34 protein-coding genes and 4 pseudogenes are annotated in these 42,562 nt (G+C 69.7%); 15 read left to right on the top strand and 23 right to left on the bottom strand.

What is annotated here, in order from left to right:
* The coding region (locus tag ACFQ4H_RS27020) for an RNA polymerase sigma factor (protein WP_377575868.1) at positions 1-1,206 on the top strand (1,206 nt) is incomplete at its 5' end.
* Positions 1,207-1,450: 244 nt separating this feature from the next.
* On the top strand, positions 1,451-1,684 hold the full coding sequence (locus tag ACFQ4H_RS27015) for a DUF7455 domain-containing protein (RefSeq protein ID WP_036374862.1): 234 nt from the start codon (positions 1,451-1,453) through the stop codon (positions 1,682-1,684).
* Between the two features lie 204 nt (positions 1,685-1,888).
* Here the strand turns inward: ACFQ4H_RS27015 and ACFQ4H_RS27010 are convergent, their stop codons facing one another.
* From ACFQ4H_RS27010 to ACFQ4H_RS27000, 3 genes and pseudogenes are all read right to left on the bottom strand, one after another.
* The gene (locus ACFQ4H_RS27010; RefSeq protein WP_377575865.1) at positions 1,889-3,613 is read right to left on the bottom strand and encodes a DEAD/DEAH box helicase; all 1,725 of its coding nucleotides are present in this window, start codon (positions 3,611-3,613) and stop codon (positions 1,889-1,891) included.
* A 395-nt stretch (positions 3,614-4,008) separates the two neighbouring features.
* Positions 4,009-4,638, bottom strand: a pseudogene (locus ACFQ4H_RS27005) (trimeric intracellular cation channel family protein); the annotation flags it as partial.
* Between the two features lie 39 nt (positions 4,639-4,677).
* Positions 4,678-4,914 carry a DUF3039 domain-containing protein gene (locus tag ACFQ4H_RS27000; RefSeq protein ID WP_377575862.1) on the bottom strand — a complete coding sequence of 79 codons (237 nt, stop codon included), beginning with the start codon at positions 4,912-4,914 and terminating at the stop codon, positions 4,678-4,680.
* Positions 4,915-4,984: 70 nt separating this feature from the next.
* Here ACFQ4H_RS27000 and ACFQ4H_RS26995 point away from each other — a divergent pair, with 70 nt between their 5' ends.
* Together ACFQ4H_RS26995 and ACFQ4H_RS26990 are read left to right on the top strand one after the other, a co-directional pair.
* Positions 4,985-5,911, top strand: a complete 927-nt coding sequence (locus ACFQ4H_RS26995) for a pseudouridine-5'-phosphate glycosidase (protein WP_377575860.1) — start codon at positions 4,985-4,987, stop codon at positions 5,909-5,911.
* Entirely contained in the window at positions 5,911-6,810 is a 900-nt protein-coding gene (locus ACFQ4H_RS26990) for a carbohydrate kinase family protein (RefSeq protein WP_377575857.1), read from the top strand. Before ACFQ4H_RS26995 ends, ACFQ4H_RS26990 begins: the two co-directional genes overlap by 1 nt.
* 124 nt (positions 6,811-6,934) lie before the next feature.
* Here the strand turns inward: ACFQ4H_RS26990 and ACFQ4H_RS26985 are convergent, their stop codons facing one another.
* Positions 6,935-7,294 carry a DUF3099 domain-containing protein gene (locus tag ACFQ4H_RS26985; RefSeq protein WP_377575854.1) on the bottom strand — a complete coding sequence of 120 codons (360 nt, stop codon included), beginning with the start codon at positions 7,292-7,294 and terminating at the stop codon, positions 6,935-6,937.
* Positions 7,295-7,398: 104 nt separating this feature from the next.
* Between ACFQ4H_RS26985 and ACFQ4H_RS26980 the strand changes: the two genes are divergently transcribed.
* Positions 7,399-7,686, top strand: coding sequence for a hypothetical protein (locus tag ACFQ4H_RS26980; RefSeq protein WP_377575851.1), 288 nt, complete (start codon positions 7,399-7,401; stop codon positions 7,684-7,686).
* Between the two features lie 13 nt (positions 7,687-7,699).
* Positions 7,700-8,011 carry a hypothetical protein gene (locus ACFQ4H_RS26975; protein ID WP_377575849.1) on the top strand — a complete coding sequence of 104 codons (312 nt, stop codon included), beginning with the start codon at positions 7,700-7,702 and terminating at the stop codon, positions 8,009-8,011.
* A gap of 136 nt (positions 8,012-8,147) precedes the next feature.
* Here ACFQ4H_RS26975 and ACFQ4H_RS26970 read toward each other — a convergent pair whose 3' ends face one another.
* The 4 genes from ACFQ4H_RS26970 to ACFQ4H_RS26955 form a co-directional block, all read right to left on the bottom strand.
* Positions 8,148-9,803 (bottom strand): nucleotidyl transferase AbiEii/AbiGii toxin family protein, encoded by a 1,656-nt coding sequence (locus ACFQ4H_RS26970; RefSeq protein WP_377575846.1) that lies wholly within the window; start codon positions 9,801-9,803, stop codon positions 8,148-8,150.
* Positions 9,804-9,858: 55 nt separating this feature from the next.
* The gene (locus tag ACFQ4H_RS26965) at positions 9,859-11,181 is read right to left on the bottom strand and encodes a DUF6395 domain-containing protein (RefSeq protein WP_377575843.1); all 1,323 of its coding nucleotides are present in this window, start codon (positions 11,179-11,181) and stop codon (positions 9,859-9,861) included.
* Positions 11,178-11,408, bottom strand: a complete 231-nt coding sequence (locus ACFQ4H_RS26960; RefSeq protein WP_377575840.1) for a hypothetical protein — start codon at positions 11,406-11,408, stop codon at positions 11,178-11,180. Before ACFQ4H_RS26960 ends, ACFQ4H_RS26965 begins: the two co-directional genes overlap by 4 nt.
* 81 nt (positions 11,409-11,489) lie before the next feature.
* Positions 11,490-12,080 (bottom strand): HhH-GPD-type base excision DNA repair protein, encoded by a 591-nt coding sequence (locus ACFQ4H_RS26955; RefSeq protein ID WP_377575837.1) that lies wholly within the window; start codon positions 12,078-12,080, stop codon positions 11,490-11,492.
* Between the two features lie 107 nt (positions 12,081-12,187).
* Here ACFQ4H_RS26955 and ACFQ4H_RS26950 point away from each other — a divergent pair, with 107 nt between their 5' ends.
* The 3 genes from ACFQ4H_RS26950 to dtd all read left to right on the top strand — a co-directional run bounded on the left by ACFQ4H_RS26950 (position 12,188) and on the right by dtd (position 15,907).
* The gene (locus ACFQ4H_RS26950) at positions 12,188-13,537 is read left to right on the top strand and encodes a DUF2716 domain-containing protein (protein ID WP_377575834.1); all 1,350 of its coding nucleotides are present in this window, start codon (positions 12,188-12,190) and stop codon (positions 13,535-13,537) included.
* Between the two features lie 384 nt (positions 13,538-13,921).
* Positions 13,922-15,406 carry a DUF7782 domain-containing protein gene (locus ACFQ4H_RS26945; protein ID WP_377575832.1) on the top strand — a complete coding sequence of 495 codons (1,485 nt, stop codon included), beginning with the start codon at positions 13,922-13,924 and terminating at the stop codon, positions 15,404-15,406.
* Between the two features lie 78 nt (positions 15,407-15,484).
* On the top strand, positions 15,485-15,907 hold the full coding sequence (gene dtd / locus ACFQ4H_RS26940) for a D-aminoacyl-tRNA deacylase (RefSeq protein WP_377575829.1): 423 nt from the start codon (positions 15,485-15,487) through the stop codon (positions 15,905-15,907).
* Positions 15,908-16,033: 126 nt separating this feature from the next.
* Here the strand turns inward: dtd and ACFQ4H_RS26935 are convergent, their stop codons facing one another.
* Positions 16,034-16,822 (bottom strand): sporulation protein, encoded by a 789-nt coding sequence (locus tag ACFQ4H_RS26935; RefSeq protein WP_377575826.1) that lies wholly within the window; start codon positions 16,820-16,822, stop codon positions 16,034-16,036.
* A gap of 301 nt (positions 16,823-17,123) precedes the next feature.
* Between ACFQ4H_RS26935 and sigB the strand changes: the two genes are divergently transcribed.
* Positions 17,124-18,119 carry an RNA polymerase sigma factor SigB gene (sigB, locus tag ACFQ4H_RS26930; RefSeq protein ID WP_377575874.1) on the top strand — a complete coding sequence of 332 codons (996 nt, stop codon included), beginning with the start codon at positions 17,124-17,126 and terminating at the stop codon, positions 18,117-18,119.
* 244 nt (positions 18,120-18,363) lie between these two features.
* Positions 18,364-20,061, top strand: a complete 1,698-nt coding sequence (locus ACFQ4H_RS26925; RefSeq protein WP_377575823.1) for an ArnT family glycosyltransferase — start codon at positions 18,364-18,366, stop codon at positions 20,059-20,061.
* Between the two features lie 224 nt (positions 20,062-20,285).
* Here the strand turns inward: ACFQ4H_RS26925 and ACFQ4H_RS26920 are convergent, their stop codons facing one another.
* From ACFQ4H_RS26920 to ACFQ4H_RS26910, 3 genes are read right to left on the bottom strand one after another with little or no spacing between them, the layout of a single operon-like run.
* The gene (locus tag ACFQ4H_RS26920) at positions 20,286-22,856 is read right to left on the bottom strand and encodes a bifunctional acetate--CoA ligase family protein/GNAT family N-acetyltransferase (protein ID WP_377575820.1); all 2,571 of its coding nucleotides are present in this window, start codon (positions 22,854-22,856) and stop codon (positions 20,286-20,288) included.
* A gap of 36 nt (positions 22,857-22,892) precedes the next feature.
* Entirely contained in the window at positions 22,893-24,074 is a 1,182-nt protein-coding gene (locus ACFQ4H_RS26915; protein ID WP_377575817.1) for an acetoin utilization protein AcuC, read from the bottom strand.
* A gap of 55 nt (positions 24,075-24,129) precedes the next feature.
* Positions 24,130-24,987, bottom strand: a complete 858-nt coding sequence (locus tag ACFQ4H_RS26910; protein WP_377575814.1) for a sulfurtransferase — start codon at positions 24,985-24,987, stop codon at positions 24,130-24,132.
* Positions 24,988-25,086: 99 nt separating this feature from the next.
* On the opposite strand from ACFQ4H_RS26910, the gene ACFQ4H_RS26905 reads away from it, so the two are divergent.
* Positions 25,087-25,770, top strand: a complete 684-nt coding sequence (locus tag ACFQ4H_RS26905; protein WP_377575811.1) for a metal-dependent transcriptional regulator — start codon at positions 25,087-25,089, stop codon at positions 25,768-25,770.
* Between the two features lie 110 nt (positions 25,771-25,880).
* On the opposite strand, the gene ACFQ4H_RS26900 is transcribed toward ACFQ4H_RS26905, so the two are convergent.
* The 3 genes from ACFQ4H_RS26900 to ACFQ4H_RS26890 all read right to left on the bottom strand — a co-directional run bounded on the left by ACFQ4H_RS26900 (position 25,881) and on the right by ACFQ4H_RS26890 (position 28,080).
* Positions 25,881-26,435: a hypothetical protein gene (locus ACFQ4H_RS26900; protein WP_377575809.1), complete on the bottom strand. Its 555-nt coding sequence runs from the start codon at positions 26,433-26,435 to the stop codon at positions 25,881-25,883.
* Positions 26,436-26,574: 139 nt separating this feature from the next.
* Entirely contained in the window at positions 26,575-27,774 is a 1,200-nt protein-coding gene (gene lhgO, locus ACFQ4H_RS26895) for an L-2-hydroxyglutarate oxidase (protein WP_377575806.1), read from the bottom strand.
* Between the two features lie 33 nt (positions 27,775-27,807).
* A complete protein-coding gene (locus tag ACFQ4H_RS26890) occupies positions 27,808-28,080 on the bottom strand; it encodes a DUF5522 domain-containing protein (protein WP_377575803.1) in 273 nt (90 codons plus the stop codon).
* A gap of 413 nt (positions 28,081-28,493) precedes the next feature.
* Here ACFQ4H_RS26890 and ACFQ4H_RS26885 point away from each other — a divergent pair, with 413 nt between their 5' ends.
* Complete coding sequence (locus ACFQ4H_RS26885; RefSeq protein WP_377575800.1) at positions 28,494-29,177, top strand: C39 family peptidase; 684 nt, start codon at positions 28,494-28,496, stop codon at positions 29,175-29,177.
* 111 nt (positions 29,178-29,288) lie between these two features.
* Here the strand turns inward: ACFQ4H_RS26885 and ACFQ4H_RS26880 are convergent.
* The 4 genes and pseudogenes from ACFQ4H_RS26880 to nrdR all read right to left on the bottom strand — a co-directional run.
* Positions 29,289-31,676 (bottom strand): annotated as a pseudogene (locus tag ACFQ4H_RS26880) (vitamin B12-dependent ribonucleotide reductase); the annotation flags it as partial.
* A 177-nt stretch (positions 31,677-31,853) separates the two neighbouring features.
* Positions 31,854-32,747 (bottom strand): annotated as a pseudogene (locus tag ACFQ4H_RS26875) (LAGLIDADG family homing endonuclease); the annotation flags it as partial.
* Positions 32,736-33,215: pseudogene (locus ACFQ4H_RS26870) on the bottom strand (vitamin B12-dependent ribonucleotide reductase); the annotation flags it as partial. The pseudogenes ACFQ4H_RS26870 and ACFQ4H_RS26875, both read right to left, overlap by 12 nt.
* Before the next feature lie 68 nt (positions 33,216-33,283).
* Positions 33,284-33,799: a transcriptional regulator NrdR gene (gene nrdR, locus ACFQ4H_RS26865; protein ID WP_377575797.1), complete on the bottom strand. Its 516-nt coding sequence runs from the start codon at positions 33,797-33,799 to the stop codon at positions 33,284-33,286.
* Positions 33,800-34,347: 548 nt separating this feature from the next.
* On the opposite strand from nrdR, the gene lexA reads away from it, so the two are divergent.
* Positions 34,348-35,130, top strand: coding sequence for a transcriptional repressor LexA (gene lexA, locus ACFQ4H_RS26860; RefSeq protein WP_377575794.1), 783 nt, complete (start codon positions 34,348-34,350; stop codon positions 35,128-35,130).
* Positions 35,131-35,386: 256 nt separating this feature from the next.
* On the opposite strand, the gene ACFQ4H_RS26855 is transcribed toward lexA, so the two are convergent.
* Complete coding sequence (locus ACFQ4H_RS26855; RefSeq protein ID WP_377575792.1) at positions 35,387-37,051, bottom strand: hypothetical protein; 1,665 nt, start codon at positions 37,049-37,051, stop codon at positions 35,387-35,389.
* A gap of 50 nt (positions 37,052-37,101) precedes the next feature.
* On the bottom strand, positions 37,102-38,553 hold the full coding sequence (gene hflX / locus ACFQ4H_RS26850) for a GTPase HflX (protein WP_377575790.1): 1,452 nt from the start codon (positions 38,551-38,553) through the stop codon (positions 37,102-37,104).
* 294 nt (positions 38,554-38,847) lie between these two features.
* Here hflX and ACFQ4H_RS26845 point away from each other — a divergent pair, with 294 nt between their 5' ends.
* Entirely contained in the window at positions 38,848-40,329 is a 1,482-nt protein-coding gene (locus ACFQ4H_RS26845) for an NAD-dependent malic enzyme (RefSeq protein WP_377575787.1), read from the top strand.
* 190 nt (positions 40,330-40,519) lie between these two features.
* Here the strand turns inward: ACFQ4H_RS26845 and ACFQ4H_RS26840 are convergent, their stop codons facing one another.
* On the bottom strand, positions 40,520-41,464 hold the full coding sequence (locus tag ACFQ4H_RS26840) for a diaminopimelate epimerase (RefSeq protein WP_377575785.1): 945 nt from the start codon (positions 41,462-41,464) through the stop codon (positions 40,520-40,522).
* 126 nt (positions 41,465-41,590) lie between these two features.
* A complete protein-coding gene (gene miaA / locus ACFQ4H_RS26835) occupies positions 41,591-42,538 on the bottom strand; it encodes a tRNA (adenosine(37)-N6)-dimethylallyltransferase MiaA (protein WP_377575871.1) in 948 nt (315 codons plus the stop codon).
* Positions 42,539-42,562: the final 24 nt, after the last annotated feature.

Here is a 42,562-nt window from a genome sequence, read left to right as displayed (position 1 = left end):
CCCGCCAAGGCCCCGGCGAAGGCCGCCCCGGCCGCCAAGGCAGCCGCTGGCACCGGACCGGCCTCCGGCCCCGCCCGGCCGGCCAAGGCCGCCACCAAGAGCAAGGGTGGGGACCCGGCCGAGGGCGACATCGATCCAGAGGATCTCGCCGCCGAGATCGAGGACGTGGTCGTCGACGAGCCGGCCGAGCTGACCCGCGCGGCCGAGGCCGGCGGTTCCGACTTCGAGTGGGACGACGAGGAGTCCGAGGCGCTCAAGCAGGCGCGTCGCGACGCCGAACTCACCGCCTCCGCCGACTCGGTCCGGGCCTACCTCAAGCAGATCGGCAAGGTTCCGCTGCTCAACGCGGAACAGGAGGTCGAGCTGGCCAAGCGGATCGAGGCCGGCCTCTACGCCGCCGAGCGCCTGCGGGCGGCCGACGAGGGTGAGGAGAAGCTGGTCCGGGAGATGGTCCGGGATCTCGGCTGGATCTCCCGCGACGGCGAGCGGGCCAAGAACCACCTGTTGGAGGCGAACCTCCGGCTCGTGGTCTCGTTGGCCAAGCGCTACACCGGCCGCGGCATGGCCTTCCTCGACCTCATCCAGGAGGGCAACCTCGGCCTCATCCGCGCCGTCGAGAAGTTCGACTACACCAAGGGCTACAAGTTCTCCACCTACGCCACCTGGTGGATCCGCCAGGCCATCACCCGCGCCATGGCCGACCAGGCCCGCACCATCCGCATCCCGGTGCACATGGTCGAGGTGATCAACAAGCTCGGTCGGATCCAGCGCGAGCTGCTCCAGGACCTGGGCCGCGAGCCCACCCCGGAGGAACTGGCCAAGGAGATGGACATCACCCCGGAGAAGGTGCTGGAGATCCAGCAGTACGCCCGGGAGCCGATCTCACTCGACCAGACCATCGGTGACGAGGGCGACAGCCAACTGGGCGACTTCATCGAGGACTCCGAGGCCGTCGTCGCGGTCGACGCCGTTTCCTTCTCCCTCCTACAGGACCAGTTGCAGCAGGTGCTGCAGACCCTGTCCGAGCGCGAGGCGGGCGTGGTACGGCTGCGGTTCGGCCTCACCGACGGCCAGCCCCGTACCCTTGACGAGATCGGCCAGGTGTACGGCGTGACCCGGGAACGGATCCGCCAGATCGAGTCGAAGACGATGTCGAAGCTGCGGCACCCGTCGCGGTCGCAAGTTCTACGTGATTACCTGGACTGATCGATTTCGTCAACCAGCCGTGTCGGTTTGACCACCAGTTGTACAACAGCCGATGGTGATCGGCTGGTTTCACCAACGTGATCGTTGACGTGGCACCCTTGGTGCACGGCACACTGTGCCTACCACGTGTGACCTCGGTCCCCCAAGGGCACACTGGGAAGGCAACACCCCGCCGGGGTGTTGCACGATAGGTGAGCAATGACCGAAGAGAGTGTTCATCGGTGACGACCCGAGGAGGAAGGCGATGACCCCGACCCTCACGCCGCCGCCCGAGACGGTGGCTCCCCCAGCCGCCGATGAACGGTGCGACCGCTGCAATGCTGCCGGCAAGCTCCGGATCACTCTGGCGGGTGGGAGCGAGCTGGTGTTCTGTGGCCACCATGCGAACAAGTACGCGGAGGATCTCGTGAAGATCACCGTGCGGTACGCAACTGACCCGGAATTCAGCTGGCGTGGCGCCGATCTGATGGCGAACTAGTTTCTATCAGACATAGTTGACCGGAGGTACCCGACTGGGTGCCTCCGGTCAACTATGTGCGCATAATCCCGATCAGCCAGAATCCCGCCCGGATGCCCCGATCTCCCCTGGCCGGCCACGTGGCGGTCGCCTCTTCGGCCGGCCCGGTCGGTCCTCCCGATTGGCCAGCCCGGCCCGGCCTCCCGATTCGCCGGGCCGGTCAACTCAGAGGGTCTGTACGGTGGCGATCCGCTCCTCGAGCTGCTCGATCGTGGCCTGGGCACTGGGCGGTCCGCCACACATCCGGCGCAGCTCCGCATGGATCTTGCCGTGCGGCAGCCCCGTACTGTGATGCCGGGCAGCCACGAGCGCGTTGAGCTGGCGACGCAGCGCCACCCGACGCTCTCCCGCGCTCCTCGGCCCGGCCGGCTGTGGTGGTGTCTGCGCCGGCTCCTCCTGGCTCCTACGCCGTCGCTGGGCAGCCAACTGCTCGGCCTGACGCTTGTTGAGCAGCACCGCCACCTGATCGGCGGTGAGCAGCCCGGGCAGCCCGAGGTACTCCTCCTCCTCCGGCGTGCCGGCCTGTGCGGCGGTACCGAAGGACGTCCCGTCGAAGATCACCTGATCGAGTTCGGCGGTGGCTGACAACGCCTCGAACCGCTTCTCCAGCTCACCGCTGGCCTGCTCGTTGCGCTGCGCCCGCTCCAGCAGGTCGTCGTCGAAACCTTCCCGCTTCTTCGCCTCACCCAGCACGTGATCACGCTGGGCCTCCAGCTCGCTGGCCAGTCCGAGCAGGTGCGGCACGCTCGGTACGAAGACCGAGGCGGTCTCACCGGGACGCCGGGCCCGTACGAACCGACCGATCGCCTGGGCGAAGAACAGCGGGGTGGAGGCGCTGGTGGCGTAGACACCGACCGCCAGCCGGGGGATGTCGACCCCCTCGGAGACCATCCGGACGGCGACCATCCAGCGCTGATCCGAGGCGGAGAAGGCGGCGATCCGGGCCGATGCCCCATCGTCGTCCGAGAGCACCACGACGGCCTTCTCGCCGGTCACCCGCTCGATCAGCCGTGCGTAGGCCCGTGCCGCCTGCTGGTCACTGGCGATCACCAGGCCACCGGCGTCGGCCATCCCCCCGGTCCGGAGCACCTGGAGCCGCGCGTCGGCGGCGCGGAGCACCTGGGGCATCCAGTCCCCGGCCGGGTCGAGTGCCGTACGCCACGCCTGACCGATCAGCTCCTGCGTCATCGGCTCACCCAGCCGGGCGGCCAGCTCGTCACCGGCACTGGTACGCCAGCGCGTCTCGCCGGAGTAGGCCAGGAAGATCACCGGACGGACGACACCGTCGCGGAGCGCGTGGGAGTAGCCGTACACCGAGTCGGCCCGGGAGCGTTGCAGACCGTCGCCGCCGCGCTCGTACGCCACGAAGGGGATCGGATTGTCGTCGGAGCGGAACGGCGTCCCGGTCAGCATCAGTCGTCGTACGGCCGGCTCGAAGGCCGCCTTGACCCCGTCCCCCCAGGATCGCGAGTCTCCGGCGTGGTGGATCTCGTCGAGGATGACCAGGGTCCGCCGGGTCATCGTCCGCCGTCGGTGCACCTGGGGTGCCATTCCGACCTGGGCGTAGGTGACGACCGCACCGTGGAAGTCGGCGGACGAGTGCAGGTCGGAGTTGCGGAACGACGCGTCCAACTGGATGCCCACCCGGGCTGCCGCCGCAGCCCACTGGGTCTTGAGATGCTCGGTGGGAGCCACCACGGTGATTGCCTCGACCGTGCCGTCGACCAGCAACTCCGCCGCGATGCGTAGGGCGAAGGTGGTCTTGCCGGCGCCCGGCGTCGCGACGGCGAGGAAGTCGTCGGAGCGGCGGCGCAGATACTCGACGAGCGCCTTGCGCTGCCAGGCCCGTAGCGCCGGGAAGGAATCGATCGACGGTGGCGAGGCGGCCATTCGGTTCTCTCCTCCTCAACCCGAAGGGCGGCGGTCACGGTGGACCGGTGGACGACCGGTCCACGAAAACGCCTCCGCGACCGGGTGGAGCGCGAAGGCCGTCCCAGCATAACCAGGTGCCCCGGGAGACCCCAGCCGACACCACCGACCCACAGGTCACCCGGCCTGTCGTGGGCCGCTCCGACAGATCCCTGACCGACCCGGGTCAGCCCGGCACGGTCACCGAGGCCGGCCGGTGGTCACTCGGTCGGACTGCCGACCACCCGGTCGGCCCGCCGCCGGTTGCGCCAGGACGGCCGCCGGCCACCGGCGGGTACGGGTCGGGAAATCCGCCGGACAGCCCGCATGGGCCGGAAGAGCTTGCCGCCGGCGGGTTGGGCGACCTGTCCGTCGGCTGCGGAATGCGGGTCCCGGACGGTGGCCACCGGCGCGGACCAGCTACGGTGCAGCGCCACCAGGCGGATGACGAAGACCAGTACCGCCGCGGCGACCAACGGCACCGGACCGGCGACACCGGCGTAGTCCAGGGCGACCACGGTCACCGCACCGGCCAGCGCCGCGACCGCGTAGATCTCCCGCCGCAGCACCTCGGGGATCTCGCCGGTCAGCAGGTCGCGTCCGAGACCGCCACCGATGGCGGAGAGCATGCCGATCAGACAGGCACCGACCGGCGGCACGCTGGCGTCGAGCGCCTTCAGGGTGCCGGCGACGGTGAACAGGCCCAGCCCGGCGGCGTCGAGGACCAGCACCGTGGTACGCAGTCGGGCCAGTTGTGGGTGCAACCAGAAGACTGCGGCAGCGGTGAGCGCGGCGGTCGTGGCGTAGCGCCAGTCGGCGAACGCCAACGGCGGTACCTCGTTGATCACCAGGTCGCGGAAGATCCCGCCGCCGAGCGCGGCGATGAATCCGACGAAGACCACACCGAACAGGTCGAGTCGCTTGGCCACCGCAGCGGACGCACCGGAGGCGGCAAAGACCGCGACCCCGGTCAGGTCAGCAAGCAACAGGGCGGTGGAGGTGGTCACCGCCGAAGATTACGCGCGACTCACCGGGTCGGCACCGGTTCAGCCGGTCATCGAGTCGTAGATCTCCTTGCAGCGGGGGCAGACGGGTGAGCCGGGCTTCGCCGCCTTCGTGACGGGGAACGTCTCACCGCAGAGAGCGACCACGAAAGTTCCCATGACCGCACTTTCGGCGATCTTTTCTTTCCGGACGTAATGGAACATTTCAGGACCGGTGTCGGCATCCTTGACCTCGGGACGCTCGAGAACCTGTGTGCTCACGTCTACACCTCCAGCCATCCAGTTTGGCAGGTCACTACCGTCCGGTCCAACGCGCCCCCGCCCAGGCCGGGCCCGTACCGTGAGACAGGTGAGCGAATTTCAGATCCGGTACGGCGCCGAGGTAGCCGACGCACGACGCGACGGACGCCCCGTCGTGGCGCTGGAGAGCACGATCGTCTCGCACGGCCTTCCCCGGCCGGACAACCTGCGGGTGGCCCGGGAGATCGAGCAGGCGGTACGGGAGGGCGGGGCCGTACCCGCGACCATCGGCATGGTCGGTGGCGAACTCGTCGTCGGGCTCGACGACGCCGAGCTGACCCGGCTGGCCAGCACCGACGGGGTGGCCAAACTGTCGGTACGCGACCTGGCGATCGCTGCCGCGACCGGAGCGGACGGTGCCACCACGGTGGCGGCGACGAGCGCGGTCGCCGCGGCAGCCGGAATCCGCGTCTTCGCCACCGGTGGGCTCGGCGGGGTGCACCGGGAAGCCAACGTCACCTTCGACGAGTCGGCGGACCTCACCACACTCGCCCGTACGCCGATCGCCGTGGTCTGCGCCGGTGTGAAGTCGATCCTCGACGTTGGGGCCACGCTGGAACGGCTGGAGACCCTCGGGGTGGCGGTCCTGGGTTACCGCACCCGACGCTTCCCCGGCTTCTTCATCACCGACAGCGGGTTCGACCTGGACTGGTCGGTGGACTCCCCGGAGCAGGTGGCCGCCGTACTGGCCGCTCAGACAGCACAGCAGGCACACCACGGCGGGGTGATCGTGGCGAACCCGCTGCCCACCGACGAACAGCTCGACCCGGCGCTGCACGACCGTACGCTGGCCGAGGGGCTGACCCTGCTGGAGCGGGACGGGGTGACCGGCAAGGCGGTGACACCGTTCCTGCTGTCCCACTTCCACTCCGCCACCGAGGGCGCCAGCCTGGCGGTGAACGTACGGATCATCCTGCGCAACGCCCGACTCGCCGCCCAGATCGCGGTGGCGTCGGCGGTGCGGACCAGCGGCTGATGGCCGTACCGTCCCGGATCGTCACCGTCGGCGACGTGATCACCGACGTGCTGGCGGTGCTGGCTGGCCCGTTGGCCACCGGTTCGGACACCCCGGCAGAGATCCGGTTCACCGGCGGCGGCCAGGCGGCCAACACCGCCGCCTGGCTCGGCTGGCTGGGCAGCCCGGTGACGCTGGTCGGCGCGGTCGGCGACGACGAGGCCGGGCGGACCGGGTTGGCGGAGTTGACCGACCTCGGCGTGCACTGCGCGGTACGGCGCTGTCCCGACGCGGCGACCGGCACGGTGATCGTGCTGGCCCACGCCGGGGAACGGACGATGGTCACCGAACGGGGCGCGAACCTGCGGCTGACCGGGGCGGACGTGGATGCGGCGCTGGACGCCGCCCCCGACGCCCGGCATCTGCACCTGTCCGCGTACACCCTGCTGGACGCCGGGTCGCGCGGTGCCGGCCAGCGCGCGCTGGCCGCCGCCCACGAACGTGGGTTGACCACCAGCGTCGACGCGGCCTCCGCGGAACCGCTGCGGCGGGTCGGGGCGGCGACCTTCCTGGACTGGGTACGTGACGTCGACCTGCTGCTGGCCAACTCCGATGAGGCGACGGTGCTGGCCGGGGAGGCGGATCCCGGAACACAGGCCCGGTCCCTGGCGACGTCCGTGCGGTACGCGGTGGTGAAGCGGGGCGCAGAGGGCGCGGTCTGGGCGGGCCGGGACGGGACCGTGTTCGAGTCGGCGGCCCGACGGGTGCGGGTGGTGGACGTGACCGGAGCGGGTGACGCGTTCGCCGCCGGGCTGCTGGCTGCCTGGGTGTCCGGGGCCGATCCGGTCGAGGCACTGGAGCGGGCCGGCGAAGCTGGCGCGGTGGCGGTGTCGACGGTGGGGGCCCGCCCGGCGCGTTAGGAAAGGCCCCTTGAATCCGCCCGCTTTCTGGACGGAAAGGGGTCTTTTCCCAACCTCAGGGCTCGGCGTCTCCCGACCTCAGGGCTCGGCGTCTTCCGACCTCAGGGCTCGGCGTCTTCCGACCTCAGGGCTCGGCGTCGATGATCCGGTGCGGTTTCTCCTCGGCGGTCAGGCTGCGCGGGCCCGTTTCCGTCGACGGCTTGGGCCGGAACCAGTTCACCATCCGGTGCTCGTCCTTGGGTGGCCGGTCGTTGGCCAGCATCACGGCCAGCCAGGGTACGAGAATCATGCCGATGGCGCAGAGCGGCAGCCAGAGCCAGAGCATCGGCACCTCGGCCACGACCAGGACCGCGCCCACGATGAGGCAGACCGCCCGAATGGTCATCATGACGACATAGCGCACCTGACGACTGTGGAGCTGGTCGTCCTGGCTGCGCGGAGCGTCGGTGATCAGGATCGGCTCGAACTCCTGACGCTTCACCACGGTCCTCCTCGGGGGTGCCCGTCCATACTCGCACCTGCAACGTACGGCGTTGTCGGCAACCAGACAGCGGCTGATTCGTGTTACGTGCGTGGTACGCTCCGCCGGTGGGTAGGCGGTTCAGCTTCACCGACGAGGCATTGAGCAACCTGAAAGTCTATGGTGTCACCCCCGGGGAAGTCTGGGAGGGCCTGCACAGCACGCGGCGGGTCATCCGCCACCTGGGTGACGACGTGATGATCGTCTACGCGGCGTCCCGCTCGGGACGGCGGTTGGCCATCCTGCTGGCCGAGGCGGACCGCGTCGACCACGACTGGGAGATCCTCTCCGCACGGGACCTGAGCGACAGCGAGTCCAAGCGCTACGACGAGGCGATGCGGGGCTGGCGACGATGAGGAGGCGGTGGACATGAACCGACAGGACGCGATCAAGCAGTTCCACGACGGCGACCAGCGGCTCGCCGAGTTGATCGACGAAAGCCAGCCGGCCGAGCTGCCCACCCCGGACGCCGACGTGCCCATGGTCAGCCGCTCGGTACGGCTACCGCTGGACACCTACGAGCGGGTCCGTACCGCCGCCGAGGCCCGGGGCATCGGGGTCACCACGTTGATGCGACAGTGGATCGAGGCCGGTCTGGCCGATCTCGACGAATCGGCGACCGTGTCCCTGGCCGACGTACGTCGGGCGCTGGCCGCACTGGCGCAGCCCACCGCCGCCTGAGCCGACGGGTTCGCCGGACCACCTCCGGGCCCGGCCCACCTTGCGCCCCTGGCCCACCTTGCGCCCCTGGCCCACCTTCCGTCCCGGATCCGATCAGCCGGGATCCGATCGACCGGGATCCGATCGGCCCGGTCGGTCAGGTACCGGATCCGGTCGGCCCCGGTACGTCCAGCCCGGGCCGGGGACCCCCTGCCCGGCTCGGGTCGTCCGCGCCACCGGTGCGACCGCCCGCCCGCTCCAACGCCAGCGCCAACCGGTGTTGCCAGGCAGTCACGTCCTCGTCGACACCGGGATACTCGTGACGGAAGTTCTCCCAGTCCACCGTCCAGGCCAACACCGACTCCGGGCCGAACGCATCCGCCGCCGCCCCCAACCCGGGGCGGAGCATCCGACGTACCAGGTCGAGGGAGACCGGGGCGTACTCCGCCAGCAGGGTCGCGTCGTACAGATCCTTGCCCTGCGGATAACTGTCCGTCTCCAGCCAACACAGCTTCCAGGCCAGTGACAACTCGGGAGTGGCGGTGAGCACCGGCGTCTTCAACGGCGGTATCCGCATGGGCACCGGCGGCACCGGCAACTCCTCGTTGAAGACGAAGTCGAGCTGCACCGTGCCCGATGGCAGGTCCGGCACGGTGAACGGGAACACCATCCGGCGACCGGGTGCGCGTTCGTAGGTCCAGATATCCTCGACGGCCACCCGGTCGGGTCGCAGACCCGCACCGGGCGTACGTCGTACCGCCTCGACCAGGCCATCGAACATCTGCGCCACCGCTGGATCGTTGACGGCCACGGTCCGGGGTACGACGACGAAGTCCAGGTCCCCGGGCTCCCGCGCCGGATTGCCCAACCAGACACGGAGCGGCACACTGCCACGCAACACCAGGTGTCCGGCCCACCGCGAGCCGGCCAGCAGCGCCAACACGTGCTCCATGGCGACCCGACGGGCGACCCGCCAACGCCAGCCGGTCTCGACGTCGTCGAACTCCGGCTCACCCGGACGGTAGGCGTAGGGAAACTGCCGCAGTGCCGGGTCGAAGGCGGCCCGCTGCCGAACGTCCGCAGCAGCCGGCACCGGCTGGTACGTCGCCGGGTAGCCCTTGACGCCGGCCGCCGCCGGTTCCATCCGGTCCTCGTAGTCGTCGTCGGTGCGCTGGCTCAGGTCCAACCAGCCGGCATCGAGCGCGAGGTTGCTGTCGAAGACGACGTACTCCTCCGCGACCTCCAGCACCTGGTGACCGCCGGTGTGCAGGGCCTCGATCAGCCTGACCAGGAGTTCATGTGCGGTCGCCCGGCCCACCCCGGCACAGCGCTGGGTGACGAACCGCTCCTCGTACCCGTCGTCACGACGCCGACGGGCATTGCGGGACAGCCGCGCGCCGTGCGGGGTCACCAGCTCGATCAACCCCACCAGGCGGGCAATACCTGCGTCCGGCAGCAACAGTTTGATGTGGTGTTCGAAGTACCGCTGTGGCAAACCGGCGGCGACATCGACGCTGGCAGCGGCGTCGGTCTGCGGCACACCGACGTTCCACGGCGCCGCCTCCACCTTCAACCTGTTGCAGAAGAATCCGGCCGCCCGCAACTGCTGGTCCAACTGGTACGCCCGGGTGTGCAACTCCGCCAACGTGCCACTGCCACGTGCGGTCAGCATCGGTTGCGACGGGCACCAGCCCCGGTCGAGCACGATGTGGCTGAACTTGAGCCCGTGCCGGTCGGCGAACGCCTCGACCTTTTCCGGGTCACCCTGTTGAACGGTCAGGTGGATCTCGAAGTCGCCGGATACGCCGATCACAGAGCAACGGTAGGCCGTCGCACATTCGTCGGATTGCCCGGGAGCCGTCCGCCGACTACCGCCTGGCAGTGGTTGTGGTAGAGGTAGGCCTACCGGTCGCGGCGCGGGTCGGCTGGCTGGGAATACCGGCGGGTGTCGGACGGTTGGCCGCGTCCCAGGTCTGGACCGTTGCCATCTCCTCGGCTGTCATTGATCCGATCCGCTCGGCGACGAATTGCGCGATCATCGGCCGCCACGGCACCGGCACCTCCAGGTCGAGCGCCGGTGGATAGTAGCGCTCGGCCCACGCCGTGCCCTCGATGCTCGGCCGGAGCCGCTCCCGTAACGGCTCGAGGAAGGTGCCGTCGATCCGGGCGCGGGCCAGGCCGTATTCCAGCATGTCCTGGAAGTAGAACGGTGGCTTGCCGCTGAGCAGTTCACGGGCGACCCGGTGGGTCGGGGGAATCCGGCGTAGCAACTCGGCCGGCAACGGTCCACGCTTCAGCGCAGCGAGGATCAGTTCCTTGCGGAGGCACTTGACGCAGGCCAGGCAGGGGCTCTGAGCCGTACCAAGCAGGCAGGAACGAGCGAGGTCACCGAGGTCCGATTCACCGGCCTGACGCAGGGTCAGCACCTCGGTCATGCCGGCAGCCGGGCGCAGCATCGGCACACCGGCGGCATCGAAGAGGCGCTCCCACGGGGAGGGGCCCGCCGTGACGAAGCTTCGTCCGTTGTCCAGGAACCGCGACTCCAGCACCGTGCCGAAGGAGATCGCCCCCAGGTCCAGCCGGTCCCCGAGCAGCGCCAGGCCGATCGCAAAGGCCGTCCAGGTCGGGAGCATCGGGAACGGCAGGGTCAGATATTCCAGGTCGCTGCGGACGACGGCGGTTCGCCGGCCCCGTCGGCCCGCCTCCTCGACGAGCCGTTGGGCCACGTCCAGCTTCAGATGGGTGGCCCGGTTGGGCACCCGGGAATGAGCCACCCGGCGGAAGAACAGGTGTGGTGTCTCCGGCGGCAGCATCACACTGACCGCCATCGAGTCGGCCCCGCCGCTGTAGGAGAGCCCAGCAACCGGACCCGGTCGGCGCGGCGCGAAATCGCTGTCGACCGGGCCGGCCACCACTCCCCAGCCCGCCTGGACCGCGTCGGCGAAGCTCGTCGACACCGGCTGGTCGAACCGGACCCGGCGCTTGGCCCACGGCTGCACGATCATCCAGGCGGCGAGCGCCCGCAGGTCGGGGTGGACCTCGCCGGCCGCTTCCGGCAGCTCGACGCGGCACCGGTCGGTAACCAGTTCGATCGCCCGGCCCCCCTGCCCCCTCGCGGCGAGCGTGTCCTCCGGGTCCAGGAGCAGGTGCAGCTTCCAGACGGCCCCATCGACCTCCCAGTCGACCCTCACCGCACCCGCTCCGCCCGGGCCGTACCGGCATCGGTCGCCCGCAACGCGGCCAGCTCCCGCTTCAGCTCCAGCTCGCTCTGCAACAGGCTCTCCACGGCACGGGCAGATTCGGTCGCCAACCGTAACGCCTCCGCCGCCGTGCCTCTGGTGGCCGACAACTCCCTCCGCAGTTGGCGAATGCCAGGCACTGCCCCGAGCAGCCGACGCAGAGTGCGATTGAGGGGCATCGGCTCTCCACCTATCCAGTCAGTCCGGTCAGGACGAGGTCAGAGCCATTCAATCACCGAACGCACATGCCTGAACACCCGTCACAGTCGATTTTTCGCGGCCTTGCCCTCGGCTTTCATTTGCTGCTTGTACTCCCGCACCTTGGTCAGGGACTGTTGGTCGGTAATGTCAGCGACCGACCGGTAGACGTCATCCTCGCCGTAATGGCCGGCTGCCTCCTGCCAGCCCGGTGGTCGTACGCCGAACCGCTTCCCGAGCAACGCGAGAAAGATCTGCGATTTCTGCCGGCCGAATCCGGGCAGTTCGCCGATCCGCTTCAACGCGGTCGCACCATCCGGGACCTCGGCCCACACCTTCGCCGCGTCACCGTCGTAACGATCGACCAGAACCTGACACACCTCCTGAACCCGGGCCGCCATCGCCTTCGGGAACCGGTGCAACGCGGGCCGCTCGGCGAAGACCGCCACCAGCGCCTCCGGGTCGTACCCGGCCAGTTCCGCAGCGTCCGGTTCGTGACCGAGCCGCTGGACCAGGTCGTAGGGGGCGGAGAACGCACGCTCCATCGGAACCTGCTGGTCGAGGACGAGGCCGAGGACAAGGGCCAACGCATTCCGATTGAGAAGTTCGTTCGCCGCAGGATCGATCGGCAGGGAGAACGCCATAACAAACATGCTGTCATCACCCCAGCGCGGATCGGCCACGGGACACACGTGCACTTGAGAAGAGAAATACTTGCGCGGGTTGAAAACGAGAAACGGGTGAAAGGCCGGTGCCAACCGTGGCCGATGGACTGCTCGTCGCGTACGAGACGCAGCTGCGGGCACGGACACCACCGGCCCCCGGCCCGCTCGGTGCCGTGTTCGAGCAGGACGGTCCGATCGTGCAGGCGCACTTCGGTACGCACGGCACCGTCGACCACCGCGACCTGCCTGGGAGCGAGCTGGGCACGCTGGTCCGCCGGCAGCAGGAGACGTTCGCTGATCGTGGCGAGCCGGTCGAATGGAAGGTCCACGCATCCGACCCGCCCGACCTGGCGCAACACCTCGTCGCCGCCGGATTCACTCCCGGTTGGGAGCGCCATGTACTGGTGGCGCCGATCGACTCCCTGTCGTCCGCCCCGCTCACCCTTCCCGTCGGACAGCGCATCCGAGAGGTGCAATTCAGAGAGCACGCATTGCTAGCGCGGATACAGGCAATGGCTGTGGCCTCCGGCCCTCACCGGACCTCGCTGGCAGAGTCAGATGCGGACGGCGACGCCATCGGCTGGGGCCGGAGCCTGGCGGTGTTGGAGCTCGATGGCCGGGCCCGAGCGGCCGGCTGGGCCGTCCTCGTGGACGGTACCGAGTTCGTCTCCATCGGCGGCATGACCGCACCTGAGCCCGCCTTCCTAACAGGCTGGCTTGCCTGGATCGGGTTGCGTTCCCGCCACCCGGGGAGCTCTCGACCGCTGGGCGGTCACCGATGGCGCTACCTTGTCGCGGAGGCCACCGGCGAGCTCCGGGCGATGTTCCTCGCGGCGGGCTTCCAGGATGTGACGACGGTCCGTTCCTACCATTGGTCTCCTCCGAACCCACCAGCCCGGGAGCGCCCTGTGGTGCTGGTCTTCGACGATCCGGAGGGCGAGAAGGTCTGGGAACGCTTCGCCTCGCAGTGGGACTTCTCGACCGAGACGCAGGTCCATCAGGAACTTGTGGAGCCACCGAAGTCGGTGACCTGGCACCTCGCAGCGATCGAGGAGGACGATGCAGCCATCGCGGAACTGGAGTCGATCGTCCAGCGCGGCCTGCGGGTCGCCGTCCGCCCTGGTGAACGCGTTTATGCCCTCCACCCGAACACCCAGGGATACCACTTCGACCCACGACGGACCGGTGGGCCGGGACAACCGCGAACGCCACGCTGTGCGTACCCCGATGGCGGCGATCACCGCCTCTACACCACGGCTGACCTGCGGCTGGGCACGTTCGGCGACCCGTGGGGCCAGACGCTCTGTGTCTTCGGTAGCGATCTGCTTGCCGAGGTGGAGGATGACCTCACCACCCTGCTCGGGATCGTTCTACGTCGGGGAGGCCACCCCGTGGGCAACGTCTGGAGCTTCGGCCCGGACGGGCACAACGTCACAGGCCCCTGAACGCCTACCTCGGCGCATCTTTCTATGGGACCAGCATCTGTTGGTCGAGGACCATTCCCACCAACAGGGCCAGTGGGTTGCGCCGAAGCAGTTCGTTTGCCTCGTCGCCGATGGGTAGCGCAAGTGTCATGCCCCAATCCTGCCGCGCCGTCGACACCGGCACCCGGCAACTCGCCACAACCCGGGCCGCCGAACGGCGCCCAACAACCACCGGCCTCGACCGCCTGTGCAGATCAGCAGGGGGACCGCCCCATTCACCGTCCCATTCCAGACCCGGAATATCACGATGGAAGTCGATACAACTCCGTTCCGAAACAGATTCGTCAATGGCCAGCTGCGGGGTTGTGTCCAACCAGGTGCCGCACAGGCGGCAGGATGAACAGCGTGGACGTACCTGACATGCTTCTTTCCCCGGCCGGTGTCGACCAGCTTCGCAAGGCTCTGGTCAGCGCGAACTACACGTCGAGCGGCATCGCCGAACGTCTCGGGTCGACGGCGACGGGTGGGCTGGCCCGAAACGACTTCCGGGCCGCGCTACGGGCTACCGAGGAATCCGACCGGCTCAACACCCTGATCCGGCTCTACGTCTGCGCACAGACCGAACCGGAGGCGGCGGTCGCGCGGGCACTGGCCCCGCTGCCGCTGACCGACGCACTGGCCGCCGGTCTGGTCGAGCCGTACGGCGACGGCCTGCGCCAGGGAGTCGACCTGGAGCCGTACGGGGACACCTGGTGGGTGTTCTCCGACGTTCCGGCCGACGCCCGCCCGGGCCAGCCGCTGGCGGTCGATCATGTACTGGGCATCGGCGGGGCCTCCACCACCCTGGTCGGGGCGGCGATCCGCCGGCCGGTCGGCACCGCGCTCGATCTCGGCACCGGTTCCGGCGTGCAGGCACTGCACCTGGCCACCCATGCGGACTCGGTCACCGCCACCGATCTCTCCCCCCGTTCGTTGCGCTTCGCAGCGACCACGGCGGCGCTCAGCGGACAACGCTGGGAGATGCTGTCCGGCGATCTGACCGCACCGGTCGCCGGTCGCCGGTTCGACCTGGTGGTGAGCAACCCACCGTTCGTGGTCGGTCCGGGCACCACCACGCACACCTACCGTGACTCGGGACGGGTCGGTGACCGGATCGCCGCCGAGCTGGCCGCCGCCGCGCCCAGGCTGCTGACCGAGGGCGGCACGATGCAGTACCTCGCGAACTGGGTGCATGTCGCCGGTGAGGACTGGGGCGACCGGGTGGCCGGCTGGTTCGCCGGGACCGGCCTGGACGCCTGGGTCATCCAGCGGGAGGTGGCCGACCCGAGGGCGTACGTCGACCTGTGGCTGGCCGATGCCAGTGAGGGTGCCGACCCGCAGCGGGTGGTCGACTGGCTGGACTGGTTCGACGCGCACAAGGTGGAGGCGATCGGCTTCGGCATCATCAACCTGCGTCGGGGCGGCCACGACGACCCGCTGGTCCGGGTGGAGGACCTGCGCCAACCGGTGCAGCCGCCGCTGGGCGACCAGATCGCCGCCTGGTTCGATCGCCAGGACTGGCTCCGGGTACGCGACACCGAGGCGCTGCTGGCCGCCCGTTACCGGGCGGCGGACGGGCTGCGGCTGCGGCAGGAGGCGACCCTGGGCGGGGACGGCTGGGCGGTCGAGCGGCAGGTGCTGTCCATGCCCCACGGGTTGCGGTGGTCGGAGGAGGTCGATCCGTTGGTGCTGGCCCTGGTCGGCGGGTGCGACGGCCAGCTGCCGCTACGTGACCAACTGGCGCTGCTGGCCGTCGCCCACGAGGCGCCGGAGGCCGAGCTCACCGAGGCCGCCGGGCCGATCGTCGCCCATCTGGTGGAGCGGGGCCTGATCACACCACTGGCCGACTGAGGCGGTCACGTCGGCACCGGGCGGACGTACGACACCTCTCGTCGACCGACGTGATCGTGCCCATGGCAAGCTGAACACATGCGGGCAGTGGTCCAGACGGTCAGCTCGGCCAGCGTTACGGTCGACGGCGCGGTGGTGGGTGCGATCTCGGACGGGCTGCTGGTGCTGCTCGGGGTGACCCATGCCGACACTGCGACCACCGCAGAGACGATGGCCCGCAAGGTGTACGAGCTGCGCATACTCGACGACGAGCGGTCCTGTGCCGAGGTCGGCGCGCCGCTGCTGGTGGTCAGCCAGTTCACCCTCTACGGTGACGCCCGCAAGGGCCGCCGGCCGAGTTGGGGCGCGGCGGCCCCGGCCGAGGTGGCCGAGCCGCTGGTGACCGCGTTCGTCGAGGCACTGCGGGCCCGGGGCGCGAAGGTGGAGACCGGCCGGTTCCGGGCCCACATGCTGGTGGAGAGCGTCAACGTCGGCCCGAGGACCGTGCTCCTCGAGCTGTGATCCGACGGGTCGACGGCAACGCCCCACAGCCGGCGCAACCGCGCAGCCGTGCCGGCCGCCGTCCGGGCCCGGCAATCGGCAGAACCCGGAGCCGGCACGATCGCGGACCGGCTGGTTCGGGAGCCGTCAGAAGAAGAGGCCACGCTTCTGGATGGACTGCCGCAGCCACCCGTCGAGCTGGGTGGCCCAGTCGGTCTGGTCGACGGTGGCGTAGTCCACCGTGAACCGGCCGAAGGCGTCCCGCCCCTCGGTGAAGACCCCGCCCCGCTTGTCGATCTCCAGCACCACCTGGAGTCGTTGCGGCGTAGCGATGAACGTCAGCTCGAGCTGGTTGATTGCGCGGGCGTACTGCGGCGCCGGGTAGAACTCGATCTCCTGGTAGAACGGCAGGGTCTGCTGTACGCCGTAGATGTGGCCCCGTTCGAGGTCCGCCCGGGTGAACCGGAAGCCGAGACGTAGCAACGCCTCCAGGATGCGCTCCTGCGCCGGGAGCGGGTGCACCGCCACCGCGTCGAGGTCTCCCTTGTCGACGGCCCGGGCAACCTCGAGTTCGGTTCGCAGGCCCATCGTCATGCCGTGCAGGTGCTGGCCGTAGATGTCGGTGATCGGCGTCTCCCAGGGCACCTCGAAGCGGAACGGGATGTCGTGACGCTGTCCGGCTTCGAGGCGGAACGGGCCGGTGACCCGCTGACGCTGGAACTCCTGGGTGGTCTGGTACTCGCTGTCGCCGCTCTCCACCTCGACCCGGGTCACCAGTCCCAGCGCGACGTACTCGACGTCGACCGCGTGGTCGCCCCCGGCGACGTGGACCCGGCCCTCCAGGTAGCCGCCCGGCCGACAGTTCGGGTTGCTCAGCACCGTCTCCACCGAGGGGCCGCCCACGCCCATCGCCTGCATCAGTCGCTTGAAGACCATGACATCCTCCGTTGCTGCTATGTGGTGGCTCATTGGCGAACGGCTGGCACAGTAGTGGGCGGCGGCAAGCTCGGACCTGCACGAACAGTATCGGACCTCTTCCCCAATTCGGATGAATCCGCCTCGCTCGGCTACCGGATTCATGCCACTCGACCGTCTCCTCACCTCCGCTTTACGCGCCACCGGCCAAGCTGTACCCACCAGCGCCACTCAACCGCGCTGGCGCGTGCCACTTGTCGACGCGGGGAGGCGACTGAAGATGGTCCTGCAGATAATCAAGAACGAAGTCACGCCGGCCACCATGGCGGGAACGGATATCGACACTGACGCTGGCCGGACCACCAACGAGCCCCTGGCCGACCTCGACGCCGTCGACGACCGGGGCGTGTCGGCCGACCTGGTCCGGGCCTACCTCAACGGCATCGGCCGCACCAAGCTGCTCACCGCGGTCGAGGAGGTGCAGCTCTCCAAGCGGATCGAGGCCGGCCTCTTCGCCGAGGAGAAGCTCACCGACCCCGTCGCCGTACCGGAGCCGCTGCGCAGCGACCTCGAGGTCATCGTCGCCGAGGGACGCGCCGCAAAGAACCACCTGCTGGAGGCGAACCTCCGGCTCGTGGTCAGCATCGCCAAGCGCTACACCGGCCGCGGCATGGCCTTCCTCGACCTCATCCAGGAAGGCAACCTCGGCCTCATCCGCGCCGTCGAGAAGTTCGACTACACCAAGGGCTACAAGTTCTCCACCTACGCCACCTGGTGGATCCGCCAGGCCATCACCCGCGCCATGGCCGACCAGGCCCGCACCATCCGCATCCCGGTGCACATGGTCGAGCAGGTGAACCGGATGGTCCGTACCCGCCGGGACCTGTCCACCACCCTGGGACGCGAGCCCAGCGTGGGCGAGATCGCCGCCGCGCTCGGCGTCGCGGAGTTCCAGGTGATCGAACTCATCTCGTACGACCGGGAGCCGGTCAGCCTGGACCAGGCCGTGGGCGAGGACGGGGAGAGCGCGCTCGGCGACTTCGTTGCCGCCGTTGACCCGCGCGACTCGCTGGGCGAATCGGCCAGCCAGGGCCAACTGCGCAACGAGGTGGAGATCGTGCTGGCCACCCTGTCGCAGCGCGAGCAGGCGGTGATCCGGCTGCGCTTCGGCCTCGACGACGGACGGCAGCGCACCCTGGACGAGGTGGGCCGCGAGTTCGGACTCTCCCGGGAACGCATCCGGCAGATCGAGAAGGTGACCCTGCTCAAGCTGCGCCACCCGTCGCGGGCCCAACGGCTGGAGTCGTACGCCAGCTGACCCGGCACCGACGCCCCCGGGTGGGGTGTGCTCCATGAAAATGCTCGGCGGGAGGATCCCGTCGAGCGTTTTCGCGTGGCCGGAACAAATTCAGCTGCCAGGGCAACCCCCTGACCACCGGGGACGTCAGGTTGGGGCGGCAAATGCGGAATTCACCGGACAACATGAACACCCCGAATTCGATTTACTACCTCCGCAAGCCGGTCCACCCTCCCCTTCGAGTCAGGCTGAGCGGAAGAACTTCATGTCTTCGAACGACCTCGTCGAATCCACGGTGCCCGCCGGAACGGAGCCCACCTCCCCGGTACGCGGGCAGCCAGCCACCGTCCGGCGCCTCGACCGGGCCGCGCTGGTCGCCGTCGGCCTGGTGACAGCCGGACTCGCCTACCGGCTCTTCCTGATCCTGGCCGGTATACCGCCGACGAACAGCGACGAGTCGACGATGGCGATGGCGGCGGCACACATCGTGGAGGGTCGCCACTATCCGGCCTTCTTCTACGGCGACCACTACATGGGGACGCTGGAGGCCTATCTCGCCGCCCCGCTCTTCGCGCTCTTCGGGCCGTCCATCGTCGTACTCCGCCTCCCGCTGCTGGCGCTGTACGCGGTGTTCTGCCACCTCATGTACGCGCTGACCCGCCGCCTCTACGGTCGGTGGTTCGCGGTGCTCGTCGTCGGGCTGCTGGCCCTGGGCTCGGACCCGGTCGTACGAAGTGAGATCTTCGCCGGGGGCGGATATCCGGAGATCAAGCCCGCTGCCGTCGGCCTGCTGCTGATGGCCGTCTGGCTGGGAACCGGCGATGACCGGCACACGGTACGGCGGATCCTCGGGTTCGCCGGGTGGGGGCTGGTGGCCGGGCTGGCGCTCTGGTCCGATGTGCTCATCGCGCCCTACGTGGCCGCCGCCGGCCTGGTGCTGGTCCTCGGCTGTCGGCGGGAGTTGCTCGGCTGGCCGGGCGTACTGCTGGTGCTCTGCCTGCTGGTGGGTACCGCACCGGCGATCGCGCACTACCTCCAGCCGGGGGTCGCCGAAGCCAGCCTGACCAAGATGCTGACGCTCAGCGGGGGCGAGGACGCCTCGATCTGGAGCCGGATCCACGGCGGTGTACTGCTCGGGGTGCCCCTCGGCACCGGACTCTGCGCCGGAAGCCAATGTACGGGCTGGCCGCTGGTCCTGGGCGCGGCGTACCCACTGTTGCTGCTGCTGGCGGGCTGCCTGGCCGGGGCGGCGCTGCGCCGGACCACCGGTGCCGAACGGATCCGCCAGGCCGGCCGACTCGCACTGGTCGTGGGCGGCGCGTTGACCCTCATCTCGTACGCCCAGAGCGACGCGGCCGGTATCTACCCGACGACGAGCATGCGCTACCTGTGCCCGCTGCTCATCTGCCTACCGGCGGTGCTGTGGCCGGCCTGGTCCGCCGCCGCCCGACTGCTCGACGACCGTCGCACCGGCCGCTCCACGGCGACGTCACCGGCCCACCCGGGCGGGCTCCGGCTGGCTGCCGGCGTCGCCGGCGGCTCGCTACTGGCCGTGGTCACGTTGGCGACGGTCGGCGCGACCGTGGCCATCGGGGATCTGGCACCGGAGAGCCGGCAGGCGCTCCGAACCGAACGCGAGTTGACCGTACGCCTGGCGGAGTTGGGCGTCACCCGCTTCTACTCCGAGTACTGGACCTGCAACTGGATCTCGTTCGCCACCCGGGAACGGATGGTCTGCGCCACGCTCGGCGACGACCTGCGTCCGGGCAACGACCGCTACCGCCCGTACCGCGACCTGGTCACCGCCGCACCCGACCCGGCCTACGTCCTGCCGTTGGGCTCCCCGCTCGACCGGGCGTTCGCCGGGCGACTCCAGGCCCTGGGCGTCACCGCCGACGTCTCAGAGGTCGCCGGATACCGGATCTACCGGCCGCACGCCCCGGTGGACGTACCACTGCGGTGACGACAGGTACGTCCACCGGCTGGCGGCGTACGCCTGTCGACCAGCACCAACGGTGGTTCGCCGCTACGGTGGGCCGGCACCACCATCTGCACCGGGCATCCGCTACTCAGCGCCGCGCTCGCCATCCTCGCGGCTACGAATCGCCTGGCACTGTGGCGACTGGGCAGTGACACGGACGGCACGAACGTCGCCGGCTGACGGTGGCACCGCCCACCGGCCGGGCTCTACAGCCGGCGGGGGCCGGTGTCCGGCCGTACCGCTTCGACGTCCACCCGCACCTTCGCGTGCAGGACGGACAGGCCGGACGGTCGGACCAGGACCGGATTGAGGCTCAGCGAACGTACCTGCGGATGCTCGTCGACCAGCCGGCCCACCCGCAGCAGCAGGTCGATCAGGGCGGCCCGGTCGACCGCCTCGGCACCCCGGTAGCCACGCAGCAACCGCGCCGCCCGAGGTTCGTCGATCAGGGCGGCGGCGTCCAGATCCGTCAACGGCGCCGCTCGCCAGGCCCGGTCACCGAGCAGTTCGCTGGCCACCCCACCCAGCCCGAAGCCCAGTACCGAGCCGAAGGTCGGGTCCTCGACCATCTCCACCACACAGGCCACCCCGGGGGCGACCATCGGCTGGACCAGCATCCCGCTGCCGAACACCTCGGCGACTTCGCCGTACGCCCGCCGTACCTCCGCTTCGGTGGCCAGATCCAGCCGGACCGCGCCCAGGTCGAGACGGTGCCGTAGCCCCTCCCGGGCCGACTTGAGCGCCACCGGGTAGCCCAGTTGCCGGGCAACCGACACGGCCTCCTCGGCCGAGTCCACCCGCGTCGACGGCACGGTCGACACCCCGTACGCGCCCAGCAGCCGTTCGGCCAGGCCCGGCCCGCCCTCGGTCAGCGCCACCCCGGCCACCTTCGGGGCGATCCCGGTCAACTCGGGAAGATGGCCGTGGGGTTTGCGCAGCCAGTCGGCGTAACCGGCCACCCGGTCCAACGCCCGTACCGCCTCCTCCACCGACGGGTACGACGGCACCCCGGCCGGCAACTGGTCGACCAGGAACGCCGCCACGACTGGTTTCTCACCGTCCGCTGCGGTCTTCGCCAGCGCAGCGGCGAAGCTGGCATCCTCGTCGACCGCCTGACCGGGCAGCGGCGGCGCGAAGACCACCACGATGGCGTCGACGGTCTCGTCGGCCACGGCAGCGGCCAACGCGTCGGCGAAGGCGGCGGCACTGCCCCGGGACCCGACGTCCGACGGGTACCCGTCGGCGACCACGAGTCCCCGCGCCCGGCAGGCGGTCACCGCCAGCCGGGACAACGCCGACGAGTTCCCGACGACGCCCACCCGCCGCCCGGCCGGCAACGGCTGGTTCGCCAGCAGGACGCCGACGTCGAAGAGTTCGGCCACCGTGTCCACCCGGATCACCCCGGAGCGGGCGAACAGTTCGGTGACCGCAGCCGCGTCCGGTCCCGCCGCCGGGCTCTCCCCCGGCCCGGTGCCCCGGCCCGTAGGCCTCGCCGGTGAGGCCAGGGCCACCACCGGTTTGGTCCGGCTGATCCGACGGGTCAGCCGGGCGAACTTGCGCGGGTTCCCGAACGTCTCCAGGTACAGCAGGATCACGTCGGTGCCCGGATCGTCCTGCCAGTACTGCAACAGGTCGTTTCCGGACACGTCGGCCCGGTTGCCGGCCGAGACGAAACTGGAGAGGCCCAGCCCACGCCGGTCGGCCTCGGCCAGCAACGCCACCCCGAACGAGCCGGACTGGCTGAAGAAGCCGACCCGGCCGGGGGCCGGCAGCCTCGGGGCCAGCGTGGCGTTGAGGCGTACCCGCTCGTCGGTGTTGGCGATGCCCAGACAGTTCGGGCCGACCACCCGCATCCCGGCCGCGTGTGCCTGCCGGATCAGGGCCTCCTGGGCCAGCCGGCCCGCCGGCCCCGACTCCGCGAAGCCGGCCGAGATCACGACCAGGCCGTGTGCGTTCGCGCTGCCCGCGTCGGCCACCGCGTCGGGCACCGCCTCCGCCGGCACGGCGATGACCGCCAGGTCCGTGTCGCCGTCGGCGTCCCCCGCCGACCGGTACGCGGGCAGGCCGCCGACCCGGTCCGCGTACGGGTGGACCGCGACGATCTCACCGGTGAACCCGCCGTCGCGCAGGTGCCCGAGCACCGCCGCACCCACCCCCTGGCCGCTGGCGCTGGCACCGTAGACGGCCACCGTACGGGGATTGAGCAGCCGGGCGATCGACCTGGCCTCGGTCCGGTGCTCACGGGCCCGCTGCACCTCGAGGGACTGTTCGGTGGGGGCGATCGGGAAGGTCAGGTGGACCACCCCGTCGGCGTACTGGCGATGTACCTGGTAGCCGAAGTCGGCGAAGACCCGCAGCATCTTGGCGTTGGCCGGCAGCACCTCGGCGACGAACCGGGTGAGCCCCTCCTGCCGGGCCGCGTCGGCCAGGTGCTCCAGCAGCACCGACCCGATACCCCGGCCCTGGTGGGCGTCCTCCACCACGAAGGCCACCTCGGCGTCGGTGGCCTCGGGTCCCAGCCGCTCGTAGCGCCCGACGGCGAGGATGCGGTCACCGGAGAGCACCACGAACGCCTCACGATCGTGGTGGTCGACGGTCACGAAGCGACGCAGGTCCCGGTCCGGGATGCGTGGATACGGTGAGAAGTAACGCAGATACCGGGTACGTTCGGAGAACCGCGAGTGCATCGCCACGATCGCCGGCGCGTCGTCCGGTTGGATCTGCCGCAGGTGGACGGTGGTGCCGTCGGTGAGCAGGACGTTCGCGGAGCGGTCCACGAGGGAGACCTCCTCCCCTCGCCGTAGTGCGGTCGGTCAGTCCCGGGGGTCGTACGGGTCGAGACCGAGCAGCGGGAACACGGCCTTACGGGTGGCCAGGATGGCCCGGTCGACCGCATCCGGTTCGCCGGTCGGCTGCCACGGCTCGTACGACGTGTCCACGTCGTCGGTCATCCGCAACGGCACCTCGCGCCCCGGGCGACGGTCCTGCGCGAGCTTACGCCAGCTCGCCGGGGTCTGGACGGTCGGTGCCAGTGGTTCGCCGGTGGCCACCGCCAGCAGATGTGTCCAGGCCCGGGGCACGACCTCGACCAGGGCGTACCCGCCACCGCCGGTGGCCACCCAACGCCCGTCGCACAGTTCCTCGGCGAGGTCACGTAACGCCAGGTAGCTGGCACGCTGCCCGTCGACCGACAGCCGCAGGTCGGCCAGCGGGTCGGCCCGGTGACTGTCCGCACCGCACTGGGTCACCAGGATCTGGGGCCGGAACGTCCGCAGCACCGATGGGACGACGGCGTGGAAGGCACGGAGCCAGCCCGCGTCGCCGGTACCGGGTGGCAGTGGCAGGTTGACCGCACTCCCCTCCGCGCCCGGGCCGCCGGTCTCGTCGGGGAAGCCCGTACCGGGGAAGAGCGCCAGCGGACTCTCGTGCAGGCTCACCGTCAGCACCCGTGGGTCGTCGTAGAAGACCTGCTGCACACCGTCGCCGTGGTGTACGTCGACGTCGACGTAGGCGACCCGCTCCGCCCCGAGGTCGAGCAGTCGGGCAATGGCCACCGCCGGGTCGTTGTAGACGCAGAACCCGGCAGCCCGACCGGGCATGGCGTGGTGCAGTCCGCCGGCCACATTGACCGCTCGCCGTGCCGAGCCCTCCCAGACCGCCTCGGCCGCCGCCAGGCTGGCCCCGGCCACCAACGAGCTGGCCTCGTGCATCCGCTCGAAGATGGGGTTGTCGGCGGTGCCGAGTCCGTAACCGGAGAAGAACGGGTCGTCCGGTGCCGCTCGGACCGCCTCGACGTAGTCCGGCCGGTGCACCCGGGTCAGCGCCTTGTCCTCGGCCGGTGCCGGGGCGACCATCCGTACCCCGGGGCGGTCCAGGATGCCCAGATCACGGGCGAGCGCCATGGTCAGTTCGACCCGGACCGGATTGAGTGGATGGTCGCCCAGGTCGTACGTCAACAGATCCTCGTGCCACATTACGACGGTGCCGTCCGACATTGCGTCATCGTCGCACGTCCGCCCCCACCTCGGCGGACGACTCAACCGCCGGCTGCTAGCTGTCGTGGTCCGGGCCGGTGGCGACCGGGCGGTCCGGATCGGTGACCCAGTCACTCCAGGAGCCGACGTAGAGGGCGGCGTCCGGCCGGCCGGCCAGGTGCAGGGCGAGGACGGTGTGCGCGGCGGTCACCCCGGAACCGCAGTACGCGCCGACGCGTACCCCGGGAGCGACCCCGACCCGCGCGAACCGGGACCGGAGGTCGTCGGCGTCGGGCCACCGGCCGTCCGGCCCGGTCAGTACGGTCGACGGCAGGTTGACCGCACCCGGGATGTGCCCGGCGACCGGGTCGATCGGCTCGGTCTCGCCCCGGAACCGCTCGGCGGCCCGCGCGTCGATCAGTACGCCCGCACCGGTGACCAGTTCGGCGGCCGACCCGGCGTCGAGTACGGGGAGCGAACCGGGCCGGACCGTCACGTCCCCGGGAACGGGCCGGGGTTGATCGGTGTGGACGGGTCCACCCGCCGCCAGCCAGGCGGGGTAGCCGCCGTCGAGCACCCGGACCTGGCGGTGACCGGCCCAGCGCAGGGTCCACCAGGTTCGGGCTGCCGGCAGGCCCTCGCCACCGTCGTAGACCACCACGGGGTGGCCGGTTCGCACCCCGGCGGCCCGCAGCACGGTCTCCAGCGTCACCGGGTCGGGCAACGGGTGCCGTCCACCGCCCCCGGGTGGTCCGCACAGTTCCTCGTCCAGTTCGAGGAAGACCGCGCCGGGCAGATGTCCGGCGGCGTACTCGTCGCGGCGGGAGGGGCCACCGAGCCGCCAACGCACGTCGAGGAGTGTCGGTGGATCATCGGACGTCAACTCGGCGGCAAGGTCACCGGCCGCAACCAGAAGATCATCAGGTTCGGACATGGCGTCCAGTCAACACCATTGGCCAGCAGAACCCCCGGCTTCGGCTGCGGCTCTATGTCAGTACCGCAAGGTAGCATCGACGGCTAGGAGGCCGCTGACGTGAACGACCTTGTCGACACCACTGAGATGTACCTGCGCACCATCCTCGAACTGGAGGAGGAGGGTGTGCCACCGCTGCGTGCCCGGATCGCGGAACGGCTGCGCCAGAGCGGCCCCACCGTGAGCCAGACCGTCGCCCGGATGGAACGGGACGGCCTGCTGACCGTGGAGGACGACCGGCATCTGCAGCTGACCAGCGTCGGCCGGGCCACCGCCGTGGCGGTCATGCGTAAGCACCGCCTCGCCGAGTTGCTGCTGGTGAACGTGATCGGTATGCCCTACGAGGAGGCTCACGAAGAGGCCTGCCGGTGGGAGCACGTGATGAGCGACGCGGTGGAGAAGAAGGTCTACGACCTGCTCAACCGGCCCACCCGGTCGCCGTACGGCAACCCGATCCCGGGCCTGGAGGCGCTTGGCGACACCGAGCAGTCCAGCAGCGAGGCGGTCGAGGGGGAACGCAACCTGGCGTTCCCGGGGCTGTCCGGTCCGGTGGTGGTACGCCGCATCTGCGAGAGCGTGCAGACCAACGCCGACGTGCTCCGGCAGCTACACGCCGCCGGCGTCGACCCCGGCGCGACCGTCACCGTCGCCCAGGAACGCGACGCGGTCACGATCAACCGGTCCGGTGACAAGATCCGCCTGCCCCGCGAGGTCGCGTCCCGCGTCTTCGTCGCCACCCACTGAGCCTTCGCCACCCACTGAGCCTTCGCCACCCACTGAAGTCTTCGTCACCAGCCGCTGATCAGGCAGGCCACCGACCGGGACACGGCAACCCCGGCCCGTCGGCGGCGGGCTCATCGGCGGCTGGTGTCGATCTCCTTGGCCAACGTGACGAGCTTGCCGGCGAACTCCTCCGCCGCGCCCTTGTCCTGTCCGGCCGCGAGGGTGTAGCGCAGGCTCACCACCCGGCCGTCCGAGGCCAGCCAACCGATCTCCACCGCAGCGCCGTGCTCGTCGGCCGGTGCCGCGATCAACCGGTACGCCGCCTTGCCCAGCCCGGAAACGGACTGCCCCCCTCGGGGCACCAGGTCGGTCTTGAACGCCGAGGCGTCGACCGAGATGTCGGTCACCGACAGCGCCAGGTCGGGATGGTTCGCCGCCTCGGTACGCAGCACACAGGTCTGTGTCTTGCGTAGCTGGCTGGCCGCCGACACGTCGAACCGGACACCGATCTTCTGCTCGACCGACGAGTAGTCGAGCAGTTCACATGCCCCGCTGGCCATCGAAGCAGGCAACTCGACCACACCGGGCGAGGGCACAGCGACCCCGGCCGGTTTGGTGTCCTCGCCGCAGCCGGACAGCATCAGCACACTGGCACCGATCAGACAGAGCCGCGCGCGCACACTCACCTCCCGCTCGCCCCGGCCGGGGTCGGCCGGTCAGTTCCGTCGCACACCGTACGGGGTCGGCCGGCACCGCAGTATTCCGGTGTCCCCAATCCGCCCACCATCTCAGACAACGCCGTAAACCGCTCGCTCACCGGTCCGGTCACCGTCCGATTCGCGCCGACGGAAGTTGGCCGACGATGTGCCGGGCGATCTCCAACGAACTGGTCGCCGCGGGTGACGGGGCGTTGAGCACGTGCACCTGCCGGGGCCGGTGAACGATGAGGAAGTCGTCGACCAGGCCGCCGTCGGAGGCGATCGCCTGGGCGCGTACCCCGGCGGCAGCCGGCACCAGGTCCTGCTCGGTCACCCCGGGCACCAGCCGGGCCAGACTCATCGCGAACCGGCGGCGGGACAGCGACCGGCGCACCTCGGTCAGGCCGTAGCGCAGGTGGCGCCGGGCCAGCCGCCACAGTCCCGGGTTGGTGACGAGACCGAACATCTCGGCCGGGTCGATCCGTCCCCACGAGTAACCCTCACGGGCCAGCGCCAGCACCGCGTTGGGGCCGGCGTGCACACTGCCGTCGATCATCCGGGTGAGGTGTACGCCCAGGAACGGAAACCGGGGGTCGGGCACCGGGTAGATCAATCCCCGTACCAGATCCCGCCGATCCGGGCGAAGCTCGTAGTACTCACCCCGGAACGGGACGATCCGCGCCGGCGGAACCACACCGGCCAACCGTGCCACCCGGTCCGCCTGCAGCCCGGCACAGTTGACCAGGACATCGGCGACCACCTCGCCGGTGGAGGTCCGGACCACCTGCTCGTCGCCCCGGGTCAGGATCCCGGTGACCCGGGTTCCGAGTCGGATCCGGGCGCCGGCCAGCTCAGCCGACCGGGCAAGGGCTGTGCAGACCTCGGTGAAGTCGACGATGCCGGTCGAGGCGACGTGCAGCGCGCCGACACAGCGTACGGCCGGCTCATGCTCGCGCGCCTCGGCCGCATCGATCAGTCGGACCGGCAGGTCGTTGGCGACCGCCCGCTCGTGCAGGTCCCGCAGTCGGGGCAACTCGGACTCGTCGGTGGCCACGATCAGCTTGCCGCACACCCGTACCGGAATGTCATGCTCGGTGCAGAAGTCCACCATGGACCGGCTACCCGCCCGGCAGAGCTGCGCCTTCAGACTGCCCGGCCGGTAGTAGACCCCGGCATGGATGACACCAGAGTTGTGACCGGTCTGGTGAGCCGCCAGTCGGGGCTCCTTCTCCAGCACCGTCACCTCGGCGTCCGGCTGGTCCTGGACGATCCGGTACGCGGTCGCCAGACCGATGATGCCGCCGCCAACCACCACGAACCTCGCCATGCGCCAGCACGCTACCCGTCGGGCGGTCCGGGCTCAGTCGGGTTCGCGGTTGACTTCGTCATCGACGTACGGGCAGTGCCGGCATCCCCGGCCGCAACAGGTGCCCCTACGGGCGAGAAAAGCCGCAGTGAGGACGAAAAGTCCGGTGGCCGGATCGAGGTAGCCCGCCTGCCCGGCAGCCAGCGCGGCGGCATGGGCGGCCAGGACGCGGTCCCGGTCCGGGTGGTCCAGCGCCAGCCGGGACGGATGCGGCTGGTCCAACGGCCGCGACGACAGCGGCAGTCGCCGCCCCTGCTCCCCCTGCATTCGCCCGACCATACGGTACGTGCCTGGCCGGCCCGGTCTGTCGTCATGGCCAGTGGACCGAGGTCCGTGACCCGCTGTCCGGATCGATGCCAACCAGCCGGTTCGATCCCGATCGGCTGCCTCGACGTCGAGTGGCCGGTTCGATCCTGATCGGCTGGTTCGACGTCGAGTGGCCGGTTCGATCCCGATCGGCTGGTTCGACGTCGAGTGGCCGGCTCGTACCGCCTGTTGGCCCAAGAAAAACGTTGATCAATTCCCGATTAGCAACTTTTCCGGAATGTCGGACGCGCTCGGCAGGTTGCACTTCCCGTAACGCCCGAGCACCCCCGTTCGGGCGTCCTTCATATCCGAGCACGCTCCTGGAGTACGGCACCTCTCGCTCCGGGCGCGCCCCCTCTGACAGAAGGGCAACCATGAGCAGCAGCATCACCCGGTGGCTCCCGGCCCTCACCAGGACCACCACCCGCCGGACCATGCTCACCTGTGCCGGCATCGCCATCACCGCCGGTGCCATCGCCGGCCCCGCCGCCGCACAGGCCGCACCCGGCAACTCCGCGCACAAGGCCGCCAGCAACGCCAAAAAACCGGCCAAGGACAAAGAGCTCAGATACCAGTACAAGAGCCAGGAGAACTACTACTACTGCGGCCCCGCCGCGACCCGTATCGCGGCCAGCGCCAACGGCCACACCATGAGCCAGGACGAGGTCGCCAGAAAGTTGGGCACCACCACCGCTGGCACCAACTCCGCCGAGGACACCACCCGTGTCATGCGGGACATCACCGGCAAGGACTACAGGACCACCTCCATCCCGGGCCCCGAGGCGACCCCGGCCCAGATGGACCAGCTCCAGGCCGACGTCGCCAACGCCATCGAGAACGACAAGGCCGTGATCGCCAACGTCAGGGGTGGCACCACCGACGCCAACGGCATCTACCGCTCCTACCCCGGCGGTCACTACGTGACCGTGGTCGGATACGAGGACGAGGGCCGCATGGTGAAGATCGCAGACCCGGCCGCCCCCTCGGGCGACGGTACCTACTGGGTCAGCACCATCAACCTCGCCAACTGGATGGCCGAACGCGGCTACTCCTCCTGACCTGGAACAGGACACACTGAAGGGCCAGCCCACGGGCTGGCCCTTCAGTGTCATCGGCAGGTTCAGCCGCCAGCCGCTAACCGCAGTTCGACCGCTGAACCATGCCCAAACTCAGCTGCAGCCGGAGGTCGAGCCGCAGCCCTCGCAGACGTAGCAGCTACCGGCCGGGCGCATCTTCGTACCGCAGGTGAAGCAGAGCGGGGCGTCGGCGGCCTTGCCGATCACGGCCTCCAGCAGTTCCGTGGAGGAACCCACCCGCGGCGCGGGCCTGGCCACGACCGACTCACCCGACTCGGCAGCCGGCTTGCTGGCCACCGGCGCGGAGGCGGCCATGCCGGTCAGGTCCACCCCGTTCTCCGCCTCGGCCTCGGCCCGCACCTGGGCGGCCCGCTCCTGCGCGGTGAAGATGCCCATCTCCGCCCGCTGGTCGTACGGCAGGAAGTCCAGCGCCAGCCGACGGAAGATGTAGTCCACCACCGAGACCGCCATGCGGATGTCCGGGTCGTCGGTCATCCCGGCCGGCTCGAACCGCATGTTGGTGAACTTGCTGACATACGTCTCCAGCGGCACGCCGTACTGCAGGCCGATCGAGAGGGCCACCGAGAAGGCGTCCATCACCCCGGCCAGCGTGGAACCCTGCTTGGACATCTTGAGGAAGACCTCGCCCAGCCCGTCGTCCGGGTACGACGACGCGGTCAGGTAGCCCTCGGCCCCACCGACGGAGAAGGACACCGTCTCCGACGGGCGCTTCTTCGGCAGCCGCTTACGCACCGGCCGGTACTCGACGACCTTCTCGACCGCCCGCTCCGTCGCAACCGGAGCCGCCTCAGCCGCCTTCGCCGGCTTCGCGACCGACAATGGCTGGCCGACCTTGCAGTTGTCCCGGTAGATCGCCAGCGCCTTCAGGCCCAGCTTCCAGCCCTCGAAGTAGATCTGCTCGACATCCTCGACGGTGGCCGCCTCCGGCATGTTGACCGTCTTGGAGATGGCCCCGGAGATGAACGGCTGCACCGCCGCCATCATCCGTACGTGGCCCATCGGCGCGATCGACCGCTCGCCCATCGCGCAGTCGAAGACCGCGTAGTGCTCGGTCTTCAGGCCCGGCGCGTCGACGACGTGGCCGTGGTCGCCGATGTGTTCGACGATCGCCTCGACCTGCTCCTCCGGGTAGCCGATGCTGCGCAGGGCACGCGGCACGGTCTGGTTGACGATCTGCATCGAGCCGCCGCCGACCAGCTTCTTGAACTTGACCAGCGCCAGGTCGGGCTCCACCCCGGTGGTGTCGCAGTCCATCATCAGGCCGATGGTGCCGGTGGGTGCCAGCACCGAGGCCTGCGAGTTACGCCAACCCGACTTCTCGCCGATCTTGTTGCCGAGCTGCCACTGCCGGGTGGCCTCCCGGACGATCTCGGTGGCCACCGGACCGTCCGGCTTGATCTCGTCGTTGGCGGCGGCGTGCTTACGCATGACCCGCTTGTGCGCCTCGGCGTTACGGGCGTAACCGTCGTACGCGCCGACGACGCCGGCCAGCTCGGCGGAACGCCGGTACGCCGTACCGGTCATCAGCGAGGTGATCGCGGCAGCCAGCGACCGGCCGCTCTCCGAGTCGTACGGCAGGGCCGAGGCCATCAGCAGCGCGCCGAGGTTGGCGTACCCGATGCCCAGCTGGCGGAAGGCCCGGGTGGTCTCGCCGATCCGCTCGGTCGGGAAGTCGGCGAAGCAGATCGAGATGTCCATCGCGGTGATCACGAACTCGACCGACCTGACGAACTTCTCCACCTCGAACCCGCCGTCGGCCCGCAGGAACTTCATCAGGTTCAGCGAGGCCAGGTTGCAGGAGGAGTTGTCCAGGTGCAGGTACTCCGAGCACGGGTTGGACGCGGTGATCCGGCCGGTCTCCGGGCAGGTGTGCCAGTCGTTGATCGTGTCGTCGTACTGGAGGCCGGGGTCGGCACACTCCCACGCCGCCTGCGAGATCTTGCGGAACAGGTCGCGGGCGTCGATGGTCTCGATGACCGAGCCGTCCAGCCGACCGCGCAGGTCGAACTTGCCGTTCTCGTCGACGGCCCGCATGAACTCGTCGGAGACCCGGACCGAGTTGTTGGCGTTCTGGTACTGCACGCTGACGATGTCCGCGCCGCCCAGGTCCATGTCGAACCCGGCGTCACGCAGTGCGCGGATCTTGTCCTCCTCGCGCGCCTTCGTGATCACGAACTCCTCGATGTCGGGGTGGTCGACGTCGAGAATGACCATCTTGGCGGCCCGCCGGGTGGCCCCGCCGGACTTGATGGTGCCGGCCGAGGCGTCCGCACCACGCATGAAGCTGACCGGACCGGAGGCGGTGCCGCCGCTGGAGAGCAGTTCCCGGGAGGACCGGATGCGGGACAGGTTGACGCCGGAGCCCGAGCCGCCCTTGAAGATCAGCCCCTCTTCCTTGTACCAGTCGAGGATCGAATCCATCGAGTCGTCGACGGAGAGGATGAAGCAGTTGTGCACCCGTAGGCTGCCGGCCAGGAACTCACCGGACTCGGTCTGGATGTCGTAGACCTCCATGGCACCGAGCGGTTCGACCCGGTCGATCTCCAGCCGCTTCACCTCGGTAGCCGGGCGACCCGGCTTGGCGAAGCCCGCTTCGAGCTTGGCCATCTTCTCCGCACCGATGAAGCCGATGTGGGTGGCGAACAGGTCCCGATCGCCGTCGTTCTGGATCCGCAGCGACCAGCAGCCCTTGCGGTCGGCGCGCTCATCCTTCTTGTACGACACCCGGGCGAAGATGCCGTACCGCAGCAGCAGGCTCTGCAGGCCGCGAACCAACTTCTCCGAGATCATGTCAACGGCGACGAGGGTCGAGGCCTCGCGGGCCGAGACGTAGCCCTCGGCCTGGAAGATGCTGCGCAGGTACGCCGTCACCACAGGGAGCGGCGCGGTGAAGAGCTGCTTCGGCACCTCCATCTCGGTGTCGCGGGGCAACAGATCCCACTTCTCGATGAAGGATCGCAGGTGCTCGCCGTACAGGTGGGTGCGCCGGCAGTCCAGTTCGTCGCTCTGCGTCGGCACCGCACGCTCGTGCCGGTGCGCCCCGGGGAAGACCTCGTCGAGGAGGATACGGACCCAGTCCAGCTCGTCGTCGTTGACGGTCATCGCCTCGACGGTCAACGAGCGATTCGTCCCCTGGTCGTACTGGCCCACGAATCCGTCCGACTGCAACCAGCCGGCGAGCCCGGCCTCGCGGATCTCCCGCAGGTCGATCTCGGCTTCCCCGTAGGCGTCCCGGCGGTGCCACTCCAGCCTGTCTCCGGGCCGCAGGGTGCCCGCCTCGACCCACTGGCCCGTGCCGGCCCCGGTGCTCTTCCACACGGTGTGGTCCGGCGTGACATCCAGGGTGTATCCGGCCTTGGTGTGCAGGCGGATGACCTCACGTACACCGTTCGCCTTGACCGCGAGAATCTTGGTCAGGCCGTGGGCGTCGTACACCTTCGCCCCGACCGCGTTCGTCTCGACCAACTCGCCGATCGGCACGAGCCCGGCCGGCGTGCTGACCAGGGAATCGTACGGAAGGCACGCGGACACCTGCTGGGGCGAGGTGGTGCCCACGTTGAACCAGACCGGCGAGTTGAAGCTGAACACCTGGTGCAGCAGCATCCAGGACAGCTCCTGCTCGAAGACCTCGGCGTCGGCCGGGGTGGCGAAGTAGCCGTGCTGCTCCCCCGCCGCGCGGTACGTCTTCACCACCCGGTCGATGAGCTGCTTGAGCGACCACTCCCGTTCCGGCGTACCGACCGCCCCCCGGAAGTACTTGGTGGTCACGATGTTGGCCGCGTTCACGCTCCAGGACTCGGGGAACTCCACCCCGCGCTGCTCAAAGTTGATCGAGCCGTCCCGCCAGTTGGTCATCACGACGTCCCGGCGTTCCCAGGTGACCTCGTCGTAGGGGTGCACCCCGTCGGTGGTCCAGACCCGCTCGACCTTCAGACCAGCTCCGGCACCAGCACCGGCCCGGGACCGACTCTTGCCTGCTGTCACGCCTTCCCCCGCCATCTCATTCGCCCCCTCACGCACGCACGGCCGATCGCCGCACGGCTCACTTGATCAAAAAAGACAAACAACTAACTGGTACGGCCGCCGGTCGGTGCCGCGGACGCGGGCTCGGCGTCGGCCGCGGCCTCCGCCCGGGCCAGCGCGGCGGCCCTCAGCATCTCGATCTCCCGCTCGAAGTCGGCCAACGAGTCGAAGGACCGGTAGACACTGGCGAACCGCAGGTAGGCGACCTCGTCCAGCTCACGCAACGGGCCGAGGATGGCCAGCCCCACGTCGTGGCTCGGGATCTCGGCGGCCCCCTTGGCCCGGATCGTCTCCTCCACCCGCTGGGCCAGCAGGGCGATCGCGTCCTCGTCGACCGGCCGCCCCTGGCAGGCCTTCCGGACCCCACCGACGATCTTGGTACGGCTGAACGGCTCGGTCACGCCGCTGCGCTTGACCACGGCCAGCACCGCCTCCTCGACCGTGGTGAACCGCTTGCCACATTCCGGGCATGCCCGACGCCGGCGGATCAACTGACCATCGTCGGCCTCGCGCGAGTCAACGACCCGGGAGTCGGCGTGACGGCAGTACGGACACCGCATCGCCAACCCTCCTTATCCATAGAATCCGCCGAGTAGCGCACAGTGCCCCCAGGGCAGCCGGAAGCCCCGGCGACACCGGTACGGTGGTCGTCGTCGGGCTGGACGTGCGCGGGAGCGGTGGGTAGTCGACCCCAACCAGTGGGCAACTTACACACCTGTGACTACTACATGTTGGGTTCGACCGTAGGCCGCCGACGAGCCGAGGTCAAGTTGACCCGCGCTGCGGTGACGCGTCTTTCACTCTTCCAACACCCCCGCCAGCCGGCCGGTTACCGGGTGCCGTGGGGCGACCACAACAGGCCGGCCAGCCAGCTTAGACAACGCCCCCAACGGACCGTCGTACGATGGTGTATCAGAACAGATGTTCGGACGTTCGAGTTCCACCCGGAACACGCCGAACCATGTCGTACAGATGTTTGAAAATCACCGATCCCACCTATACGGTCATGAACAACCGACGTCGGTCGCCCGCTCGGCGATCCGACGTCGAGTTGTCATGACGCACTACGAGCCGCCGAGGCACCAGACGCCGACCAGGGAGGACGGACGTGTCTACCGACGACCGGACGAGCCGGCAGAAACACCCGCAGCAGACCGCCGACACCGCGACCACGCGCCGTCGGAGTGTTTCCCGGGCTCGCAGCGGTGAGCCGGCTCTGCGTAGCGTCGCCCCGGTGGTGAGTACCTTCCCGGATCCGGTCACCAGCGACCTGACCGCCCGACAGCGGCGGATCCTGGAGTTCATCCGGGACTGGGTGGAGCGGCACGGATACCCGCCGAGCGTACGGGAGATCGGTGAGGCGGTCGGTCTGGTCTCCCCGTCGAGCGTCGCCTACCAGCTCAAGGAACTGGAACGGAAGGGCTTCCTGCGGCGGGACCCCAACCGCCCCCGGGCGGTGGACGTACGGCCGCCGAGCGACCTGATCGACGACGAGAACAGTCGCTCACAGCGGCCCAAGCCCGCCTACGTGCCACTGCTGGGGCGGATCGCCGCCGGTGGGCCGATCCTGGCCGAGCAGGCCGTCGAGGACATCTTTCCGCTGCCCCGGGAACTGGTCGGCGAGGGTGAGGTCTTCATGCTCCAGGTCAAGGGTGACTCGATGCTGGACGCGGCGATCTGCGATGGCGACTGGGTGGTGGTGCGCCAGCAACCGACGGCGAACGTGGGCGAGATCGTCGCGGCGATGCTGGACGGCGAGGCGACGGTCAAGACCTACCGGCGCCGGGACGGGCACGTCTGGCTGATGCCGCAGAACCCCGCGTTCGATCCGATCCCGGGTGACGACGCCACCATCATGGGGCGTGTCGTGGCGGTGTTGCGCCGAATCTGAACCGTACGCCGGATCTGAACCGGTGACGAGGAAGCGCGTACGCCCCGGATTGGGGGCGGCGGAGGTCGGCGCACGCCGGCCGACCCCGTAGAGAACCCGTACTCCCGACCCCGTAGACGAGCGTTGCTCCGGACCCGGCGGGTCCGGAGCAACGCTCGTTCTGCTGAGCAACGCTCGTTCTGCTGGACGACCTCAGCGCTACTGGACGACCCCAGCCCTACTGGGCGACCGACCTCAGGGTGGTGGCCGTCACGGCTCAGCGGTAACCGTTGTCGCGGTAGCCACCGCCCGCCGCGGGACCGCGTCCGTCCGGGCCACGTCCACCGCGCTCGTCGGCATAGCCGTCGTTCGCGCGCCGGTTCCCGGCCGGGCCCGGGCCAGCGGAGTAGCTACCGCCACCGGTGCGACCACGACCTCCGCCGTGGCCACCAGCGGGCGGACGGCCTGCGGACGGAAGGTCACCGCCGTGTCCACCGGCGACGGACCTACCACCGTCACCGCCATACACCGCGCCACCACCGCCACCACTGCCGGCACTGGCGCCGGCACCGTAGACCGCCCCGCGTGACGGTCGGTTGCCGCCGTACACGCTGCCAGATTTGTCCTGTCGTCCCCGGGACCGGCCGTCGGCGGCATCGGGCTGGTTCCCCGCCCGCCGACCACTGTCCGGGGCGGATACGAAATGAGCGTCCGACTGGTCCTCCGGGCCGGGCTGCCGCCCGACCCGGGGGTCGCGTTCCCTCTCCGGCCCGCCGCCCCGCCGACCCTGGCCACCGTCCTTGCCGCCCCGCCGGCCGGCATCGTCACCGCCCTTGCCACCACGCCGGCCCGCGTCACCAACGGGAGGTCGGCGTCGTGCCCGGACAATTCCGAAGATGCCGAAGCCGACCAGGATCGCGCCGAGTACGCCAACTCCGGCAACCAGGTACGTGATGTCGGTCAGGGTTAGTTTGTCCATCCAGGACCTGGTATCGGTTGCCTTTTCCGTCTCGTCGGGAACATCCGCGGCAACCGTCTTCGACGGCACGTAACTGAGGATGTCGACCTCGGCATCGTCGCCGAGACTGCCGACGTCGGAGACGGTGAGGAACGTGCCGCCGTCCGGCGTATAGGTGATCGCCTCGCCGAACGGATCGGTCAGCGGGGTAACCCGTGGTTTTCCGGTGGTCAATGCCTTGACGATGTCGCCGCCGGTGACGTCGAACTCGAAGGCGTCTGCATAGGTACGCAGGACCACCCTGGTCCCGTCCGGTGACCTGGCAGCCCCGGTGACGGCGATTCGGCCGGCCGCCTGCAACGGGTTCTCGGTGGCCGTCTTGGGTACGGTGATCTCACCAGCCGCCTTCATCGGCACCGGTTCGGCATTGTCGGTCGGCAGCTTCGCATCCGCGGTGAAGATCTCCGCCTTGCCGGTCGACTTGGTGACGATGACCGGGCTGCCATCGTCGGCCATCAACAGGGCCTCGGCATCCCGCGGCTTGCCATCCGGGTAGCGAAGCCGGTGCAGGACCGGCTTCTTCGAACCGTCTACCGGCATGCTCCACAACGCCACCCGGGAACGCCGTTCACTGCTCGTGACATTGTCGCCGATGTCCGCGATCCAGAGCGTCTTTCCGTCCGCCGAAAGGGCGAGGTCCTCGGTATCGAACGGACCATCGCCGGAATACTGGACGGCCTTGGTCCCCTTGCAGTTCTTGTCGAGGTAGAAGACCTGCTTCCGACTCGCAACCTCCGTGCCATCGTTGATCACGATGTACCCGGTATCCGTAGCCACGAGGCCCGACAATTCGCGCAGCCGAGGGTCCTTGATCGCGCAGACCTTCTTGCCTGGTTGCGCAGCAAGCGCGGCAGTGCCGCTAGCAACAAGACTTATACCGACCAGCCCGACAAGGGCTGCGATCGAGGACACACTACGCCGCATTCGCCCAGTGTCGCACGATGTCAGTGCCCGCCGTGGCACCCCGTGATCAATTACCGAGGGTTGACTGGCGACCACTCTTCGTGGAGCCGATAGGGTGCCAACTCCGCTGCCAGCGCCTCGTCGACGCGGACGTGCAGCACGGTCCCCTCGCCGGTGTGCGAGCTGCCGAGAACCTCACCCCGCTGGTGCACCCGAGCCACCAGGTCACCCCGGTCGTACGGCAGGATCGCGCGTACCTCGACCGCTGGGCGGGGCAACCGGGCCTCGATCGCCGCGCGCAGATCGTCGATCCCCCGACCGGCCCGGGCGGAGACGAAGACGGCGTCGGGCCACTCCCGCTTGAGCCGCAGCAGCGTCTCCTCGTCGGCCGCGTCGGTCTTGTTGACCACCAGCAACTCGGGCAACCTGTCCGCACCCACCTCGGACAGCACCTCACGAACCGCGCGGACCTGCTCCTCGGGATCGGGGTGCGCCCCGTCGACCACGTGTACGACAAGGTCGGCGTCGGCCACCTCCTCCAGGGTCGACCGGAATGCCTCGACGATCTGGTGCGGCAGGTGACGGACGAATCCGACGGTGTCGGAGAGGGTGTAGACCCGCCCGTCGGCGGCGTGCGCCCGACGGGTGGTCGGGTCCAGGGTGGCGAAGAGGGCGTCCTCCACCAGCACCCCGGCCCCGGTCAGCCGGTTGAGCAGGCTGGACTTGCCCGCGTTGGTGTATCCGGCGATGGCCACCGCCGGAACCGCGTTACGGGTGCGACGGGAGCGCTTGGTCTGCCGTACCGATCGCATGCCCTTGATCTCCCGCCGCAGGCGGGCGATCCGGGTGCGGATCCGACGGCGGTCGGTCTCCAGCTTGGTCTCACCGGGACCACGCAGACCCACACCACCGCCCGCGCCGCCGACCCGGGCGCTACCGCCGCTCTGCCGGGACAGGCTCTCACCCCAACCACGCAGTCGGGGCAGCAGGTATTCGAGCTGCGCCAGCTCGACCTGGGCCTTACCCTCCTTGCTCTTGGCATGCTGGGCGAAGATGTCCAGGATCAGCGCGGTCCGGTCGACCACCTTGACCCTGGTCCGCTGCTCCAGGTTGCGCAACTGGGACGGCGACAGCTCGCCGTCGCAGATCACCGTGTCCGCACCGGTGGAGAGCACCACCGAACCGAGGTCGTCGACCTTGCCCCGACCGATGTAGGTGGCGGGGTCGGGACGGGTACGCCGTTGGATCAGACCTTCCAGCACCTGCGACCCGGCGGTCTCGGCCAGGGCGGCCAACTCGGTGAGGGAGTTCTCCGCGTCCGTGACCGTGCCCTCGGTCCAGACTCCCACCAGGACGACCCGCTCCAACCGGAGCTGCCGGTATTCGACCTCGGTGACGTCGGTGAGTTCGGTGGACAGACCCGCCACGCGGCGTAACGCCTGGCGGTCCTCCAGCTCCAGTTCACCGGTGGTGGCGGCGAGTTCTTCGTCCGCCAGTGGAACGAAGCTCTCCTGGTGTCGCAAGCTGGTCTCCTGTCCGTTTTGGTCCGTGTCGGTCAATGGTGACACGCATGGCGGGCCGACGCATCCGCTATATTCCCCCGGCAGCGAAGATCAAAGCTCGTTCCTGGTACGTGTCACCGCTGGTTACTCGTTGGTAGGACTACCAGGAGAAAGTGATGCCCGCTGGCACCCGGCAACGGCTGCACTGTGCCCAGCGTCGCGGCGGTACGGGGTGCCGGCACGGGGCCGAGGGCGGCGGGGAAGAATGCCAGGGCGGCGGCCAACCGACCGCCCCACCAATGACGGAGGGATCCCGTGGCGACCACCCGCCTGCCGAGCGCCGGATTTTCCATCACCATCCGGATCGGCATCACCGCCGACGCCTCGGCCATCGGCCGACTGACCACCTGCGTGGGTGAGGCCGGTGCGATCGTCACCGCGCTGGACGTGGTGGACAGCGACCCGACGACCGTGATCGTCGACCTCACCTGCGACACCGCCGACGCCGGGCACGCCGACCAGGTGGTCACGGCGCTCTCCGCCCTGGACGGCGTCGACGTCCGGAAGGTCTCCGACCGTACGTTCCTGCTGCACCTCGGCGGCAAGATCGAAGTTGCCCCCAAGGTGGCGCTGCGTACCCGCGACGAACTGTCCCGGGCCTACACCCCCGGGGTGGCCCGGGTCTGCCTGGCCATCGCCGAAAACCCGGCCGACGCCCGGCGACTGACCATAAAGCGCAACACGGTCGCCGTGGTCACCGACGGCTCCGCCGTACTCGGGTTGGGCAACATCGGCCCGGCCGCGTCCCTGCCGGTGATGGAGGGCAAGGCGGCACTGTTCAAGCGGTTCGGCGGGGTGGACGCCTGGCCGGTGGTGCTGGACACCCAGGACCCGGACGAGATCGTCTCGATCGTGCGGGCCATCGCCCCCGGGTACGGCGGAATCAACCTGGAGGACATCGCCGCCCCCCGCTGCTTCGAGATCGAGGCGCGGCTGCGGGAACTCCTGGACATCCCGGTCTTCCACGACGACCAGCACGGAACCGCGATCTGCGTACTGGCCGCGCTGACCAACGCGCTGCGGGTGGTGGGCAAGCGGCTCTCCGACGTCCGGGTGGTCGTCTCCGGGGCCGGTGCCGCCGGTACGGCGATCATGAAGCTGCTGCTCCGTCAGGGCGTCGGCGACATCATCGCGTACGACCGGCGGGGTGCCCTGCACCGTGGCCTGACCGACCTCAACCCGGCCTGGCAGTGGCTGGCCGAGAACACCAACAAGGACAACTACTCCGGTGACCTGGCCGGGGCGGTCCGGGGCGCGGACGTGTTCATCGGGGTGAGCGCACCCAACCTGCTCACCGGTGACGACATCGCCGCTATGGCCAAGGACTCGATCGTGTTCGCGCTGGCCAACCCGGACCCCGAGGTGGATCCCCGGGAGGCCCGCAAGTACGCGGCGGTGGTCGCCACCGGCCGGTCCGACCAGCCCAACCAGATCAACAACGTACTGGCCTTCCCGGGCGTCTTCCGGGGAATGCTCGACGCGCACGCCGAGGAGTTCACCGAGGAGATGGCGATCGCGGCGGCCCAGGCGATCGCCGACGTCGTCGGCGAGGACAAGATCAACCCTACGGTCATCGTGCCCAGCGTCTTCGACTCGCGGGTGGCTCCGGCGGTGGCCGCCGCGGTCCGGGCCGCCGCCCAGACGCCCGCTCCCCCGCCGGCCGCGGACCCGGGTCCGGCCGACCTGCCGGAGATCGCCGCCGAAACCGCAGCGCCAGCCAACCCGCTGTCCAACTGACCAACCACCCCACCCTTCCACCACTTCCGCCCTTCCGCCGCTTCCGCCGCTTCCGCGTTGATCATGAAGTTGTTGTCACCTTTTGCGGCATACCGCGACAACAACTTCATGATCAACCGGAGAGGGCGGGGGTAGCCGGGAGAGGGCGGGGGTAGCCGGGAGAGGGCGGGGCAGCGGGTAGGGCGGGGGGTCAACCGGAGAGGGCGGGCAGGTCGACCTCACCGTGGGCGACCAGTACGGCCGGTCCGGACAGCCAGCAGCTCTCCGCGTCGAGGGTGATGGTCAACCGGCCCCCTGGAACGTCGACCGCCACCACCCCGGCGGCCAACCCGGCATCCCGCAGCGCCACGGCGGCGACCGCGCAGGCACCGGAGCCGCAGGACATCGTCTCGGCCGACCCGCGCTCGTAGACCCGCATGTCGACATGCAGATCGGCACCGTCGACCGGCTTGCCCTCGGTGATGAACTCGACGTTGACGCCAGCGGGGAAGACCACCGAATCCACCACCGGCATACGGGTCAGGTCCAACTCCGGCAACCCGACCCCGTCGGGCAGGACGCAGACCAGGTGCGGGTTACCGCAGTCCACCACGGTGCCCGGCAGACTCCGGCCGCCGAGAACGGCGTCACTCGCCCCACCGATCCGGGGCATCCGCATGTAGACGGCGATGTCCTGCCCGCGTACGACGGCGTGGACGACCCCGGCCCGGGTGGCGATCGGCAGGCCGACGCCGCCACCCACGGCTGCCCCGCCACCCACGGCTGCCCCGCCACTCACGTCAGTTCCGCCACTCACACCTGGCCCGCCGCTCACACCGGCATCGGTAGTGGTGGGCGGCACAGCCAGACCAGCGGTGATCAGGTACCGGGTGAAGACGCGAACTCCGTTACCGCACATCTCGGCGAACGAGCCGTCGGCGTTCCAGTAGTCCATGAACCACTCGGCCGAGGCCGCCATCCCGACCGCCGCCGGATGCCGCTGGGCGCGTACCACCCGCAGCACGCCGTCCGCGCCGATCCCCCGCCGCCGATCGCAGAGCGCGGCGACAAGGTCCGGGGTGAGCGGGAGTTGCCCGTCCGGGTCGGGCAGGATCACGAAGTCGTTGCCGGTGCCATGGCCCTTGATGAACTGCACGTCTCCATCATCCAGGAACGGTGCGGCCGGCCGCCAAGGCGGCCCGTACCCGGCCCACCGCGGCTGGCGGCCCGTACCCGGTCCACCGGCTGGCGGCCCGTACTCAGGCCACCGGCTGGCGAAGCCTCAGTCCACCGGCTGCCGGAGCACCGCCAGAGCGGCCCCGGTCAGGTCCGCACCGGCCGCGTCCAGCCAGTTGATCCGGGGATCACGGCGGAACCAGGACCGCTGCCGACGGACGAACCGGCGGGTCGCCCGTACCGTCTCCTCGGCCGCCTGCGGCTCGGTCAGCTCCCCGTCGAAGAAGCGCAGCACCTGCTGGTAGCCGAGGGCCCGGCTGGCCGTACGCCCCTCCCGTAGGCCGATGTCGACCAGCGCCCGGGTCTCCTCGACCAGGCCGGCCGCCCACATCCGGTCCACCCGGACCGCGATCCGCTCGTCCAACACGGTGGTGTCGAGATCCACCCCGAGCTGCACGGAGTCGTAGTACGGCTTCGGGTCCGGCAGCGAGGCGGTGAACGGAGCACCGGTCAGCTCGATCACCTCCAGCGCCCGTACGATGCGCCGCCCGTTGCCGGGCAGGATGTTCGCGGCGGCGGCGGGATCGGCGGCCCGCAGCCGCTCGTACAACGGGGCGGTCCCGACCTCGGCCAGTTCCGCCTCCAGCCGCGCCCGCACCTGGGGGTCGGTGCCCGGGAACTCGAACTCCTCCAGCACCGCACGGACGTAGAGCCCGGACCCACCGACCAGCAACGGCACCCGGCCCCGGGCCAGGATGTCGTCCACGGCGGCACGGGCCAACCGCTGGTATTCGGCCACGCTGGCCGGCTCGGTCACGTCCCAGATGTCCAGCAGGTGGTGTGGCACACCCTCGCGCTCGGCCAGGGTCAGCTTCGCCGTACCGATGTCCATGCCCCGGTAGAGCTGCATCGAGTCGGCGTTGACCACCTCGCCACCGAGCGTGTGGGCCAAGGCGATGCTCAACGCCGACTTGCCGGCCGCGGTCGGCCCGACCACCGCCACGACCTGCCCGCCGACCCCCGGCCCGCCCATGCCGACCCCCGGCCCGCCCATGCCGACCCCCGGCCCGCCCATGCC

The sequence above is a fragment of the Micromonospora sonneratiae genome (assembly GCF_042679305.1).
In the GTDB taxonomy this organism is placed as follows: Bacteria; Actinomycetota; Actinomycetes; order Mycobacteriales; family Micromonosporaceae; genus Micromonospora_H; species Micromonospora_H sonneratiae.
This window is presented reverse-complemented; position numbering and strand designations above follow the sequence as displayed.

Coding starts and splice junctions, on each gene's coding strand:
- ACFQ4H_RS27015 (WP_036374862.1), top strand. CDS start 1,451: ATGACCCCGACCCTCACGCCGCCGCCCGAGACGGTGGCTCCCCCAGCC.
- ACFQ4H_RS27010 (WP_377575865.1), bottom strand. CDS start 3,613: ATGGCCGCCTCGCCACCGTCGATCGATTCCTTCCCGGCGCTACGGGCC.
- ACFQ4H_RS27000 (WP_377575862.1), bottom strand. CDS start 4,914: ATGGCTGGAGGTGTAGACGTGAGCACACAGGTTCTCGAGCGTCCCGAG.
- ACFQ4H_RS26990 (WP_377575857.1), top strand. CDS start 5,911: ATGGCCGTACCGTCCCGGATCGTCACCGTCGGCGACGTGATCACCGAC.
- ACFQ4H_RS26975 (WP_377575849.1), top strand. CDS start 7,700: ATGAACCGACAGGACGCGATCAAGCAGTTCCACGACGGCGACCAGCGG.
- ACFQ4H_RS26960 (WP_377575840.1), bottom strand. CDS start 11,408: ATGCCCCTCAATCGCACTCTGCGTCGGCTGCTCGGGGCAGTGCCTGGC.
- ACFQ4H_RS26955 (WP_377575837.1), bottom strand. CDS start 12,080: ATGTTTGTTATGGCGTTCTCCCTGCCGATCGATCCTGCGGCGAACGAA.
- dtd (WP_377575829.1), top strand. CDS start 15,485: ATGCGGGCAGTGGTCCAGACGGTCAGCTCGGCCAGCGTTACGGTCGAC.
- ACFQ4H_RS26935 (WP_377575826.1), bottom strand. CDS start 16,822: ATGGTCTTCAAGCGACTGATGCAGGCGATGGGCGTGGGCGGCCCCTCG.
- sigB (WP_377575874.1), top strand. CDS start 17,124: ATGGCGGGAACGGATATCGACACTGACGCTGGCCGGACCACCAACGAG.
- ACFQ4H_RS26925 (WP_377575823.1), top strand. CDS start 18,364: ATGTCTTCGAACGACCTCGTCGAATCCACGGTGCCCGCCGGAACGGAG.
- ACFQ4H_RS26915 (WP_377575817.1), bottom strand. CDS start 24,074: ATGTCGGACGGCACCGTCGTAATGTGGCACGAGGATCTGTTGACGTAC.
- ACFQ4H_RS26910 (WP_377575814.1), bottom strand. CDS start 24,987: ATGTCCGAACCTGATGATCTTCTGGTTGCGGCCGGTGACCTTGCCGCC.
- lhgO (WP_377575806.1), bottom strand. CDS start 27,774: ATGGCGAGGTTCGTGGTGGTTGGCGGCGGCATCATCGGTCTGGCGACC.
- ACFQ4H_RS26890 (WP_377575803.1), bottom strand. CDS start 28,080: ATGCAGGGGGAGCAGGGGCGGCGACTGCCGCTGTCGTCGCGGCCGTTG.
- ACFQ4H_RS26885 (WP_377575800.1), top strand. CDS start 28,494: ATGAGCAGCAGCATCACCCGGTGGCTCCCGGCCCTCACCAGGACCACC.
- nrdR (WP_377575797.1), bottom strand. CDS start 33,799: ATGCGGTGTCCGTACTGCCGTCACGCCGACTCCCGGGTCGTTGACTCG.
- ACFQ4H_RS26855 (WP_377575792.1), bottom strand. CDS start 37,051: ATGCGGCGTAGTGTGTCCTCGATCGCAGCCCTTGTCGGGCTGGTCGGT.
- miaA (WP_377575871.1), bottom strand. CDS start 42,538: ATGGGCGGGCCGGGGGTCGGCATGGGCGGGCCGGGGGTCGGCGGGCAG.